The organism is Enorma massiliensis phI (assembly GCF_000311845.1).
GTDB lineage: Bacteria > Actinomycetota > Coriobacteriia > Coriobacteriales > Coriobacteriaceae > Enorma > Enorma massiliensis.
The window spans coordinates 591,321-648,991 of sequence record NZ_HE978575.1 but is presented as its reverse complement, the minus strand read 5'-3'; the positions used below and the strand labels follow the sequence as shown (position 1 = coordinate 648,991).

The following is a 57,671-nucleotide window of genomic DNA, read 5'->3' as shown; positions in this document are numbered from 1 at the left end:
CGAACTCGTTGTAGAGGTCGTCGCCCAGAATCTGCTTGGCCTCGGCAGTGGAGGTGCGGGGGTGCAGGCCGTTCGAGAAGAGGAGCAACACGTCGTCGTGCTTCACGCCGTTCGCGAAGAGCTCATCGAGGCACGCGCGGATGGCAACCTTACGGTGCGCGGTGGGCTGGGTGCCGCCCTTCACGATATCGGGGATCACGATGACGACCTTCTTGCCCGGCCCCGCATAGGAAGCGAGCGGCTCCATGCCGATGGGGTTGCGGATGCTCTCGAGCGTTGCCGCGTAGAGGCTGTCCCAATCCTGGGGCAGGCACTCGGGGTCCTTGACGGTCTCGCCGGTGACGAAGACGTCGGTTGTATCGGGGAGCTCGGCCCCAATCATGCCGGTACCCCATTCAAAGTCCAGATGCATGGTCATTCCTTTCTTATTCATGCGTCCAATGAGCTAGGCCTCTAGATACAGCTTGACGATTTCCGCATATTCCTCCGGGTAGAAGCCGATCTCGCCGGTGAAACGGGTGAGTGCGATGAGGCCGCCGTCGATCTCGGGGATGCCGGCGAGCATCTGAGCGTTATCGGCCTTGAGACCGCCGCCGTAGACTACGTCCACACCGAGAAGCGTCGCCTTGATGAGACGGGCCACCTTCTGGATATACGGTGCATCGGCGGGCGTCTTACCCGGCCCGATGCTCCACACCGGCTCGTACGCAACGCGCACGCGAGAGAGATCGGCGCCCTCGAGGCCGCCCGTGAGCTGGGCGGTGAGTACCTCTTCCCACGAATCGACTTCCTCTTCGCGCTCCCCCATGCAGAAGAGCACCGTGAGGCCCGCTGCCTGAGCCGCAGCCACCTCGCGCGCGAGCACGCGATTCACCGCCGCTTCCACGGCATCGGGAGCAGCACCTGCCTCACCCATGATGGCGCGCAGGTTCATGCGCTCCTCACAGTGGCCGATAAGCACCCAGGTGCAGCCGAGCTGTGCCACGGCATTGCCCGTGCGCAGGGTCGTGAAGGCGCCGAAGTTTCCGCCCGGCGCCGTGTCCGCCGTATGGACGCCCTGGCAGCCCACGCCGAGCGGGCTTCCGGCAGCGCCGGCGACGGCACCGATGAGGTGCGCCTCGGGCAGGAAGGCGGCGAGCTCCGCATCGGCATAGCGAAGAGCGACGTCTTTGATGGAGGATGTCACCGCTTCGCCCCATGCGGCGGGCTCCGCCAAACGGTTCACGCCACCGTGCTCGGGCGTGATATCGAAGCGCTTGAGATTCAAAAAGATGTGTTTCATGCACACTCCTTCAGACGCGGGGGCAAAGACCAGGGTCCGCCCCCACCGGTCTTGCTACAGGAAGCTTACAAAGCTCGGCAATTCGCCCACGAGCGGGGCCGCCCACTCCTTGAATGCCGGGGTGACGCCGTTGCCCGCTTCGTTGATGAAGGCGTCGGGCAGGCAGCGCTCGATGAGGCGCACACGCTCCACGTCGATGAGGTTCGTCTCGATGGCGTATGCGTCGCCCGGCACGCGCTGGATACCGACCATCTTGGCCGTCTCGCCGGAAAGCGCGGCGCGCACGGCGGCACGACCGACTTCCTCCGCCTCGTCAACGTCAACTTGGCTGCGAAGCGCAACCGATGCGCGGCCGAGCAGGCCCGGCTTCTCCGAGCGGGCCTTGTAGCCGAGCTTCGCCACGATAAGGTTCGCAAGGTGCGACGACACGTCGCCGAAGTACGTCTCGCGCTCGACTTCCATGATGGGGTCGACGATGGGACTGCCCGCCGCGTCATGCAGGCCCTCGCTCGCCACGATGACGCCGCCGCGCTTGGTGTCGATCAAGCGCTGGCAGTCCGCGAGGAACGCCTCCTCGTCAAATGCGCGCTCCGGCATGTAGATGAGGTCGGGGCCGCCCTGACCGCAAGCATCGGCGAGCGAGCTCGCTGCCGCAACCCAGCCGGCGGACCGGCCCATGACCTCAACCACCACGAGGTGGATGGGCATGCTGTGTACGTCCGCGCACACCTCGCCCACGCTTTGCGCCACATAGCGGGCGGCGCTGCCGTAACCGGGCGCGTGGTCGATCTCTGCGATGTCGTTGTCCATGGTCTTGGGCACGCCAATCACCTGAATGTCGGCTCCCGCCTCGTCGATGGCCTCCTGGAGCAGCGCACACGTGTTCATGGTGCCGTTGCCGCCCGTGGGCATGACGATATCGATACCGTTCTTGATGAGGAGCTCCACCATGGCCGGATAGTGGCCGGCGAGCGCGTCGCGGCCCGTGCCGATGGCAGAGCCTGGCGCGTCGCGCAGGCGCACGAGCTCGCTATCGGGCATGGCGCTCAGGTCGATGAGGGTGCCGTTCACGAGGCCAGAGGGGCCGCCGTGCGCGCCGTAGATGTGCGCGATCTCGCCATGGAGCTTGCCTTCTGCCACGATGCCATAGAGCGAGGCGTTGATGACCGCGGTCGGGCCTCCGCCGTGCATGACGAGGATGTTCTTGCCTGCCATAAGCTATCGACCTTCCTTCGCGTAGCGCTCCGCCATCTCGTCGAGCGTGGCGATCTTGACCAACGGCGCCTTGCCGTAGCTGCCGAATTGCACGATGAGCGTTCCAACAGCCTCCTTGACGCCCGCCTCGATGGCGGCGACGAGCTTCTCCTGCGCCTCGTCGGCAACGGTGCCGTACATGACGAGGTCGTACACCGGCGGCAGGAAGGCGCGCGGGTCGAACTGCTCGCGCTTCTCATCGAGCAGCTGCCACACACCTGCAAGCGAGCTCTCCTTGAGCTCGGGTTCGCGCTCAAAGAGCTCGCGCATGTTGCGCGTCACGGCGAGACGGATGTCCGTATCGACGTTGATCTTGTTGATACCGGCGGGGATGGCCTCCAGAAGCTCGGCGACGGGGATGCCGTGCGCCTCGCCGATCTGGCCTCCCAGCTCGTTGATCTCGCGCACGATGTACTGCGGCACCGTTGAGGAGCCGTGGCTCACGAGCGCGCAACCGAGGTCCTCGTGCGCCAGGCACTCGCGGATGGCGATGGGGATCTCGCGGCGCAGCTTGACGTTCTTGCCCTTGGAAGCGCCGTGCATGGTGCCATAGGAGATGGCGAGCGCGTCAACGCCGGTGTCGCGCACGAACTCCACTGCCGAGAGCGGGTTGGTATAGGTGGACGACGCCGCGAACACGTGATCCTCCACGCCGGCGAGCACGCCGAGCTCGCCCTCGACCGAGACGCCACGGGCGTGCGCGTACTTCACGACCTCGCGCGTGAGCTCCTTGTTCTCTTCAAACGGCAGCGAAGAGCCGTCGATCATGACCGACGTATAGCCGCCCGCGATGGCAGCCTTCACGCTCTCCATGTCGCGCCCGTGGTCGAGGTGGAGCACCACGGGAACGGGCGAATGCTCGCCATAGAGCTTGACGGCATCACCGATGTTCTTCGCGCCCCGGATCTTGTCCTCGACGGTGCCGTTCGCGAAGTCGGCCCGGCCCCCCATGAAGGCGTTGGCGAGGTCCGCCCCCTGCAAGATCACGGGGCTGCGGAACATCTCGTGCACCTCGATGGCAGCCTTGGCCTGACACACCGCGTTGACGTTGAACGCCCCCTGCGCGTAGCCGTGGCGCCGGGCGGCGTCGAGAACGGGTTTGAGCGGAACGAGTGGCATAGAAATCAGGCTCCTTTGCATCCAGCCGGCGGCGCCGGCGCGTTTCAGTAGATATCCTCCCCATAGGCACCTCGCGTGCCATCGAGCACGTTCGTGAGGTGCAGGAGGCGGGCGCTCGAGGGCTTGCCGTCGATAAGCGAGAGAAGCTCATCGGCGCACGCCACACCGGCGTCGAAGTTGGGCAGACGAACGCAGAGATCGGGGTAGAAATTGCTCTCGCCGTTGTTCGCGAGCTCCGCCGTCACGATTCCCCGCTCGCGGCAACGGTAGCGGATGGGCTCGGTCCATCCCGACCAGCTCGCGATGACCGCGTCGCCTCGCTCGAGCCCGCCGACAGCCTCGCGGAGCGCCCGGGCGAAGGAAGCCGTGAGCTCGTCGCCCTCGGGCGTAGCGCCTATCGAGTAGCGGAGGTCCCATGTATCGAGGTTATCCAGCGTGATGGGAACCGTAAGCTCAATAAGCTCGGTCTCGGGGCTGTTCTTCAGGGCAACGGAAAGGCCCTCGACGCGCTGGCGCTCCTGGGGAGCGTCGATATCGGGCGCGATGTAGAGGAGCCGGCGCGGCGCCGACGCGAGCACGCGCTCGGCAAGGAGCCGGGCACCGCCCCGGTAGTCGAAATCGACCGTGCTATACGCGCTCGCACGCTCGACACAGTCGTAGGCAACGAACGGAACGCGCTCGCGCTCGATCACCTCGACGCTCTCCGCGCTAGGCCCAACGTTATCCTTGCCGAGGAAGATGATTCCATCGACACGGCCCTCAAGATAGGCGATGAGATAGTCGCTCAATCCGCCCTTCTTGACCTTATTAGTGCACAGCAGCAAGTTATAGCCGATATCCTCGAGCCTGCTCTGGATACCGCGGATGGTCTGCGAGAAGCGCGGGACGGCGAGGTTCTTCTTGGCCACCACGCCCACGCACTGCGAGCGACGGGCGCGCAGGGTGCGCGCCGCGCTATTGGGCACATAACTCAGCTCGCGCGCGGCCTTGAGCACGCGCTCGCGCGTCTCGGGAGCAATCTTTTGGCCTGGGGTGTCGTTGAGAACATACGAGACCGTCGCCGTGGTGACACCGGCGGCGGTGGCGATGTCCTTGAGCGTAACGCGCTTGCCCATGCACCCTCCCGTATCTCGTGGCCGACGTATAAAACGAGCGAACGAGCAGCATTATCGCGGTATCGTTCAACTTATACGTTTAAGTTAACACAAAAGCGCAGGCCACACGCGAGAATCACACCTTTCTTTCCAATATACCGCTGAGCGGCGTAAACCGACCGTTTATAGAATATCCCCTCGCATGATTTAAGGTTCATTTTAAGCATATCTACCTGCTGTTTAATGTGTCTGAAACGTTCTTTTGCGGGATTTGAGCGCCAATCTTTTCCTGTTTTTCCCATCGCATCATGACTAATATTCTAGGTGTGTTCGGTCATTGCTCTACTTATACGTTTAAGTTGTGGTCATGAGCAACCACGCCTTACCACGCTGAGAAAGGAGCCCTTCGACATGCAGGAAAAGAAGAAACCGATCTGGGCGAAGATACCCAACGCCGTTTGGGTGCTCATCTCATTCGCCTGCGCGATCGCGTTATGGCTCGTCGCCTCGAGCCAGCTGCCCGCCGTCTTCGCGCCGCCGGCCGAGGTGGGGGCCGCGTTTGTGAGCAAGCTCGAGAGCGGCATCTTGCTCGAGCACGTCTGGGCATCGCTGTCGCGCGTGCTCATCGGCTTCGGGCTCGCGTTCATCACGTCCATCCCCGTCGCCTTCCTCATGGCATGGTACGACCCGATCCGCCACATCGTTGAACCGTGGATTCAGTTCGTGCGCAACATCCCGCCCCTGGCCTACGTCTTCCTGCTCATCGCTTGGCTCGGCATTGGCAACGAGAGCAAGATCGCGGTCATCTTCATCGCGTCCTTCCTCGTTCAGGTGGTAACCATCTACCAGGGCATCAAGGGCGTCGACACCACGCTCATCAAGGCTGCCCGCGTGCTCGGCGCCAAGCAGACCGACATCTTCTTCAAGGTGACCATCCCCGCCACCACGCCCTTCATCCTCGTGGCGGCGCGCCTCGGCCTGTCCACCTCGCTCACCACGCTCATGGCCTCCGAAATCGTCGGCGGCGACCGCGGCCTCGGCATGATGATCCAGCAGGCCAGCGGTTACTACCAGATGGATACGGTGCTGCTCGGCATCATCATGCTCGGCATCATCGGCATCTGCTTTGAGAAGATCGTTCGATTCCTCGAAAGGAGGTTCACCGGATGGCAGGAAACGGTTCAGCAGTAAAGGTCCACATCGACCATGTGGTGAAGAAGTTCCAGACTCGCAAGGGTGAGATGGTGGCCCTGAATGGCGTCGACCTCGACATCCACGAGAATGAGTTCATCACCGTCGTGGGTCCCTCCGGCTGCGGCAAGTCCACGCTCTTGAACATCATCGGCGGCCTCGAGACGCCCACCGAGGGCCAGGTTACGGTCGACGGCAAGCCGGTGGATGGGCCGAGCCCGGAGCGCGGCATCGTCTTCCAGCAGTACGCGCTCTTCCCGTGGCTCACGGTTATCAAGAACGTCATGTTCGGCCTGAAGCTTCAGGGGAAATCGAAGGAAGAAGCCGAAGAGATCGCCCACCGCTATCTCAAGATGGTCGACCTTGAGGACTTCGCCAACCACTATCCGAAGGAGCTCTCGGGCGGCATGAAGCAGCGCGTGGCCATCGCGCGCGCCTATGCCACCAACCCCCAGGTGCTCCTTATGGACGAGCCCTTCGGCGCACTCGACGCGCAGACGCGCACCCAGCTTCAGCAGGAGCTCATCGAGACCTGGGAGAAGGAGCGCAAGACCTGCTTCTTCATCACCCACGACGTGGAAGAGGCCATCATCTTGGGTCAGCGCTGCGTGATCATGAGCGCGCGCCCGGGCCGCGTGAAGGACATCATCGACATCGATATCCCCTATCCGCGCGACCAGGCCACGAAGATGACGCCCCGCTTCCTCGAGCTCAAGAACGAGATCTGGAGCCAGGTCTACCAGGAGTACCTGTCGGTTCGTAAATAACGGGCGCACGAGCGGCCGCCTGAGGCGCCGCCCAGCTCTCGAGTGGGAAAAGCGCACCGTCCCGCACGGTGCGAGGTTGAACAAGAGAAGGAGAAGATCATGTCCAACCTGAACGATATCAACATCAGCCGTCGCAGCATGCTCGCCGGTCTCGGCGGACTCGGCCTTATGGCCGCCGGCCTCGCCGGCTGCAGCGGCAGCAACACGCCCGCTGGCAGCACCCAGGGCAGCGCCGCCACCAGCGGCTCGTCCTACGATCCCGTGACGCTCCGCGTTGCCTTCATGCCCAACCTCGGCTCCGCCGGCACGCTCTTCGCCGCCATCGACCAGGGCTATTTCGATGAGGTAGGCATCACCGTCGAGACCGCTCAGTTCCAGGGCGGCCCGGCCGAGATCACGGCCATGCAGTCCGGCGACATCGACATCGCCCAGATCGGGCACGGCGCGCACACGCTGTGCATCTCCGGCGACGCCGTTGTCTTCGCCTTCGACCAGCTCTCCCAGGCTGACGCCGTCGTGGTCGACAAGACCAAGGTCCCCACGGCCGCTGACCTCAAGGGCAAGACCGTAGGCGTCTCCACCGGCACCTCCTCCGAGATCATCCTCGGCCTCGTTCTGCGTGACGCCGGCCTCACCGAAGACGACATCACCAAGGTTGAGATGGACGTCTCCGGCATGACCACGGCCCTCATCTCCGGCCAGATCGACGCCGCCGCCACCTGGTCGCCCAACACCGTGACCATCCAGGAGCAGCTGGGCGACAACTACCTCGTCCTCGGCACCAACACCGACTACTCCGACGAGGTCGCCTTCCCCGGCAGCTACGTGTGCCTGCCCGAGTACGCCGACGAGAACGCCGAGGTGCTCGCTCGCTTCGGCGCCGCCATCGCCAAGGGCCATGTGTATCGCGCTGAGCACATCGAGGACGTCGCCAAGCTCCTCGCTTCCGAGCTCGACCTTCCCGAGGAGACCCTCCTGCAGTCCACGGGCGAGGGCGACTGGCAGGGCGCCGTCGACTGCCAGGGCGACACCGACACCATCTTGGGCTACTACCAGGCCCAGCAGCAGGTCTTCCTCGACGCCGGCACCGTCACCGAGGAGGTTCCGGTAGAGAACTACGTGAAGACCGACATCATGGACGAGGCCAACACCATCTTCGAGGAGATCAAGTAGCCTCTCCCGCAGGATCAACCTGTGTAGTCTAACGAGCAGCCGGGCCCTGCGCGAGCAGCGTCCGGCTGTCTAGCATTATGGGAATACCTGCGGCGAATGGAAGGCATGCGAGAAACGGCCATGGGCATCTTCACCCGGGCATCCTCCTCGCCACGTTTCCGGCAACTCACGCGAATCGTTCGTCGCGACGTGAAAGGACGAAACATGAAGCACGATTACTACCGCATCTCGGCCGAGGAGCTTGGCCAGGGGGCACGCGTGCCCCTTCTCAAGCTGGGCGACTCCGGCGAGGTGTTCTACCAGATGGCCCTCGAGATGGTGACCGAGATCGAGCGCAAGAACGCTCTTGGCGAGAAGACCGTCTTCATCTGCCCGGTTGGCCCCGTGGGGCAGTACCCCATCTTCGTGCGCCTCGTCAACGAGCGCCAGCTCTCGCTCAAGTCTTGCTGGTTCATCAACATGGACGAGTATCTCACCGACGATGGCGCATGGATCGACGAGTCCGACCCGTTGTCGTTCCGCGGCTTCATGAACCGTGAGGTGTACGGCAAGATCGATCCAGAGCTCCTTATGCCTGCTGAGCAGCGAGTGTTCCCCGATCCCACGGACCTGGAGCGTATCCCCGCGCTCATCGAGGAGCTGGGAGGCGTCGACATCGCCTTCGGCGGCATCGGCATCACCGGGCACCTTGCCTTCAACGAGCCCGACGAAAGCCTCACGCCCGACGAGTTCGCTGCCCTCCGCACGCGCACGCTCGATATTCACCCCGAGACGCGTGCCACGAACTGCATCGCAGACATGGGCGGCTCCCTCGAGGACTTCCCGCGTCGCTGCGTGACCATCGGCATGCACGAGATCCTGGGCGCCCGCAAGGTGCGCCTGGGCGTGTTCCGCGACTGGCACCGCGCCGTGGTGCGCCGGGCCGCATACGGAGCGGTCACCGCCGGGTTCCCCGCGACGCTGCTGCAGAACCATCCCGATGCGCTCATCTATGTGAACGCGAACGCGGCGCAGCGGGCATACTAACCGTCTAACATAGCGGGCCCGGGGCCATCCCGAGGCCCGCTATCTGCGAGAAGGGAGACCTTATGGACTCTTCGCTCTACATTAAGGGCGCAACGGTGGTCCTGCCGACCGGCAGCACGCGCTGCGATGTCGTCGTGGAGAACGGCCGCATCACCGGCCTACCCCGTTCATATGCGAATCTCCGCGAATTGCCCGAGCTCGACGCCGAGGGCATGACTGTACTGCCCGGCTTCATCGACATTCACACGCACGGCGCTGCCAACGTCGACGTGAACGCCGCCGATGAAGAGGGCCTACGAACCATCGGCCGGTTCTTCGCCAGCCAGGGCGTGACCGGCTGGCTCTGCTCGGTGCTCACCGATACGCCCGAGCAAACGCTCTGGTGCATGGAGCAGGCGAAGCGCGTCATCGAGGGCGGCCCCTATGATGGCGCCGCGCTTCTGGGCATCCATCTCGAGGGACCCTGTCTCTCGAGCGAATACAAGGGCGCCATGCCCGAGCACCTGCTGATGCACACCGCGAGCATCGATCTGTTCCGTGAGTACCAGGACGCGTCGGGCGGGCACGTGCGCTACACGACCCTCGCCCCCGAGATTCCCGGCGTCGAGGAGCTCATCCCCGAACTCAACGCCCTGGGCATCACCTGCGCGATCGGGCACAGCGGCGCCGGGTACGACCAGTCCATGGCCTGCGTGCGCGCCGGTGCGGCGAGCGCGACCCATCTGGGCAACGCCATGCGCCTCTTCCATCAGCATGACCCCGCGATCTGGGGCGTCGCCATCGAGAGCGACCTGTACGTCGAGGCCATCTGCGACGGACGCCACCTGCATCCCGGCAGCGTGCGACTGTATCTGAAGTCGAAGGGATGGGACCGCGTGGTGGCCATCACCGACTCCATCATGGCTGCAGGCCTCCCGGACGGCAACTACAAGCTCGGGGTGAACGATGTCGTGGTTGAAGACGGCGACGCCAAGCTCGCCTCCACCGGTGTGCGCGCGGGCTCCACGCTCACGCTCGCTCAGGCGCTGCGCAACATCGTGAAGTTCGCCGATACAGACGTCGAGCATGCCGCGCGCCTCATGACGAAGAATCCGGCAACGCTCATCGGCTTTGCCACCAAGGGCCAGATCGCCTGCGGCTATGACGCAGACCTCACGATCGTCGACTCCGACCTGGAGGTCGCGCGCACCATCGTGGGCGGCCGAACGGTGTACGAGCGCTAAGGCTTTCCACCTGACCGGGGGTCCCGGGTTGCTTCTTCGCTGGTCCTCGCGATTCAGCAAAGCTGAATCGCTGCGGAAGCGCTCAGAAGCAGGCCGTGACCCCCTTTGCTCGGTTGCGAGCTGCGCTCGCAACCATCGGCCTTGAATTAGTATTTGAATGTATTGTTGTTCGGGCCCGCAAATCCAAGCAACCCGCCAGGTTATCTCCCCGGTTCCCCCATCGACGCGGCGTATCTCCTCGCAGGTTCAACCATTTTCCGGCAAAGTCCGAGCCGTCAGGAGCCCCCGCCCCCTATCCTCTGGCGCAGTTCCGCAGCAAAAAAGCCCGCGAGGGCTTTCTTGCGAGGACTGTCTGAGCACAGAGGATAGGGGGCGGGGGCTCCTGCCGTTACCCCTTCCCCGGCAAATGGTTGATCAGCGAAGCCTGATACGCCGCGCCGAAGCCATTGTCTATGTTGACGACGGAGACGCCGCTCGCGCAGCTATTCACCATAGCGAGCAACGCCGTGAGCCCGCCGAGGTTCGCCCCGTAACCCACACTCGTGGGCACGGCGATGACCGGGCAAGCGGCAAGACCTCCCACCACGCTCGGCAGCGCGCCCTCCATGCCCGCAATCGCGATGATCACCTGTGCACGGGCGATCTCCTCGCCATGACGAAGCAAGCGGTGTATGCCCGCAACGCCCGCATCGTTCACGCAAGTCACGCTGTTGCCCAAGAAACGCGCTGTCAGCACCGCTTCCTCGGCAACGGCGATATCGCTCGTGCCGGCCGTTAGCACCAGAATCTCGCCGTTTCCATCCGGCTCGGGGAGCTCTCCCACCACGCCCGCATGGGCTTCGGCGTGATAGGCGAACGAGCAGCCCATCTCGGCAAGCTCGGCAGCCTTCCGTTCATCCATGCGCGTGATGAGAATGCGCTCCTGCCCCGTCCCTCGCATGGCGTCGACGATTCCCGCAATCTGCGCGGCGCTCTTCCCTGCGCCATAGATCACCTCGGAAACGCCCGTGCGCACGCCGCGCTCGGTGTCTACTTGCGCATAGCCCAAATCTGCGACGGTGCCCACGCGGACGCGCTCCACCAGCTCGCTCGGGGAAAGCTCCCCCGCCGCGACGGCCCGCGCCAGCGATTCCAGATCCGATGCGTCCATTGCGTTCCTCCTCTGTAACCTTTTCATCTATGGTAGCAGCTGCCGTATAATCGGGTATCAGCGCGCAGAGAGGGCACCGAACCGCCTGCGACCTGCAGCGGCAACGAACAACCAGTTGGGAGCATGATATGAGCGAGCACTTCGATGCGAATCAAATCGACGAGGCGAAAGACTCCGAGCAGTTCCATCGCACGCCCGGCCCAGCCCTCCCCATCATCTCGCTCGTTGCCAGCATTGCGGGCGCGGCAATCGGCTATTACATCAATTGGCCGGTCGGCGTCGTGCTCGTCATCACGAGCATCGTATGCGGGGTTCTCGCGCGCAAGCGTCGTGCCCCGTATCGCTGGGCCGCAACGGTCGGCATCATCATCAGCGCACTCTGCTTGGTCGTCTGCGTCGTCGTGGTCAGCATCGTGATGTATCAGATGCAGCAGATGAATAGCCTGCTCTCCTAACATGAGACAGTTGTGCCAGGAGAAACTGTCTCATGGCGCAGACGTGTGAACACGCTCGGCCGCAGGCTACAGGAGCGCCGCTTCCCATGCGGCCTCGCGAAATCCCACGAGCACGGTATCGCCCGCTACAACGATCGGACGCTTGACCAACATGCCATCCGTTGCCAACAAGGCGCGGGCGTCCTCATCGGACATTCCCGCATCGAGCTTGGCCTTCACACCGAGCTCGCGATACTTCATGCCGCTCGTGTTGAAAAAGCGCCGCAGCGGTAGGCCGGACCGCTCCTGCCAATCGGCTATCTCGGCTGCCTGCGGATTGTCCTCCACGATATGGCGATCGATGTAGCTCATGCCATGATCGTCCAGCCACTTCTTGGCCTTCCTGCACGTCGAGCACTTGGGATATTCAATAAAAAGCACCTCGGTTGCCATGAGCACCGCTCCTCCTAATCGCGCCGACATCCATCGGCCGCCCGATGTTCCAGCCCGATTGTACCCCGGAGCATGCAAATGATGTCATACGGATGGGCGGAGGCGAGCACGTGCCAGGAAAGCAAGCGATGCGCTTGCGTGTCGCGCATGCAGAGCGGACAGCGCTCCTACCGATGGCGTGCGTCGAGCTCGCCAGCGAGTTCCTCGATGGTGACACCGTAGCGCTCGAGCGTGACCAGCAGATGGTAGACGAGATCCGCTGCCTCGTAGCGAATATGGTCGTGGTCGTCGTCCTTGCACGCCATAACGACTTCGGTCGCTTCCTCTGCGACCTTCTTCAGCAGCTTGTCCTCCGGCCCCGTGAGGAGACGCGCGGTATAGCTCGTCTCGGGCGATGCCTCGCGACGGCCGTGAATGACCTCGGCCAAGCCCTTCATCGTGACGCCGATATCTCCAGGCACGACATTTGCCGTTCTCTCTCCCATGTTTATCCTCCAAATCCGCGTTGAACACCTGCGCGCCCCGCTAAGCCCGTTCTTCCCGCGCGCAAACGTCGGCAAATCCATTGATCCGCAGAACAGATTTCAACTTTTGGGCACTCGAACACGAGTCACTCATATAGCCTTGAACTGACCGCCTCGATTACCTGCGCGCTTGCGCAACCAGATTGCCCGCTACTCGCATCGTCCCCAATAAAGTGCCCAAAAGTTGAAAACGCTATTCTGCGCTACCGAGATGCTGGAAAAAACAGGTGCGGTTGCCGGTGTGACAGGCGGGACCGGGCGAGTCGACCTTGACGAGGAGGGTGTCCGCGTCGCAGTCCGCGAGAATTTCCTTGACCTGCTGCATGTTGCCGCTCGTGGCACCCTTGTTCCAGAGCTCCTGGCGGCTGCGACTCCAGAACCACGTGGTCCCCGTCTCCTGCGTGAGGCGCAGCGATTCGGCATTCATCCACGCCACCATGAGCACCTCGCCGGTGTCGTACTGCTGCACCACTGCCGGAATGAGTCCGCGGTCGTCGAAGGTCAGATCATCGATGGTCATTTTGAGCTCCTTTTGCGCGAGTCAAGATGGTCGAAATGGGACGGGGTATGTGCGATCAGTGAGACCGCGCGGCAGCGGTGCCGGGGGAATCTAGCACGCTGTTCCGCACATGAGTCAAAAATGAGTCAAAACGAACCCGTCCCGTTTTGACTCAAAAATGAGACAGTTTGACCCGGCACAACTGTCACGCCTGCATGCCCCGTGGCGCTAGAAATCGAGCCGCACGGGGATGCCCTGAGCCGCCATGTACTCTTTCACCTCACGGATGCTGAACGTACCGAAATGGAACACGCTCGCCGCGAGGACCGCGTCGGCCTCCCCTTCGATGATTCCCTCCGCGAAGTGCTCGAGCGTTCCCACACCGCCGGACGCGATCACGGGAATGGGCACCGCACGTGCCACAGCCCGCGTGAGCGCGAGGTCGAACCCCTCCTTGGTGCCGTCTCGATCCATGCTGGTGAGCAGGATCTCTCCGGCGCCGCGGCGCGCCGCCTCCTCCGCCCACGCCACGGCATCGATGCCCGTCGGCGTGCGCCCGCCTGCGGTGTAAACCTCCCAGCGATCCGCTCCCGGTGCGCCCGGCTCGCCCACGCGCTTCGCATCGATAGCACAGATGACGGCTTGACTGCCGAACGCAGCGGCAGCTTGGGTGAGAAGCGAAGGATCCTTCACCGCCGCCGAGTTGAGCGACACCTTGTCGGCACCGGCCGCGACCATCTGGCGCATGCCAGCGAGGTCACGAAAACCGCCGCCCACCGTATACGGTATGGAGAGCTCCTCCGCCGCATGGGCCGCCATGTCGATCGTAGTCGCGCGGTTATCGCTCGTCGCCGTGATATCGAGGAAAATCACCTCGTCGGCGCCCTCGCGGTCGTATGCCGCAGCGAGCTCTACTGGGTCTCCGGCATCGCGAAGCGCTACGAAGTTCACGCCCTTCACCACGCGTCCGTTTTTCACATCCAAACAGGGTATGACGCGTTTGGTAAGCATCAAGCCTCCCCTCCCTCGGCGGCAACGAGGGCCTCGGCCAGGCTGAAGGCCCCCTCATACAACGCCCGCCCCGTGATAGCGCCCTCTATTGCCTCTGGACCCGCCGCCGCGAGCGCGCGGATATCGTCGAGCGACGAGATGCCTCCCGACGCCACGACGGGAAACCCGGCGACCTGCGCCACGCGCCGGTACGCTTCGGCATCGATGCCCGTCTGCATGCCATCGCGCGCGATATCAGTGAATACGAGATGCTTGAATCCAAGGCTCGAAAGCTCTCCCACCACGTCTTCGACGCTGCGCGACACGCCCTCGCGCCAGCCGTTCACCTTCACCTCTCCATCGCGCGCGGCCACATCGGCAACCAGCAGGCCTCCGAACGCACGAGCCGCCACCTCGGCAAACCCCGGCTCGCGCACCAGGACCGTACCGAGCGCGATACGCTTGCAGCCGAGCGCCGCGAGCTCATCGATGCGCGCAAGCGAGCGAACGCCGCCACCGATATCCACCGAGAGGCCCTCGACCGCGCAGATCGCCTCGATGGCACGGGTATTAGCCTCGCGCGCCTCTTCGTCCTCCTCGAGCGCAGCGGAAAGATCGACGACGTGCGCCCATGTTGCGCCCTGCTCCGCAAACGAGCGCGCCACGGTAGCGGGATCGTCGCTGTACACCTTCATATGCTCCCGGTCGCCGCGCTCAAGGCGCACCACCTTGCCGGCGATAAGGTCGATTGCAGGAAAGAGAATCATGTTCACCTCCGCAGGTAAAACGGATTGTTGGATTACTCCAGCCCCTTTGATAACCTCGCCAGCTCGACGAAGTTCTCGAGAATCTGATGCCCGTGCGCCGACGATTTCTCAGGATGAAACTGGCAGCCGTAAAGGTTGCCGCGGCACACGACGGAAGCGAAGTTCCGGGCGTAGTGCGTCAGCGCGACGGCATCGGAGGAATCGATATCGGTTTCCACCGCATAGGAGTGGGTGAAGTAGACGTTCGTGCCCTCGGCGAAACCCTGGAGCAGCGGATGCCTCGACCCGGAATGCGTCAGATGGACCTGGTCCCAGCCCACGTGCGGCACCTTGAGGCGCCGCGAGGGCAAAACGGTGCACGAGCCGTGCACCAGTCCCAGCCCCCGCACCCAACGGCGGCCCTCGGCCTCGAAGACCGTGCCCGGGGCAAGGCCCGCCCCGTACGGATCGGCTGATTCAACTGCGGCGCCATCCGTGGGAACGCCTTCGCCTCCGCGCTCGAAGAGCAGCTGGAGCCCGAGGCAGATTCCCAAAAACGGCACGCCCGCTCCGCCGCGAACCGCATCGAGCACCGCCTCGTCCTGGCCCGACTCGTGCATGAACGCAATCGCATCGTAAAACGAGCCGACGCCCGGTAGCACGAGGGCATCTGCCGTACGGATCTGCGCGGGATCGTCGGTCACGAGCGCCTCGGCGCCCGCGCGTGCCAATCCGCGTGCCACGGACGACAGGTTTCCCTTGTGGTAATCGATAACGGCTATCGTGGGGGCGTTCGCCATGACTTCTCCTTCAAACGATCAAACGTAGAGATGAAACGTAGACACCGGGTGTTGGCGTTTCATGTGAAACGTGAACACCGGGTGTCGGCGCTTCATGTGCGAATCACGCGCAGCCTCTACAGCGAGCCCTTGGTGGAAGGGATGCCGCGCACGCGCGCGTCGTACTCGCAGGCATGGCGCATAGCGCGCCCGACGGCCTTGAAGGCGGCCTCTATGATGTGATGCGAGTTCGCGCCCGCAAGCTCGCGCACATGAAGCGTCACACCGGCATCGCGCGCAAAGGCGTAGAAGAACTCCACCGCCAGCTCGGTGTCAAACGTGCCCACGCGCTCGGTGGGAAGCGGAAGGTCGCAATACGCCTGGCCACGGCCAGAGATATCGACTGCCGCCATGACGAGCGTCTCGTCCATCGGGATGGCAACATCGGCGAAGCGCGTGATGCGCGCCTTGTCGCCGAGTGCCTGGGCGAAGGCACGACCGAGCACGATGCCCGTGTCTTCGACGGTATGGTGCGCATCGACCTCGGTATCGCCCAGAGCCTCAACCTTAAGATCGAAGAGCCCGTGACGGCCAAACGCGTTCAGCATATGGTCGAAGAACGGCACCCCCGTATTGATATCGCAAGAACCGGTACCATCGAGCGTGAGCGTGAGCGTGATATCCGTCTCGCCCGTCACGCGCTGGACCGTTGCCGTGCGCGCGCTCGCCGAGAAGAGCTCGTCGAGACCGGCGCTCGTACGCGCCGCGCTTTCGGCGGCCGTGGCAGTGGAGGTCGTTTTGAGGTCGCGCGGCTGCTTCTTGTAGATGGTCATGAGGCATCCTCCTCCAAGAGCTCGGTGAGCGCGGCAAGAACCGCATCGTTTTCCTCGGGAGTACCCACGGTGATGCGCAGGCAATTCGAGAGCCCGGGGGCGTAGCTGAAGTCACGCACCAGAATAGAATACTCGTCCCGCAGCCGCTCGCGCACGTTTCCCGCCTCTGGCACGCGAACGAGGAGGAAATTCCCTTGGCTCGGCCAGACGCGCCCGAGCGGCTCGGGCGCGGTTCGGGCGAGCAGGCTGGAAAGCGCCGCGCGCAGCCGCTCGCGCTCGGCGCGGATCTGGGCCACCACGGGCGCGTAGACGTCGCGAGCTCGCACCGCCGCCAGCGCAGTCGCCTGCGTGAGCACGTTCACCGAATAAATCTGACGCACCGCCGAGAACACCTCGATGACGTCGGGAGCCGCGAGCACGTAGCCGCAGCGAATGCCCGCCGCGCCGAACGCCTTCGACAGCGTTTTGAGCACGACGAGATTCCCATGGCGCGCGAGAAGCGGCACTGCCGAGGTGCCCTCGTCTGCGAACTCCCCATATGCCTCGTCAACGAGCACGATGCCCGGGCAGGCATCGCAGAGGCGCTCCACCGCATCGAGCGGGAAGAGGTCGCCAGTAGGGTTGTTCGGCGAAGTCACGATAACGAGGTTCGCCGTCTGCGCCGCGCGCACGAGGTCATCTACCCGGGGCGCGAAAGACTCGGGATCACGAGCGACGGATAGCGTTTCGGTCTCGACGAGCGAGGCAAAGAACGCGTACTCGCTAAAATCGGGCGGGCAGGTAACGAGTGCGCTCCTGCGCCCCCCGAAGGCGAGCAGCACGTTGAAGAGCAGCTCGTCGCCCCCGTTGCCCACGCAGACCTGCTCGGGATCCAGGCCATGCCAGCGAGCAAGCTCGGCACGGAGCTCGCCGGAAAGCGGATCTGGGTAGCGGTTGAGCGGTGTCGAGGCGAGGGCGGCGTCGATGGCATCGCGCACGCCCGCAGGCAGCGGATAGGTGTTTTCGTTAGCCGAAAGGTTGATGCTCGTGGGCGTGAACTTGGGGTCGTACGGCTCGATATCCACGAGATGCGGCTGGACGAGTGCCCGCATGGCGGGAGAGAGCTGGGCCATGGCTACTCCCCTTCCCGAGCGAAATCGGAAGCCCCGGAGCTCGTCGCGGAAGCGCTGGTGGCGGCGCTGGCGTCATCGCCCGCGCCGGCAACCGCGCCCGCGGCCGCATCGGCAACCGTGGCCGCATCGGCCAGCCCGGCGGCAACGGTCCGGGCATCGTCCTCGGGCCAGGCAACCTGCGTGAGGTCCACAGCGGCAAGCGCATCGAGCCCCACGGATGCCACGCCGCATTCCAGCTTGCGGCGACGAAGCCCCACGGAAAGGGCATGCGCCCAGAGGCCCTCACCCTCGGCGAGCGTCTGCGTCGCAGGTGCGTCGCTGAGCAGACCAGCGGGCGTATAGCATACGACCGACGAGCGCTTGACGAAATCGTCGACCGAAAGCGGGCTCGAGAAGAGGGCGGTACCGCCCGTAGGCAGCGTGTGATTAGGACCGGCCACATAGTCGCCAAGCGGCTCGGAACTCCAGGCCCCCACGAAGATCGCGCCCGCGTTACGGATACCGCCCAGAAGCCCGAGAGCATCCTCGCAGTGAAGCTCAAGGTGCTCCGGCGCCACCGTGTTCACCGCGTCGACCGCCGTGGCTATGTTCGGGGCGATGACGATGGTCCCCTCGTTGTCGAGCGAAGCGCGCGTGATCTCCTCGCGAGGGCTCTGCGCCACGAAGAGCTCGATGGCGCGCTCGACCTCTGCCGCAAAAGCGGCGTCGCAGGTGATGAGATAGCAGGCGGCAAGCGGATCGTGCTCTGCCTGAGCCATGAGATCGGCTGCGACCACGGCAGGCTCGGCGGTGGCATCGGCGAGCACGCAGACCTCGGATGGACCAGCGACCATATCGATTCCCACATCGCCCGAGACGAGCTGCTTGGCCGCGGCCACGTAGGCGTTACCGGGACCAGTGATGACATCGACTTTTTCGATGCTCTCGGTGCCGTAGGCGAGCGCGGCGATGGCCTGGGCGCCTCCCACGGTATAGATCTCGTCCACGCCTGCGATGCGCGCTGCAGCGAGCGTCTGGGGCGAGATGCCCCCGGTCTCGCTCATCTGCGGGTCGTTCTGCGGGGGCGTCACCATCACGATGCGCTCCACGCCGGCGACCTTGGCCGGAATGATGTTCATGAGCACCGTGGAGGGGTACTGCGCACGGCCGCCCGGCACGTAGACACCGGCAGCAGCCATGGGCGTCACCTTGACGCCCAGCATCGTGCCGTCGGCGCGCGTCGTGAACCACGATTGCTCGACCTCGCGCTCGTGAAACGCGCGGATCTGCGCCGCCGCCTTCTCGAGCGCGGCGCGGAAGCTTGGACTCACGAGCTCGAGCGCACGCTCCAGCGCCTCCTGGGGCAGGCGCAGCCCCTCGAGCTCGACGCCATCGAACTGCTTCGAATAGCCACGCAGGGCATCGTCGCCGCGCTGGCGCACATCCTCCACGATGGAGCGCGCCGAGGCAACGACAGCGTCGGGCAACACGCCCTTGCGAATGAGCTGCCCCGCGCGAAGGCACTCGCCGGGTGCCAGGGTGATAGTCTTCATGCTACTTCCAATCAGCGCAAAAGGCGCCCGCCCCCGCGTGCGCCGTGAATATTCCCGTACACTTTAGCATGGTAAAGTTTCATCCACAAAACGGGACGTTGCGGGTGCTGAATGGAAACAATCTGCACATCGGCAGGTGAGACAGTTTGACCCGGCACAACTGTCTCATTACCAAGCGGGCACGCCGATAAAGGGGACCGCGCCGCGAACGGCACCGTCGCGAGCGCCTGCCTCTCCGACATGCTCGCCTACTCTATCGACGTCACCGAGGAGGCGAACACCACCGCTGCCGGCGACACCTATAGGGGCGCCCCTGCAGCGACACGTGGCGCGCCAGCCCCATCGATGCGGAACGCTGGGCAACCGGAGCTGCCGCTCTCGCCGTGCAGACAGCAGGTGCCCAGGCCTCCATCCCCACGCTGGCGGACGCTGAGGCGACGTTCGGCACCCCAGTGCCGCGCTAGAGCTTTTTTGTATCCCAGCTATCGTATACTCAGGGCAGATTGGGCCGCACGCCCCGATCTCAGCTCGAGGGTTAGGGGGTCATTATGGAAGCCATCACGCGTCGAGGTCTTGTGGGTGCCGGGATGTTTATGGGCATGACAGCGCTTGCAGGCTGCGGTTCGCAGCCGCCGGAGCCCGTCGAAGAGGATACCGAGAGCATCGAAGAGCCCGAGCCTCAAGAGAGCGAGCTCACGCCCGAGCAACTCGCTATCATGGAAGATGGTGAGCCGCTGAGCGAGGCGGCAATCAGCGCCAACTGCGCACTCTCCCAGGGCTTTGCGACCACCGACGGGTACTGGGACTACATCTGCGGCGGGGCGGGCATCTATCGCCTGCGCCCCGACGGCTCCAAACTCGAGCGGGTATGGGAGGGCGACGACTTCCATACGGCCAATGACCTCTGCGCCACCGGCGGCGCCCTCTATTTCGCCGGGTGCAATGTCGACGGGCGGAATGCCGATACCATATTTCGCATGGATACCGACAGCCTCGATACCGAGGGCATCCGTTCCTTCCCCGAAGACTCCGCATCGGGCCTCGACCTCGTGCTCGCCGTCATCGGCGGGCGCGTCTTTTTCGCCGATAGCCACTACGACGACAACGGTGCCACGGTTTTCTCGACCGCCCTGGACGGCAGCGACGAGCGCGAGCTCTGGAGCACCGTGCGCTCGCTTCCAACGTACGCATTCACTGAGGACGCCATCTGGTGCGCCGCGGGCGGCGCTGACGACCCCGCGATCGAACGTTTCGACCTCGCCTCGCTAGCCGCGGAGACGCTCCTCGACAGCAGCTCCGGCCTGACGAGCGTCAACCGCATCGTCGCCATCGACGACGCGATCTATTTCGACGCCGGGCTGAACGGACAGCCCGGCATCTTCAAGCTCGAAGCAGGCGGGGAGCCCGTGCACGTGAGTTCAAACCATCTCCTGGGCGCGGCAGGTGGCTACCTCTACGCCTATGGTTCCCCGGGGGAGAGAAGCCTGGATGTGAACTATACCTTCACGCGCATCGACCTCGCGACGAACGAAGAGGTGCCGTTCGATTATCCTGAGCCCTACAACACCCATAACTCGTCATTCCAGTTCTACGGTTTCGACAGCCGCCTGCTCATCAACGTCGGCGACCGCGCCTACGTGGTCTCACCCGAGGGCGAAACCCTCTTCCAGTACACCTTCGCCCCCGAAGGATAGGGCAGCTCAACACAGGGGTTCAACGCCCCGCCCGCGGGCAACGTGTTACCCGCGCCGCCCGCGGGCAGCTGCATACGCTGCAAGCCGATCAGCGAGCATGCGCACGCGTGCATCCAGGCGAGCACGGCCGGGATTCACGAAGAACCGTGCCGTGCACTCCATGAGCTCGCCTGTGATAACGAGATTGTTCTCGCGAAGCGTGGTGCCCGTGGCCGTGATGTCCACGATGCGGTCGGTCATGCCCACAATGGGCCCGAGCTCGATGTTTCCGTGAAGCGTCACGATGTCTGCCGCGATGCCCCGGCTCTCGTACCACGCGCTCGCGATGCGCGGGTACTTGGTGGCCACGCGAAGGCACCCGCGGCGCGCATAGGCGCGGTCGGCCGCGCCCGTTCGGTCTGCAGGCTCGGCCTCGATGAAGCGGCAGGCGCCGTAGTGCATGTCGACGAGCTCGAGAAGGCCGAGGTCCGCCTCGATAAGGGAATCGCGGCCGCAGAAGCCGCAATCGGCCCCGCCGCCCGCCACGAAAGCGGGGGCATCTGTAGCGCGCACGATGATGAACTCCACATCGCCTATAGACGGCCCCGCCAGCCGCGCGGACGCGCTGGCACCCTCGCCTTCGGGTTCCGAACCGGCCGTCCTGCCTCCCTCGGGGATCTCGCCGCCCGCCACCTCGCCACGCAGATCGCGAGCATGGATGATGAGATGGCGCCCCGGATCGCGCAGGCCCGATACGTCGAGCCCTACGGCCTCAAGCGCGGCGATGGTTCCGGCATTGAGCGATCCCTTGGGGACCGCGATGCGCAAGGGCTCCTCCATGGCGCGGGCCACGGCGTGGTCGGCGCTTGCGTCTCGCGCGTCCTCGCTTGCCGTGCACGCACCCTCCAGCCGCTCGAGCGAGAAGGCGAAGCCCGCTGCCGGCACGCGGTCGAGCTCGGGAAACACTCCATCAAACGCCGAGTCGTAGCGACCGCCCGTACCAACGGGATCGGGCAGGTTGCCGGCATAGACCTTGAGCACGAGGCCCGTGTAGTAATCGAAGGAATTCATGATCGAGAAATCGAAGGAAAGCGCGCCGTCCAAGCCGAATGGGGCCTCCGAGCTAGACAGCGTTGAGCCGGCTTTGCCCGCCTGCGCACCCACGGCATCAGGTGCCGCGCCAGCACCCTCTCCAGCCTTGGTGAAGCGCTGTTCCAAGCGTTGCACAAGCGCTCTGAGCTCTCCAGTCAAAGGCTCCTCGATTCCCGCCAGCACAGCAAGCTCGTCAACGCGGTCGAGCGCCTCGATGCCCCCGTGCAGCCGCGGAAGTTCGGAGATGGCCCTGCGAAGCGGCTCGCCGATGGAGCTCTGGGCAAGACGCGTATCAAGGTCGACAAGGTTGTTCGCGTGCACGAGCGAAAGCACGTCGCTCGAGAGCGACGCATCCCCGCAGCGGGCGAGAAGCTCCATGAACGGGCGAACGCTCCCGAACACGATACGCCACGAGGTAAGACCCAGGGCCTGCAGGGATTCGATCACCAGCGAGACCATCTCAACATCGCCCGCATCGCCGCCCTCTCCGATGAGCTCGAAGCCCAACTGCGTGAACTGGCGTGCCGCACCGGAGTTGCGCGGCTGCGCGCGCACGAGCGGAGCCTCGTAACGCAGACGAAGCGGCAGCGCGGCATCCCGCAAGCGCGTTGAGACCAAGCGCACGATGGGAAGCGTGTTATCGGGGCGCACCACGAGCAGGCGCCCGTCGTCGTCAAACAGCTTGAACGGGGTATCGGTGATGCGGCCGCCGCGATCGAGCGAGCTCTTGTCTTCGAGCAGCGGTGTCTCGACCGGCAGATATCCATGGGATTTGAAGCACCCGGCAACCGTCTGCGCGATCTCCTCGCGCGCCTGGGCCTCCTCCGGCAAGATGTCCCGGAATCCCCACGGTGTCGTCTTCATGAGCTCAAGCCCCTCTCATCGTGCTCGCGTGCGGCCTTCACGCCGCACTCGCGCATCGTCCATGTGTATCACCAGTCGCTGTACTTTACCACACTGGAGTATCCGCTTGGAAAACAAAAGGTCAACACGGGGGCACGTGAACGTAACGACCCAGCCGGCTATCTCACGCCCGCGCGCTCGGAATCGAGCTAGAGCGGCTTCGACACTGCGATTGTTCCAACCGGCGGCATGCCATTTCAACTTTTGGGCACTTCGACGCAAGACCGCCGAGTAGACCAACGAAGCAGAAGGCCGCTACCAGGCATTTTGTCGATACGATTCCCTTGGCTACTTGGCAACACCGTCCCAAAGTGCCCAAAAGTTGCAACGAGGGCAAACATAGCTTGAGAAAAGCGCGCACAACGCCTGGATGAGAGCTCCGAGCCGCCCAAAACCATGCAGAACCCCCCGTGCCAAGGGAACCAGGCGTTACACCGCGCTATCTTCCCAGGGCAGCTCTTCCATGCCGAGCAACTCGACCGAGCGCACGTACGAGCCGGCGTCGACGCTCCGCCCACCCACGGTCGCCTCGCCGATCTGGTTGTCGTATGGGTCGATGCGAACTCCAGGGCCAACGGGATCGAAGACGGCCTGGTAGCGCTGGCAAAGGACCGTGCGCCATGGGTCAAGGTTACCGAAGAAGAACCGGCGACGCTCCTCATCGCCCATGCGACGGGAAGAAGAGCCGAACGAGCAATCCGCCCAGGCCCAGCCGGTGGAAGGTGTATAGAAAAGCGCCCAATCGTGAGGGCCGATATCGTCGGGGGCGCTATACAGACCGCTCTGCCACCGCGCCGGAATGCCTAGCCTTCGGCAGAGCGTGACAAACACAAGGGCCATCACACCGCAGTCGCCGCGCAAACCGGAGAGCGCGTAGTCCACGATGCCATCAAGATAGAGATACGCAGGCTGATAGCGGTAGTCGACGTTGCCCGTCACCCAGAGGTAGACGGCACGCGCCACCTCAAGCGGGTCATCGCTCGAGGCTTGCTGGCGAATATGGCGGGCCACGGCATCGACGATCGGCGAAAAGCGCACGTGCGGCGGCAACTCGACGAGGTCGTTCTCGGTCGGGGCGGGCAACGGAGCGGCGACACCCGATTCGTATGCTGCACGCGCGGCCTCGATGCCCTCGGCACTCCAAAGATCGATATAGGGCGCATCGATGCGATAGCGGTATGTGATAGAGCGCACACCGGGACCTGCGAATTCCCAATATGCGGTTCGCACTTGCGCATCCGAAGCCGAAATGCGGGCACCCGGGCTCACCTCGAGCACCTCGACCGAACGCTGTTGGGCGGCATCTACGGCAAGGGGAAGCCAGATGCGCACCGTCTCTTCCGGCGCGGCATCCGTGACCTCCATCGATGCGCGAACGGTAATGCGACGCGAGGCGCCGCCCACCCGTGCCATCTCGGCACGCAAAGCCCGGCGCGGAGCCTGGTCGCGCACCGCAGGGGCAAGTCCGGGCACCTCCGCGGCATATGCACGCAAGCCATCGATGACAGAAGGCAGGTAGCGCACCTCTCCCTCGATGATGCGCCAATCGATGCGCCCCGCGGCCTTCAAGCGCTCAAGATCGTCGTATGAGATGCCGGGGCATTCCTTAGAGAGCTGCTTCAGCGCCTCCTCTTCGGTCACGCAGTACTGCGAACCGAGTCGCGCGAGGCGGTAGAGCTCTAGGCGCAAGCGGGCCGCCATCTCGGGCACCTCGGCGCGGTCGAGGGCCGCGCGGCAGGCGCGAGCCGCATCACGAAGCCGCCCTGCCTCCTTAAGCCGAACCACGTCAGAAGGAAGCGGTATATCCAGGCACTCGGCATCCGCGCTCAGCGCCTGCTCGCCAAGGCAGTCACTCCACGCAGCGCGCGCGGCGAACACGCCCTCGTCCTTCATCGACGCAAGCACCCGGTCCATAGCGACACCCTTTCTGCCAGAAAACCCTTGCGAATCGCTCCCCATGGTATCACGCGCACGCGCGAGCGCAGCGACGCGCTCATCGCCCCCTGCACACGCGAGTGCAGCGATGCGCCCGGCCCCACGCACTCCCGATGGCGCGCAGCGCCGAGGGCCCAAGCCCCTTGCGTCCCCACACCCCCGCCCACAAGCGAGTAAACGCAGGAAGCCCCGGCTTCCTCCTGAGCGCTTCCGCAGCAGCTCGGCTTTGCCGAGCTGCGAGGACCAGCGAAGGAGGAAGCCGGGGCTTCCGTAGGGAGTGCACCCCTTGTTGGCTTACGCCTGATTCACCGAGCCGAACTCCTCCATGAGGGCCTTGGTCTTCTCGACGATGGCGTCACGGCCGGGCTTGAGCAGCTTGCGCGGGTCGAAGCCCTTGCCCTCGAGGTCCTTGCCGGCCTCGACGTACTTGCGCGTGGCAGCAGCAAAGACGAGCTGCAGGTCGGTGTTCACGTTGATCTTGGAGACGCCCATGGAGATGGCCTTCTTGATCTGGTCCTCCGGGATGCCGGAACCACCGTGGAGCACGAGCGGAAGATCGCCCACCTCGGCCTTGATCTCGGACAGGCGCTCGAAGGAGAGGCCGGCCCAATCCTCGGGATACACGCCGTGGATGTTGCCGATGCCGCAGGCAAGGAAATCGACGCCGAGCTCGGCGATCTGCTTGCACTCGTTGGGATCAGCGAGCTCGCCGTTGGAGGTCACGCCGTCCTCGGTGCCGCCGATGCCGCCGACCTCAGCCTCGATGGAGATGCCCTTGGAGTGGGCGAGCTCCACGAGCTCCTTGGTGCGGTCGAGGTTGAGCTGGAAGGTCTCCTCGTGGGAGCCGTCATACATGATGGAGGTGAAGCCGGCCTCGATAGCCTTGAAGCAGTCCTCATAGGAACCGTGATCGAGGTGGAGCGCCACAGGAACGGTCACGCCGGTAGCCTCGACGGCAGCCTTCACCATATCGGCGCAGACCTTGAAGCCGCCCATCCACTTGGCAGCACCAGCGGTGCACTGAATGATCAGCGGGCTCTTGGCCTCTTCAGCAGCCTGGAGAAGAGCGAGCGTCCACTCCAGGTTGTTGGTGTTGAAGGCACCGAGAGCATAATGTCCGGCCTCAGCCTTCTTGAGCATGTCAGCTGCATTGACGAGCATATGAACCTCCAAAAATGGACTGGTCTAAGACACACATAGGATACCACTCACCGATTAATCCGTGGCGCTCATCGACACATGAAAGACGTCGCGCCGAACGCCCTCGCGAGCCCTTTGTGGCTATCCCTGCATGAATGGATTCACTGCGAGCTCGCGGGCGATGGTGGTCGACGGGCCGTGGCCGATGAAGCAGGTCGTTTCGGGCGGGAGCATGCGCGCCATCTTGGCAAGGGAAGCAAGGATGGTCTCTTCGCTTCCACCGGCAAGATCGGTGCGGCCATGGCTCCCCGGAAAGAGCGTATCGCCCACGAATGCTATAGGGGCGCCCACTCCCCGCTCGTCGTCCTCCGTTGCGCCGGGATGCTCCGCATAGAGCACGATACCGCCAGGCGTATGGCCGGGCGTCGCGATGACCGTGAACGCGACGTCGCCGACCGCGACCGTATCGCCCTCATGCAGTAACCGGGTCGGAACGCCAGGATGTTCCGTCTCAATGCCCCACGCGCGCTGGCGCTCAATGCTCTCGGCCACCATATCCACGTCGTCGGCAGGGAGCATGAAGGGGCATTCGCCACCCAGCACGCGACGCATACCCGCGACTCCGCCCACATGGTCGGCATGTCCATGGGTGCACACGATGCCCGCGATGCGGACGCCTTCGTGACGTTCCGCAAAATCGCGCGCCAGCTTCTCGCCCTCCCAGGCGGGGTCGATCACGAGAGCCTCGTCGCCCGCGACAACAAAATACGTATTCGTTTCGATGGGTCCATTGACCACGCATTCCAGGTGCATATGAACCAGCTCCGTTCTCTTTCGCGATTCCCCGAGTTCTCGGGCAAGAATCGGACGCTCGCCGCGTTCTTGGGCCACTTCCGGACAGCCGTCGCGTTCTCGGGCAGCTTTTGGACAATCACCGCGTTCTCGGGCGGAATCGGTACGCTCAGAGCCTCAATTATGGCGAAAAACGGCCCGAGAATGCCCGACGTGTCCGGATGTCGCCCGGAAACGTACACGCGTGTCCAAATCCCGCCCGAGAACGCCGGCCATGTCCGAATCCCGCCCGGCGCGGATGCTCATCCAAGCGCCCACCGCTGGGCCGGCATCCGACCAAGCCCGTACGGCTCGTTAGCCACTCATCAGCTCCTGCGTTTCATGGTGGCGCCGCCCTCGCCAGGCATGAGACGGCGCGCATCGTAGACGCTTTCGACCTGGCTGATCGCCGCGAGCAACGGATCAAGGCCGCTCGCATCGGAAATCTCGACCAAGAAACGCAGCACCGCCATGCCATCGCGCGAAGTCGAGGTGCTCGCCGAAAGGATATTCGCCCCCGCATCGCCGATCGCGATCGTCACGTCCTTCAAGAGCCCCATGCGGTCGAGGCACTCGACCACGATCTCCACCTGGAAGAGCGCGTCCGCCTGGGTATCCCAGCCAACTTCGATCATGCGCTCCGGGTGCTCCATGAGCCCCTTCACGTTGGGGCAATTCGCCCGGTGCACCGAGACGCCGCGACCGCGGGTGATGAAGCCCACGATGTCGTCGCCCGCCACAGGGTTGCAGCAATGGGCCAGGCGCACGAGGAGGCCGTCGCTCGATTCGCCCTTCACGATGACGCCCGAGCTAACGCGCCTGGGGCCGCGCGGCCGGCGGTTCGAACCGCGCGCGGGCTGCGCCGCCGCCTGCTGCTCCGCTTCGGTCTTTGCGGGGGCCTCCGGCTTGGGATCGAGAATCTGCTCCACGCGGTTCCCCACCATGCGACAGGCCACCTTGCCCGAGCCGATGGCGGCAAACAGGTCTTCGAGCTGGCGATAGTTGAGCTGCTCGCACACGGTATGGAGCGCCCGGGTAGAGCGGGCCGTAGAGATGCCGTAACCGCGCTTGCGAAGCTCCTTGGAAAGGATGTCGCGGCCGGCCGCAGCATCGTCGTCTTTGGTCACGGCGGTGAAGTAACGCTTGATCTTCGAACGCGCCGAGGGCGTCTTCACGATGTTCAGCCAGTCGCGCGAAGGCTTCGCGTTCTTGTTGGTGAGGATCTCCACCCGATCGCCCATGACGAGCTCGTGGGCGAGCGGCGTCACCACGCCATTCACCTTGGCACCCACGCAATGATTGCCTACCTCGGTGTGAACGGAGTAGGCAAAATCGAGCGGGGTTGCCCCGGCACGTAGGCTCATGACGTCGCCCTTGGGCGTGAAGACGTAAATCTCCTGGTCGAAAAGATCGACCTTGAGGGTATCCAAGAACTCCTTGGGATCTTCGATCTCGTCGGAAGCAGCCCAATCGAGCGAATGCTTGAGCATGTTGATCTGGTCGTCCAGGCGCTGGGCCTCCGCCGTCTTCGCCGCGCTCGAGCCGCCCGACTTCTTGTAGAGCCAGTGCGCCGCGATGCCGTACTCCGCCTGCTCATGCATCTCGAACGTGCGGATCTGGATCTCGAGCGGGCGCGCCGTGGGGCCGATGACCGTCGTATGCAGGCTCTGGTAGTTATTGAGCTTGGGCATGGCGATGTAGTCCTTGAAGCGCCCCGGCATGGGGTGCCAGAGCGAGTGGACCGCACCGAGCGCAGAGTAGCAATCGCCCACCGACTGGCAGATCACGCGCAGCGCCACGAGGTCGTAGATCTCGCTGAACTCCTTGCCCTTGCGCTTCATCTTCTGGTAGATGGACCAGTAGTGCTTGGAGCGCCCGTTGATCTGGAAGCCCTGGAGCCCCACGCGCTTGAGCTCGTCCGTGAGCGTCTTGATGGTCTCCGCCAGGTAGCGCTCGCGCACCTCGCGGCTCTCGGCCACCATGCGCGCGATACGCTGATACGCCTCGGGCTCGAGGTAGAAGAAGGAGAGGTCCTCGAGCTCCCACTTGATGGAGCTCATGCCCAGGCGGTCGGCGAGCGGCGCATACACGTCCATCGTCTCGCGCGCCTTGAAGAGCCTGCGGTCCTCGCGCAGCGCCGCAAGCGTGCGCATGTTGTGCAGGCGGTCGGCGAGCTTCACGATGATGACGCGGATGTCGCGCGACATGGCGAGGAACATCTTGCGGAGGTTGAGCGCCTGCTTCTCGTCCATGCTGCTCACCTCGATGTTGGTGAGCTTCGTCACGCCGTCCACGAGCCCGGCAACCGTCTCGCCGAACAGGCTCGTCACGTCGGCGAGCGAGACCTCGGTGTCCTCGACCGTGTCATGCAGGAGCGCCGCACAGACCACGTCGCAATCCATGTTGAGCTCGGCCAGAATGATGGCGACCTCAACGGGATGGTTGATATAGAGCTCTCCCGAGCGACGCTTCTGGGCAGAATGCTTCTCCGCAGCGAAGCAGTATGCGTGCTCGACCTTCGCGCAATCCTCGGGGCTCATGTACTTGCTGGAGAGCTGCGCTAAGCGGTCGTAGTTGTCGGCACAGATCTCCTGCGGAAGGTCGTCCGCCTTGGTGTAGTGCACCATCTGCGAGAACGATGTGAGCGACGCGTCGTGCGCCGCGCGGGTTGCAGCATCCATATCGACCCCTAACCTCAGCTCCAGCCCTATGGCGTGATAGGACGGTTCACTCGTGCAAGCATATCATGAGCCGGGGCATCGAGCGCCCAGCCGCGGAATGTTGTAAACGCGAGACGCGTGCGGAGCCCCTCGAGATATCGCGTCGAGCTCGTGAGCGACATGTGCCCGGGCCTCTCGCTCATCTCGATGCGGCGCGCGTCGTCGAAGCCCTCGACTCGGGCGAAACCCAGCTCCTCGAAAATTGCGATGCCGCTCTTGACGGCCCGCTCATCAACCGGGGTGCGCGCGTCGATGGCGAGGCACATGCTCGAGATGTCGAGGTCTGTGGCCGAGAAGCTCTCCTCGCCCGTCTTTCCGCGATGCGACCGCCACATGGTCTGAAGCGCTCGGTAGATGGTCACGAGCTCCTCGCGCTCGGGCGCCGCGGCATCGAGCATGCGCTCGTTGATGCGCGCGTCGCGCGCGGAATACAGCAGGTGCACGGTAGCCGGCTCGCCGTCACGGCCTGCGCGGCCGCTCATCTGGTTGAACTCGGTAGCGGAGAACGGCATGTGGTAGAGCACCACGTGCCGGATGTCGGGCAGGTTCACGCCCTCGCCGAACGCCGAGGTAGACACGATGCACTCAAGCGTGCCGGCGCGGAATGCCTCCTCGATGCGGGTGCGGTCCTCGCGCGAGAGGCCCGCATGGTAGAACGCGATGGCATGGGCGAGCTCGGGCACGCGTTTGCGAAGCGTGCGCGCGAGCTGGGCCGCTTGGTCACGCGAGTTGACATAGACCACGGTCTTCTCCCCCGCCGCCACGATGGAAACGAGGCGGTTCTCGCGGGCCGAGAGGTCGCGGTCGTCCTCGAGCTCGAGGTTCTCACGGATGGTCTTATCAACGACCACACGACTGGTATCAAAAAGCCGGCAAATCTCGTCCGCTGCGCGAGCATCGGCCGTCGCGGTCACGGCAAGGACCGTCGGGCTGCCCAGACGCTCGAGCACATGCGGAAGCTCAAGGTATACGCTCCGCTCGCCCGACCTAGCCCGGGCGGCATGATGCGCTTCGTCCACCACGACGAAGCCCACGCGCCCAGACTGGGCGAAACGCTCCGCGTGGATGGCGAGAAACTCCGGCGTGGTGAGCACGATGTCGAGCGATCCAGCCGCGAGCTCGGCGAACGCTCGGTCGCGCGCGGGCTGGAGCGACTCTCCCGTGAGCACCGCCGCGCGAACGCCGAGGGCGGTGCAGGCTGCGATGAGGTGGAAGGCTTGATCGGCCACGAGCGCGCGAAGCGGGTACACGAGCACGCTTGCACGGCGGTTGACCACCGCCTCGCGGACGGCATGCACCTGGAAGATGAGCGACTTCCCCCGTCCCGTGCCCATGACAGCGAGCGTGTTCATGCCTTGCCCGAGCGCCTCAAGCGCATCGCTCTGGGCGCGGTGCGGCGCAGAGGCCCCGATAAAGGCGTGCAGGAGCGAGCGCGTGAGCTCATCATAGGGCAGCTGTGCAAGAAGGGCGCGGCGCGCGGCGCCTTGCCGGGCGGTAGAGGCCTCCATGCCGGATGGTTCCTTCTTCGGCGTTGCCTCCGACGAAGAATCGCGGGCTGGATCCGTGCTCGCCTGGGCCCGTGCATCGGCATCGCCCGGCGCGTGGCAGAGAATATCCTTCACCATGAGCTTGGGCTTCACCCGACCCTGCCAATGCTCGGCAACCGCCTCGAACACGAGGTCGACCACCGAATCGCAGGCGCACACGGTATCGATCTCGGGGACGCGGAACATGATCGCCGCCACGCTCGCAGCACCATCTGTCGCCGTGAAGCGCATATGGTCGCCGGTTTTTCCCACGCAGAAGCGATCGGCCATGGTCACACCCGTTGCTGCAAGGAGCGGCACCTTGTTGCCCTGGCCGAAGGGCTCGAGAAGCGAAACTTGCTCGATCGTCTCGATATCGAGCTCCGAAAGGCGCACCGTCGTGGCGATCTCGCCCGTGTCCTCGAAGGCCTCGGACGGGAGCTCCGAGAGCACAGCGTCGAGCCGGTCGCGGAGATCGTCCAGCCGGTCGGCGGGAAGCGTCACGCCCACGGCGCCCGCATGCCCGCCAAAGCGGGTGAGCAAATCGGAGCAGCGCTCAACGGCCTCGAAGAGGTTGACCGTGCCCACCGAGCGGCCAGACCCGCGCGCAACGCCGTCCTCGATCGAGAAGAGGAGCGCCGGCACATGGTAGCGGTTGACGATACGGCTCGCCACGATGCCCTTCACGCCCTCGTGCCAGCCCTCTCCCCCCACGACCACCACGCGGCCGCCGGCATAGGTGCTCTCAACGCGCTCGAATGCCTCGTCGGCAAGGGCTGCCTCGATGGACCGCCGTTCCTGGTTGATCTCTTCGAGCTCGGCTGCGAGGCGCCCGGCCTCGATGGGATCGCGCGCGAGCAGCAAGTCGAGCGCGAGCGTGGGGTCCGCCATGCGCCCGGCGGCGTTAAGACGCGGTATGAGAGAGAACGAGAGCGAGTCGGCGGTGACCGTGGAGAGGTCCGTCTTGCTCATGCTGGCGAGCGCCACATACCCCGGGCGCGTCGTGTTGCGCATCTGGTCGATGCCCGCGGCCACGAGCGCGCGGTTCTCGGGGGTGAGCGTCATCATGTCAGAAACAGTTCCGAGCGCGGCCACCTCGAGCAGGCCGTGCCACAGGTCTGGCCGGCCCAAGCGGCCGCCCAGCACCTGCACGAGCTTGAGCGCGACGCCGGCGCCCGCAAGCTCATGCGAGGGACCGTAGGAATCGAGTTTGGGGTCGGTGAGCGGCACACCCTCGGGCACCATGTCCGAGGGCTCATGATGGTCGGTCACCACGAGGTCTATGCCGCGCTCCTGCAAGAAGGCGACCTCGTTCTTCGCGGCGATGCCGTTATCCACCGTCACGACAAGCGATGGATGGCAGGCATCGATCACGCGCTCAAGGGCCACCTCGCTCAAGCCATACCCCTCGTCGAAGCGGTGCGGGATGAAGGGATGAACCTTCGCCCCGAGCGCACGGAGCGCCTCGGTGAGCAGGCACGTCGAGGTAATGCCGTCGACATCGAAATCACCGAAGACCGCGATGACCTCCTCTTCCCGGATGGCGCGCTCGACGCGGTCGGCCACCTCGGCCATGCCGGGAATAACGAGGGGATCCGCCCAGTCGCGCTCAAGAGAAGGCGTGAGGAAGCGCCGGCCCTCTTCGACCGACGAGATGCCGTGCGCGACCATGATGCGCGCCACGAGCGGGGCGATACCGAGCCCGCAGGAGAGCTCGTCGGCGAGGCGCGGATCCTGGTGGGCGACGACCCAGCGATGCGTGGTGGTAAGCGATGCCACAGCGATCACCTCGTCCAAACATCGCATGCCGCCCGGGCAACGATGCGCTGGGGCAAGCGGCGAAGCGGATGAAGATGAAGGGCGCGAGGGCCGCTATAGAGCGACCGCCGCACGTGTGCTATGCGGTTCATGGCGAACGTCCTTATGGAAGTGGCCCGCTGCGGCAGGCCGAGCTGCTGTTCGCCCATCATTATACGCGCCGTGCGGACATGCTCGCGCGAGAAGCGCAGTGCCCGAAACGATGGAACCTAGCCGGCAGGATGTACCATGCTCAGCATGCGAGCAGATAGCGCGTCTCGTACGGAACGAGCTCGAGTACACCGCTCAGCGCAACCGCGCCGGCCGCCGAGGCGCCGTCCGCTAAGAGGTCGCGGAAGCTGCCGTTAAGCTCACCGGCTTGCACCGAAGCCGGCTGCCCGGAAGCGTTCACGGCAACGAGCACGCGCTCGCCGGGCTGACCGTCCCAGCCCTCCGCCACGCGCTCGAACAGCAGCTGCTCGCTTGCAATCTGCACGTTGCGATAGCTTCCGTAGCAGAGCGCACGGGCACCGGGCGCGAGCGCGCCCCGCTCGTCACGGCCGGTGCGCGCGCCGATAAGGCGGCCGACCCACGCCGTAAGCTCGTTGGGCGCGGGCTCGTCGAAGGCGGGGCGCAGGGCCCAATCGTCACCGCCGCCCTTCTGCCCTTCTTGGCCCCACTCGCTCCCGTAATACACGCATGGGATGCCCGGCATGCCAAACAGCAGCCCGTATGCTGGCCGAATGCAGCCCGGATCGCTCAAGATGCTTGCCAGGCGCGAAACGTCGTGGTTGTCGGCGAACGACAGCAGGTGCAGCCCTCGGTAGATGCACCACGGGTCCCCGCCGAACTGACGGTGCAGCGAATGGGCAATCTCGAACATGTTGTGGGAGTTAAAGCTCGAATACAGCCCTTTGTAGCACTCGTAGTTGGTGCAGGAATGCAGCATGGAATCGTTCACGATCTGGCTGTAGTCGCCGTGGAGTGTCTCGCCGATGAGCACGAACGACGCATCGCCTGGAACGCCGCCGGCTACGGGCGTTGCCGAAAGCTCGTTCGCGACCTCGCGCAGCCTCCGAATGAAATCGTGATCGAGCGAGTAGGCCACATCGAGACGCAGCCCGTCGATGCCGAACTCCTCACGCCAGGTGCGCACGCACTGGATGAGGTGGTCGACCACCTGGGGATTGCGGAGGTTGAGCTTCACCAGCTCGAAATGACCCTCCCAGCCCTCGTACCAGAAGCCATCTCCATAGGCGGAGTCGCCATCGAAGTTCGTAATGAACCAATCGCGATAGGCGGAATCCCACCCATGCTCGCGCACGTCTCGAAACGCCCAGAACTCGCGCCCCACATGGTTGAACACGGCGTCGAGCACCACACGGATGCCGTGGGCATGGAGCTCTGCGACCACCGCAGCGAGATCGTCGTTCGTACCAAGGCGGCAGTCGACCGTCGTGAGGTCGCGCGTGTCGTAGCCGTGCGCAGAGGACTCGAAAACCGGGTTCAGGAGCACTGCGCCAACACCGAGCTCCTCAAGATAGCTCGCCCAGCTGGCCACGCGCCCGATGCGCGAAACGCAGACGCCATCGTTCTCGCGCGGCGCACCGCAGAATCCGAGCGGGTAAATCTGGTAGAACGTGCTCTCATATGCCCACATGTCCGCACTCCTTACAATCGCCTCATGGGATATGGCGGCAGGATTTCGCCCTATGCCGTCGGGAACCATGGCGGCGAGCGACTTCGTCCCGCAACCAGGACGGCCTGATTTGACAATATGTCAATTATGCATCATCGACGGGCGAGGCACCAGCGGAAGAGCACGCTTCGCAGGACGCAAGGGGAGGGCAGCCAACTCCGGCTCGTGGTTGCCGGACGCAAAGAGAGGGCCACCGAGGGTCACTCGGGTTTTGACGGGCGATTTTGGGACAACACGCTCAGGCGAAAGCAACTTTTGGGCACTTCGAGCGCATGAAGCTGAGTAGCACGGACAATAGAACGAACAAAAGCCCAGGAAACAAGGGGTGCTCAGTGAGTCGCTACTCAGCGTCCCCCTCAAGAAGTGCCCAAAAGTTGAAACCAAGCTGCCCAGCGGGCTCCTCGCACCGTGTATCCCGCCCGTACGCCCGTACAGCGAGCCGGTTGTGGTGCCATCCGCGCAGTGGGCAACAGCGGAACAGGCAACGACCCGCGCCTCGGCGCGGGAGGTGCCTCGCACTTCATAAATAGAGGCCCCCAACAGAAAAGAGGCCGGAGCTTGGCCCCGGCCTCCCATTCGCATGCAAGCTGTTGCGAGCTGCTACTCCTCGACCAGCTCAAACTGATCCGGACCGACGCCGCACACGGGGCAGACGTAGTCCTCGGGGAGCTCGGGGGTATCGACCTCGACCTCGTAACCGCACACAACACACACGAACTTATAGGTCTTCTTCTCGTCGCTCATGTGAATCCATCCTTTCATCGGGCCGGTGTACTTCGTGCCGGCGTATTGCGAGTATAACCCGCAGGGCCCATCTGCATACCCGTTTTTGAGAACTCATCCGAATACCAAAATGTTATTCGATTGATGGCATACCGATGGTCCGGCACAGGCGCATGAGCAAGCGGGCACGCAAGCACGCCGGCGGCGGGATGTGCCAGCAGCCGATCACGCGGAGCAAGGACCGCGCACCGCTTGGCGCAATCTCGCCCAAAAGCCTATGAAACTCCTCGTATCCGCCTATCCCTGATATGACGAAGCCTTGGGCGGCGTCTTGCCCTTGAGCACGGCATGGTAGTAACCATAGGTAAGCGGCTCTTCACTCGAAAGGCGCTCGGCATCCACCACGTCACCGATGAACAAGAAGTGCGTGCCAACATCCACCGTCTCAACAAGGTTGCACGCGAAAAGCGCGCAGGCGTGCTGCGGGGAATACGGGCTCCCCACCGCAGAGGTCTCGCAGCCGTACTTCTCAAACTTGTCGTAATCTGCGCTCGTGCGGAACCCGAAGTTCCCGATGTAGGGCATGTCGGCCGTTTGATCGATAGCCGTCACCGTGAACGCACCCGCCTTGGCAATCACGCCGGCGGTGACGTTTTCCTTGTTGACCGCCACCGAAATCCTCGGCGGCGTTGCCGTGACCTGCACGGCCGTATTGATCACGCATCCCGCCTTCTGGCCATCTGCCTCGGCGGACACCACATAGAGCCCGGACGTCATCGTGAAGAAAGCGGTCAAATCCATACATGCCCCTCTCGTGTAACGGGGCACGGACAACGTGCCCCTTCGCACCAGTCTAAGGCCCGCAGCACAACCGTGGAGGGATGATTCGGCCAGCGGCCTGCGCGCAGGAGGCGCGCACACTTTGCCCGCGCGCAGCCTGCGCACGCGCTTTTTCCGAGCGCAGCAGGCGGCCCACACCGTACCCACAACGCGGCGCGTCCAAGGCCCGCTAGCGGCTACGCTCCTTGAGGGCGCGCTCGATCTCGCGTTGCATGTCGCGCTTTGCCATGTCCTCGCGCTTGTCATAGAGCTTCTTGCCGCGGCCGAGCCCCAGCATGAGTTTCACGCGCCCCTGGTCGTTGAAGTAGAGCTCGAGGGGGACGAGCGCGTAACCGCGCGTGCGCAGCTTCTGGTCAAGATGGTCGATCTCCTTGCGATGCAGCAAGAGCTTGCGTCGGCGATCGGGGTCGCGGTTGAAAATCGAGCCATGGCTGTACGGGTGGATGTGAGCGCCCATGAGCCAGCATTCGCCACCTCGAATGAGCGCGAAGGTGTCGCTGATCTGGCAGCCTCGCTCGCGCAGGCTTTTGACCTCGGTGCCCGAGAGCTCCACGCCGCATTCATAGGTTTCCTCGATGAAATACTCATGGTGCGCGGAACGGTTCTTCGCGATGAGCTTCCGCTCCCTACGACTCGGCATCGGGGCCTCCATCCTCGTTTTCCGCTGCCGCAGGGCCCGCCTGCGCGCTCGCCGCCATCACGGCATCAACGACCTCGCCCTCGCTAGCCGGCGCGTTGTCACCGGAATGCTCCGCCGCCAGCTCCGCGTCCGTTTCACGAATCAGCTGGATGAGCGCCTTTGCCGCATCCTCGCCAACCAGGTCGCGGGCGCGCAGGGTGTATCGAGTCGCCTCGTTGCGGTCGCCCTCCTGCGCGGCATCGGTAGCGCACATGAGCAGGCAGATAGCGATCTCGGCGTTCGGATCGGCTTCGAAGCCCTGCTCTTCGAGGGCGCGGGCCGCCTCTTCCTCGCTCGCATTTGCCTCCTCCGGAGCTTCGGTCATGAGGCGCTGCATGAGGGAGAGCGTCTGCCGCTCGCCGGGAGCATACGCCGCCGCGCGGCGCGCGAACCCCGAGGCGAGCATCTTCTCATCCTTATCGAGGAAGAACAGTCCCAGACCCGCGCACGCGCGCCCGAAGAGCTTGGCATCTGCCGCACGCGCGAGCACGGAGTAGTTGAGCGCCGCCCACTCGCGCGCATCGCCGAGCACGCGGTACAGCTCGGCAAGGTCGAGCCGGTAGGCGCAGTTCATCGGATTCCAGCGCACCGCCTGCTTGAGGGCATCGCGGGCGAGCGCGTACTCCTGCTGCTGGATATAGACGAAGGCGAGGTCCGAGTACACCCGGTCGAACGGAATCGGCGCCTGCTGGATGGTGCGCGGGTCTTTCTCAACCCGGCGATATGCCAGAAGCTCGAATGAATCGGAAAACGTGAAGTACTGAATATGGTCGGTCGCACGGCACACGCGCTCCGCATAGTCCTCGATGGCGTCGCGCATCTCCAAAAGCGCGGGCAAGGCGCTCTCAACATCTCCCTGACCGAGGAAGTTCTCTACGTGCTGGATGTCCTCCAGGCTTACGGACAGGTCCATTGGTCCTCCAAAAAACTTGCATCGAGCGGCGCATGCGGCCGCCCGGCGTACTCGCTGCTTCGCTTCAGTGTAGCGCACGCGGTGAGGTGACGAGTGCCAGATCGAGATGGCCGCGCGCGGGATTGACCGAGACCACCTCGACGATCACCCGGTTGCCGGGGCGCACGGTGCGGCCGCTCACCGACCCCACGAGCGCAAGCTGGCGCCCGTCGAAATCAAACCACTCATCTCCCAGGTCACGAAGGTGGATGAGCCCCTCGGCCTGCGTATCGTCTATGCGGGCGAAGGCGCCCATCTCGCTCACCCAGCTGATGACCGCATGGTACTGCTCGCCGATGCGCTCGCCATAATACCGCGCAACCTCGACCTTCTGCGAGGCATGAGCCGCAGCGTCGGCGATGCGCTCGCGCTCGCTGCACGCCCTGCAGAGCGCGGGGAGCACGGCATCGAGCCCCTCCCGCCCAGCGCCCGCCAGACGCGGAGCGCGCTCGCGGACCTCGCGTGCGCCCAGACGCTCCCGGGCAAGGGCGAGCTTGAGCGTGCGGTGCACAATCAGATCAGGATAGCGCCGGATGGGGCTCGTAAAGTGGCAGTATGCCTCGGCTCCAAGCGCATTGTGCCCCTCGTTGTCTGGCCGATAGACCGCACGCTGCATGGCACGCAGCAGCAGAGCGTTCACCAGCTCAAAGACCGATGTTCCCGCCGCCTCGTTGATGGCACGGCGCATGGCTTCCTGGCTGCCTGCGGAGATGGCAAGGCCGAGCGTCCTGTCGATGACGCCGAGCTCCACGAGGGCAGATGCCGCGCCCTGAAGGTGATCGGGGTCCGGAGCATCGTGCACGCGGAATGCGCTCGCAACGCCGCACCGCGTCAGGTATGCCGCAACGCACTCGTTCGCAAGGAGCATCGCCTCCTCGACAAGGCTCGTCGCGGCGGTCCGTTTGCGGCACGTGAGCTCGTAGGGCCTCCCCGCTTCGTCGAGAAGCGCGTGAACTTCTACGGTATCGAAGTCGAGCGCGCCCCGTCGTTCGCGAACCGTGCGGCGCAGCCGCGCAAGATCGTCCGCCGCGCGCAGCACCTCGACAAGATCCGCTCCCTCAGCTGCCACATGCGCAAGCTTCCGAGCAAGGGCGCTGTCAGGGCCGCCCTCGGCCGCAGCGGCCTCCCCGGCCTCCAGAAGCCTATCCGCCTCGCCGTAGGCCAGGCGCACGCGGGAGCGAATGACGCTCGGGTACATGCGCGCACCCTGCACGCGCCCGCGGGCATCGAGGCTGATATCGACCGTCATGGCAAGCCGGTCCTCATCGGGCCGAAGCGAACAGAGGTCGTTGCACAGCCGCTCGGGAAGCATGGGCAGCACGCGGTCGGCGAGATACACCGACGTGCCGCGGCGCCGCGCTTCAAGATCGATGGAGCTTCCCCACGCAACGTAGTGCGACACGTCCGCGATGTGCACGCCGAGCTCGAAACCGCCCGCAGGCGTGCGCTCAATCGAGATGGCGTCGTCGAAATCCCGCGCGTCGACGGGATCGATGGTGAAGGCGAAGCGGTTTCGCACATCGCGCCGAAGCGGATCGGCGAGCGCGCCCTCGATATCTTGGACAAGCTCTGACGCTGCGCGCTCGGGCTCCTCAGGATAGCCGTCCTCAAGATCGAAACGAGCCATAACGCACTGGATGCCCAGGTCGGCAGCATCCTCGCCACCGATGCGGCGCTCGATGGTCACGACACCCGACTCGTAACGCGACGGATAGGAAACGATGCGAGCGCGAACGATGTCGCCCACCTGCACCCCTGCATCGCGCGCGGAGCGGTCGTGCGGAAGTATGAAGAAGTCGGCTTTGATGCGCGTATCGAGCGGATGAACGGCGCCGAGCGGGCCCGCTTCGGCGTAGGTGCCCACGATGGAAGCAGCCGCGCGCTCAATCACGCTCTCCACCGTGACGCGCTTGCCACCCTCACCGCGCTGTACGCTCACGGCCACAACGTCGCCGTCCATGACCTCGCGCAACGCGCGACCAGCCAGCTTGAGCGACCCTTCGGCTGTCTCGACGAACCCGTGCCGTTCGGTAAGGCGAACCGTGCCCGTCAGGCTCGGACGCCGCTCGCGCCGCACCGGCGAACGCCGCCCGCGCCCCGAACGCTTTCGGCCCATATCCCCTCACCTACCTCCATCCAAAAGGAGAACATCAGCACCGCTGATGTTCTCACACACTTCTACCCCACTGCCCCAAGGTACCCAAGGTGTAGCCCATAACCTTTACAGGGAAGGCCGGCCTTTCCTCGCGCGCGATTCCGCAGGAGTTCAGCAAAAGCTGAACTCCGAGGACCAGCGCGAGAGGAAAGACCGGCCTTCCACTCGTGACCATTCTTGAGCTACACCTTGAGATACCGCCGCATCGCGATGGCGGAACCAAAGAGACCGATGACCAGGCCGACCAGAATCAACGCGCCGTAGGTCATGAGGTACACCTCGAGCGGAATCTCGAACTGCCACCAGCTCACCATGTTCATGACGCGCGGCATGAGGAAGTTGCGGACGAGCTCCAGCACGCCAATGGAAAGCAGCGCGCCAAGGAGCGCCTGCAACACGCCCTCGGTCACGAACGGCCCGCGAATGAAGCCGTTCGAGGCGCCCACCAAGCGCATGATGGCGATCTCGCGCCGGCGCGCCGTGATGGAGAGGCGAATCGTGTTGTTGATGAAGATGAACGCGATGAAGGTAAGCAGCGCCACGAGCACGATGCAGGCGATGCGGATGTAGCCCGTCACCTGGAACAGACGGCCCACCATCTCCTGGCTGTACTGCACGCTCTCGTCAACATCGCCGTTATCGGCCATGGCCTGGAAGTCCGTATCTTCCTTGATGCGGTTGGCCATGTCCTCAACCTGCGAAGAATCCTCCATCACGACCTCGAACGAGCGAGGCAGCGGGTTCTCGCCGTCGAGCGCGGCAATCGTCGAATCGGCGCTCGACGACATGCTGCGCCAATCCTCCAGCGCGTCGTCCTTCGACTTGAAGTTGACGCTCTGAACGTTCTGCCAGCTCTCAAGCTTCTCTTGGAACGCCTGTACCTCGTCGTCGGATGCATCGTCCGAAATGAAGACGTTGATGGTCACCGTGTCCTCGATGGTGCCGATGGCAGACGTAACGAGCGCCGAGCCCACGATGAAGAGGCCGATGATAAAGAGCGACAGGAAGATGGTGATGACCGCACCGAACGACGTGGTCCAGTTGCGGAAGAAGTGGCTGAATGCCTCGCGGAGCGAGTAGCCGATGTTAGAGGGCGCCATAGTTGCCGTAGCCTCCCCTCTCCTGGTCGCGCACGACGTGGCCGGCCTCGAGCGCGATCACGCGCCGGTGCATGGAGTCGACCATCTCGCGGTCGTGCGTCGCAACGATTACCGTGGTCCCCGTGCGGTTGATGCGCTCGAGGAGCTTCATGATGCCCAGCGAGATCGCCGGGTCGAGATTGCCCGTAGGCTCGTCGCAGATGAGCAGCGGCGGGCGGTTGACCATGGCGCGCGCAACGTTCACGCGCTGCTGCTCGCCACCGGAAAGCTGGTCGGGCGTGGAGTTCATCTGCTCCGCCAAGCCCACCAGTCGCAGCACCTCGGGCACCTGCGCGCGGATGACACCGCGCGGCTTGCCGATGCACTCGAGCGCGAAGGCCACGTTCTCGTACGCGGTCTTGTTGGGCAGGAGACGGAAGTCCTGGAACACGATGCCCATCTGGCGGCGCAGGTAGGGCACCTTGCGGTTGCGGATGCGGGTGAGGTCCTGCCCGGCGACCATGACGCGGCCCTGGGTGGGCTTGACCTCGCGCATGATGGTGCGCAGCAGGGTGGACTTACCCGAGCCGGAGTGGCCCACCAAGAAGACGAACTCACCCGGATAGATCTCGATGTTGACATCCTCGAGCGCGGGCTTGTTGGGCTGCGCCGGGTAGATCTTGGTCACGTGCTCCATCGCGATCACCGGGTCGACGCCCGCCTCGCGCGCCATCTTCTTGCGCGATTCCTGCACCGGCGCGAACACCTGCGTGAAATCAGAGCTCTGAAGCGCGGTGTCGAGGGTCGCGACCTCATGGGCCTGGTCGGCAGTCACCTCGGGTTCGGGAGCCGCCATGGGATCCGGGATCTGAGGCAGCTGGGAGCTTAGATCGCCTTGCGGCGCAGGTGCGTCCAGAGGCGACGGCACGCCCGCAAGCGCATCCGCAGAAGCGGGGGCTGCGAAGTCGTTGTTCGCCGGTTGGTAGCCAAACGGGTCAATGGTTGGTTCAGAGACGCTGTCCTGGGCGGCATAGGCCGCGGGTTGCGCGTACGCCTGCTCGGCAGGCGCGGCGCCGAACAGGGCGTCCTCGTTCGCATCGGCGCCTGCTGCAAAGCGCGAACCGGTCTGCCCCTCGGATTGCCCCTCGTACGAGGTGGAATACGCAAAATGGGAGGCCGTCTGCGGCTCTGTTTGGCGCGGAGCGTCCTGCCCTTCATCGGGTTTACGGAAGTGGTTGCCCACTGTTGCTCCTTCAAGTCGTGCGTTTTATCTACATGCGCGATTTATTGTACCAGCAAGCGCCACCGCACACAGAAAAGGCGTAGAGGAGCTGTGCCCCCGCGAGGCGGTGGCGTACAACGCTAAGCGGGGCGAGCGCACAGCCGGCACTCACCCCGCCCCACACGCCCGCACGCGGGCGGGCGGCATATCGCTAGCCGTTTACTTACCCAGCACCTCGCACACACGGGCGGCGATACCTGCGGCATCAAGACCATAGTAGGCAAGAAGCTCGGCCGCATCGCCGGACTGGCCGAAGGTCGTGAGCCCTAGGCGCGTCACCGGCACGGGGTGCTTCTCGCCGAGCAACTCGGCCACGGCGGAACCCATGCCACCATAGATGCTGTGCTCCTCGACCGTCAGCACGCGCCCGGTCTTTGCCGCGGAGGCGATGATCGTCTCCTCGTCGAGCGGCTTCACGCTCATGACGTCCACGACCTCGGCCGAGATGCCCTCAGCGGCCAGCACGTCAGCCGCCGCAAGCGCCTGCGCGACCTCCACGCCGCACGCCATGATGGAGATGTCCGAGCCCTCGCGCAGCACGTTGGCGAAGGCGACGTCGCAGGTGAAGCCCTCGTCATAGACCTCGGGCAAGGGCTCCCGCCCTAGGCGCACATAGAAGGGGCCGGGCGTTGCCGCAGCCAGGCGAATCGCAGCCACGGCGCTCGCGTAATCCGCCGGCACGAGCACACGCATGCCCGGCAGCACGCGCATGAGGGCGATGTCCTCGAGCGCCTGGTGGGTCGCGCCGTCCGCGCCCACGGTAATGCCCGCGTGCGTGGGGCAGATCTTCACGTTCAAGCCCGAATCGCACACGGTGTTGCGGATCTGCTCCCAGCAACGTCCGGTGCCGAACACCGCAAACGAGCCGGTAAACACCGTGCGCCCGGTGAGCGCCAGGCCCGAGGCCACGCCGATCATGTTCTGCTCGGCGATGCCCACGTCAAAGAGGCGGTCGGGATAGGCCGCTCCGAACTTAGCAGTCGTCGTGGAGCCGCAGAGATCGGCGTCCACGGCCATGATGTCCATGCCCTCGTCGACGAGCTTGATGAGCGTCTCGCCGAACGCGGCGCGCGTCGCTTTCGCCATGACCTACGCCTCCTTCTGCGCGGCGAGGAGCTCCTCGTACGCGGCATCGATCTCTGCAATGGCCTGCGCGGCCTCCTCATGCGTGGGCGCCACACCGTGCCAGCTGGCCTGGTCTTCCATGAAGGAGACGCCCTTGCCCTTTACCGTCGAGGCGATGATGATGGCCGGCTTGCCCGTCACCGCGATGGCCTCGTTGAGCGCGCGGTGCATGTCGGCGACATCATGACCGTCCGCCGCAATGACCTCCCAGCCAAAGGCAGCAAACTTATCCGCGACGGGCTCGATGCCGTTAACGTCGCTCACATGGCCATCGATCTGCAGGTTGTTGCTGTCGAGAATCGCCACGAGGTTGTCGATGTGCTGGTGCGCGGCGAACATGGCCGCCTCCCAGTTCTCACCCTCCTGGAGCTCGCCATCGCCCGTGAGCACGAACACGCGCTTGGGGTCTCCACCGTCGCGCGCGGCGTCGGCCCGGAAGCCGAGCGCAATGCCGCATGCTACGGAAAGGCCTTGGCCAAGCGAGCCAGTGCAGACCTCCACGCCCGGGCATGCATGGCAGTCGGGATGCCCCTGCAGGCGCGACCCCATATGACGGAGCGTCTTGAGCTCGTCATGCTCGAGATACCCGATCTGGGCGAGCGCCGCGTACAGAATGGGGGCGGCATGACCCTTCGAGAGCACGAAGCGATCGCGCTCCGGATTCTCGGCATCCTGGGCGTCGTAGCCCATCACGCCGGAGAAAAAGAGCGTTGCCACGATGTCCGCCGCCGAAAGCGACCCGCCCGGATGCCCGGAGCCCGCCGCCTCGAGCATCTCGACGACATCGCGCCGCATCCGGTTGGCGATGAGGGCAACCTGCGCGTCGTCGTGTGCGCAAGCGCTTCTCAACTGTTCTGTTGCCATGTCCGTCCCTTCAAAGAGAAGTCCCCCTAAGACTCGTTCATCATAACAGGTGGAAGGCGGTAACTGGAGGCTGCAAACACCGTCGCGAAAACTGCACCAGCGGTGGCACGCGAAATGAACCCGTGCCCGCATATGTGGCCGCAACCCGCCGGACGCCCGGCTCACAGACGGGCCAGACGCAGCTTCGCATGCATGGGGTTTACCCATCTGCTTTGGGGGCCTGACGAAATCCGATCCTTTGGCACGAGTTTTGTTCGCATCATCTACCTGCAGAATTGCATTATTACTGCAGGTAGATTGCGTTCTCTCTTTTGAAAAAACTAGCCTCAAAGGATCGAATTAATATGAGCCGCGTCAGTAGGAAACCAATCCATGCATATTAATGCCGCCAGATTGCATATTACGCCCCATCGACGACGCGGCGGGACGCTCAGCGGACGCCGGACCCAGCCGCGCTACGCAGAAAAATCCTTGAAACCGTAACCGATGGCTTCGCTCACGTCGGTGATCATGATGATGGCGTTGGGGTCGTACTCATGCACGATGGTCTTGATGATGGGGATCTCGCTCTTGCTCATGATAAGCAAGATGACCGGCCGCTCGGTTCCGGTATACCCGCCGCGCGCCATGAGCTCGGTGCAGCCGCGGTCCATCGTCGTAAAAATCGCCCCCTTGATGTTCTCCCACTCGTCCGACACGATGAAGGCCGCACGCTGGCGGTTGCCGCCATCGACCACCGCATCGATCACGTAGCCGGAAAGCACCATAGAAAGCGCTGCATACAACGCCTGGATGAGCGAAAACACCGGCGCCGAGGCCGCGCACACCGCCACGTCGATCACCATGACCGTCGCGCCCACGGGCAACGATGTCTTGCGCGAAATGATCTGTGCGATGGTATCCGAGCCGCCTGTGTTGGTGCCGGCGCGGAACACGAGGCCATAGCCAAGCCCCGAGATGATGCCTCCCCACAGCGCGGAGAGCATGAGGTCGTTCGCCGCGTCGGCGAAGGTCTCGGCCAGGGGCACGAAGAGGTCGGTAAAGAAGCCGAAGAGCACGAAACCCGTGATGGTGCGCACCGCATAACGTACGCCGCCCGTGCGCATCACGAAAAGCAGCAACACGATATTGAAGACGATCGTCTGCAAGCCCACCGGCAGATAGAAACCGTTGCGCCGGGCGAGCTCGGAGAGGATGGTGGCAAGACCGGTGAGACCGCCCGCAGCGAGGCCGTTGGGCACCATGAAGATGTCTACCGCGAGCGCAGCGATGGCGCAGCCCGCCACGACGAGGGGCAGGTCGCGCACGAAGCGCGAACGGATGAGTTCGGTAAGGTTGACGCGCGAGATATTCACCCGAGAGGCCATGGGCCCGTTCCTTTCTGCGCACGGCGCACGCGGACCAACCGGGCCGCCTCGCACCGCCGTACCCTAACAGGCGCATGACGTTGAGTTTTCCGCTGGCTATGGTAGCACGTCAACCGTTCGTTCACACGGATGCCGCAATGTCGTGGACCAAGAAGGGCCGAGAGCGTGCATTCGTTCCACTTTTGGGAACATCTATTTCGCTTGCCGTCAGATAGCACCCTTGCAGTCGCCGCAATCCTGCGGTTTCCCTCAATGCAAACCAAACTTTCCGGATGAAGCCGGAAAGATATTCCCAAAAGTGGAACGAGCTAACACAAACGGCGCAGAAAGGGCGCGCCCTACTCGCCCACAAGGTGTAATGCACCGTCATCTCCAAGCACGGCGCGATATGTCTCGGGATCGTTCGGCTCGCCATCCTCCGAAGGCGGCAGGTCGTATGACGCGTTCACGGCATGCAGAACGGGCACCCCGTCCACCTCGTTGAGCCCGCAGATGGTCGCATAGCACTCTGAACCTTCGGCCTCCATCGTCGAACCCACATGTCCATGCAGTTCAACGCGCTTTTGGTCATCAGACCACGTCATAAACGTTGGGCGCTCGATATCACCCAAGTAAAGGTCGGAATAGATGTTGAAGTTGAAGTACGCGAGTGGCGCGTCGGGGTCGGGATTCTCGCATGGTGCGGCGTCGACCTTCGTCGCAACAAAGCACCCGCCATAGGGCACAAGCTCGCAGGAAACGCTCAGCATGCCGCCGTCCATGAACGCCTTGTACAACCCGTCTTCGTCAACTTGCTCGCCGCCGAATGAAAGCGTCGCCGATGGCCCCACCATGATGGGATAGCTCGTACCAACGCGAACGCTCGGCACCGTCGCATCGGGCTGCTCGCTCACCACAACCAACGTCGTAAACGTGATGCCGCCTTCGGTTTCCCAACGCTCGTCTTGCACCAAGACGCCCGATACGGCAAACGGTGTTGAGGCCGATAAATCCGTGCCGGTGTCGAGTTCTTGAGCAAGCGCAACCAATGCCGGATCCGCGTTTTCATCAACAAGTATCTGGTTGTTGGAGGACTGGTCGACCGACGGGCTCGCGGCAGCAGCAAGGGAGCAGAACGCGGTAAGCGCTACAACCACTGCTCCCAAACCTACCGCAGAGCGCTTCGCCCGGCGGCCCACCGCCTGCGGCACGCTAAAGGCATAGCATTGACCATAGCGCTCATCACTTTCCACATGCAAAAATGGCTCAGCACACGCCCACGCAAGGCCGCCCATACACCCGCCCAAGGCGTTGGCGCACACATCAACGATGTCCGTGAGCCCGAGCACGAATACGTACTGCAGCGCCTCGAGCACAAAAGAGACAGCAAGGGCCACGAGTGCAGCCCGCGCGATCGACCCAAAGCGACGGCAAAGATACCAACCCAGCGGCATGAACAGCGCGATGTTGAGCAGAAGCATACCGGGATATACCTGAACCGTGGCAACAACATCGGCGAGGTTAAGATTAATGCCCCGGATGCCCACGCTCTTGCCCAGAATCGCAAAGAGCAGACCTGCGAGGTAGACACCGAACGCAACGCGCGTAAACGCAAGATACACCCTGTTATTCAGCGTCTGGTAAACAAGGGCCGCTGCGAACACCGCGAATAGGAGCGACACGAGCATCATCGGCATCGAACTCGAGAGCACGCCCGGGCCCAACAGCCCAATCATGCCGGAATACGCCTGCGTGTTCAGAAGCAGCAGCACACCGAAAAACACTGCGACACCCGCCGTGAGCGCAACGATGAGGCGAATGACTCGCTTTGTTTTATTGTTCATGTTGTCACCTATACGGCCGCCTCGCACGATACGAGGCGGCCTTCGTCAAAGCCTAATTACTACTAAACGTGCCCTTGATATTGAACTTGTTGTATCCACTCCCTGAATAGAAATACAACCTGTACGTACCGGTACTGCAATACGTTGAAAATGAACCAGTGGCATCGTTTTTAAACGTTTTTGATCCAACGTTGTCCAGTTGCCAAAGCCCGCATCTCTCTGAATATACACCGTCATCTGCTGGTAATTATTGCCGGTAATCTTACGCTTTTGAGTATGGTTAACCTTGCAGGTCTTATTATTGACGTATGCAGTGCGAACTGATGGACGGCTCCATATTCCTGTACCATCGTAACTAAATAGTACTTTTGCCTGAGCGGGCACCGCTAATGCCGAAAAAAGCGTTAGGCAGGCAAGGACAGAGCACAGCAACTTCCTTGGGCATCCTTTTATGCGCGTGAATAGCCTGCTCATTAAACACCCTCCTTAGTTACAACATCATATGAACCTGCATGGCCATGCTTGACAAAAAGGGTCTAGCATATTTATTAGATAATATAAAATATTACTTTCACATTATTTTACATTTGTTTTCTAGTTTTTAAAAACAATTGACAACGGTGCAGCTAAGCCACCTGAGACAAGAATCCGCTGGAATACCATGGATTTCAGCACCCTTTTACTGGGTACGTAAAAGCCATCTTTTCACTTGACATAACAACAGCCCATCTCCACCTGCATTTTGCATGCGGATGGTAAACCCCATAAAGGACACGACTATCACTTTATTAATCTAACAAGCATCGTACTAACGATGGCAAAATCGACTCGCCTGTGCTGGCAACGTCTATTTCACTGGGAAAAAACGGCATTCAAAGAGCGAGATTATGGCTCGTCAGGTAATTTGCCGAACGCGGCGATGTACTCGTCCTCGTCCATCCAGTCGATGATGTCACCAGGCTTGCAGCGGAGCGCCTTGCACATGGCTTCAAGCGTCGAGAAGCGGATGCCCTTGAGACGACCGGTCTTGATACGCGAGATATTCACCGGAGAGATGCCAACCTTCTCTGCCAGCTCGATGGAGGACATCTTGCGGTCCGCCATCACGCGATCGAGTCGCATAACGATGGGCATGATGTCCCCCTTTCTAGTACGTCATAAAACGTTAGCGTCATTTTACAGAATGTTATCCGAGTCTTCCTGTAAGATTCTGCCGTATTCAGAAATGGCGGCAAAGATGAAGAACATGATGGACGTGGAGAGTTGGCGCAGGTCGAGCGTTGGACCAACCGCAGCTCCCGCTTCGTAGCCTTGAAAGCTCGACAGGGAGATGCTTGGGACAAGCAGCCCAAGCGCTACCTGCACGAGCATGAGAATCGCAATGACAAGAAGCCTATAGGTTTGTCCTTTGCTAAAGATCTCGCCCTTCCGTGCCACGACCAGAGCAAACGAAATGAAAACGACGAGGACAACGGCATCAAGAACATCGCTGCAAAACGTAATAATCAGATAGCACCACACATTACCAGAAGCTTCAAGATTAGATGGGAAGCCGATGGACAACATGTCGCTCACGTCAAAGATTAAGTTGATGAGACAGCCAAAAGTGAGCACGCAACAAAGCACTATCAGCAGCCTAATTAGCTTCGATGCCTGTTTCGCCAAGTCCAGCATAATTGCTCCTCATGTAGCTTCATCCAATAAGAAGCTAAAAGCCGATCCTGATACCTCCGATTATTCTGCATGGCCTTTTGCTCTGCACCTCAATCGCAAACAGCATTAGAAAACTCCTTTCACGCCATTGCCGCAAGCACGAAGCTCACGGCATCCTCAATCGACCGCTTGTTGTACGCACAGTATGGGTCGCGGCAATCTGCGCGACCATATTCCATATAAGCTCGTGCTCTACAACCACCTCCGCATAGATAGCGCTTGTTACAGTCCTTGCAGCCGTCGAGCTCGTCGACAGTGGGCAAAGCAAACCGAGCGAGCGAATCGCGCAACGTATCGGCTGAATCCTCAAACGCACTACCCAAGAGAAATGGAGCATAGCGCAGCATGTGACACGGATACACCGAGCCATCGGCGGCAACGCTCACACCCGTTTTGCCTGCTCCGCAGCACGCACAGGCTTGAAGGGTTGGCTGCGCGCCATCAAGGAAGACGCTGTCAACACCCGCCGTTGCCCCTGCCGCCTGCATGACCTCGGCAAGGCGCACGAAATCGTCATCGCTCGGTGCAAGGTCGCCGAGTGTGCCGGTAAGTCCGCTCAGCAAGCTGAAGCCCACGGTAGCGCCGAGCTGTTTACCCAGCTCAAGGTATGCCGGGACGTCGTCTATGTTCTTGGCATGAATCGTTGGAAGAATATGCGCTTGAATGCCGGCACCCTTGATGCGTTTGATCACCTCGACCAGCCGGTCAAAGAGCTGCTTGCCGCGAATATAGGACGGGCTCTGCGACGGCGGCCCATCAAACGAGACGGAAATGGTGTCTACCTTGCCTGCAAGCGGGGCGATACGTTCGTCGGTGCAAAGCATGCCGTTGGTAAGGATGATAACCGTGGCAATTCCGCCCTGTTTGGCATGCGCAGCAAGCTCGGCAAGATCCTCTCGTAGGAACGGCTCACCGCCCGAGACAATCAACTGCTCGACACCAAGTTCAACTAGCACATCGACGGCATGCGCCAGCTGGTCAAACGTCGGATCCTCATCACGGTTGCGTCCTTCATCCCTTGAGTAGCACCCAACACATGAAAGATTGCACCGATTGGTCACGTGGAGATAGGCCGAGCGAAGCCGTGCCCGACCGAGGTGCACTGCGCCCTCGTCCGTCCCAGCTTCAATGAAGCCGTGCTGCTTCATGTAGGCAACGAGCTCGGCACAATCTGCAGGCACGTCCTCCTCGGGAACGTCGTGCGCCGCCATGGCATCGCACAATGCTGCGCCGCTGCCGCTCAGACCGACAATGGCTCCCGTTTCGACGTTCCCGACCGCAGGCACCTGCCCAAGACGAAAGCGAACGACATTTTTTGAGAGCCTCATTGACATAATGCCCCCTATAAATAAATTTGCCTATTACATTGTATCTCTTATACAAAATAGATGTGAATCTTATCTTTATCCCAATTGTAATCGCTCGCTGTTTTCGCACGTCACCAAATGAAGCATCATGCATATTACTCAGAGATAAGTTTTCATATATTTTTTAATATCTTATTTTATTTTCTTACTATTAAATTTATACTTTGACTAGGAGATGGTGAAAATGAAGCATAGGAAAGCTCTCTTATCGGTCCTCCTTCTGTTCGGCGTCTTAGCCATTCTTGTTTTAACCACATTGGAACCCATTTCAAGCGAACATCATAAGGCGTATTCTCATCAATCACTTCCAATCAAGAATGCAATTAACTTTAATCTCGGAGGTGGGCAGCGGTACTTCGATATGCTCAATCGAGACGGAGAAAACCTTCTGATATTCTGGGGCTCGTGGTGTCCGCACTGTGAATCGCTGCTTGATCAGATAGTGAAGGCAGATGACTACGAGACCATAGCCAAGAACCTATTTACCGTTTCGGAAGATACGCTCATCTCTGATGTAGAGAATCATCGTGGTGAATTCCCGATATATCTCGACCAAGATAAAAGTGTCTATAACGCATATGGCCTAGAGCACGTCCCGACCGTCCTCGTTATTGACGGCCAAGGTCGCGTCATAGGTTCATCAGAAGGCGAACAGGCATCACTCGACCTAATCAAAGAATATGTATCCAACAACAGCTAATAAGTCATCCGCGAGGAGGTGAATACAGCCCGGATGAACACCATCGTCGTATCTTGGAAGGAGCAGCATGAACAAGCTTTCGAAAGGTCTCACTGCAATTATTTGCATCGAACTTATTATTGGCTCGTTGTGCGTTACCAATGCCTACGCGATTCAAGCAGACGACGCGATACAGTCAGAAGACAGCCAAGTGTATGTGGGCGATTCGTACGACGAGAGCTACGAAATCACTCCTTTTGAACGCGGTCGCTGCACCGATTCATATTCAAAAGCTTGGTGTAACTCGCACGGCTTTAAAAACAATAGGCCGGTCCCCCATAAGGTCCAGCTCAACGCAAAGGAGAGGAAGTGCCTGAACGAACTATACGTTAATGGGACTGCAAGCGTAATTGCTGGGTACATTTCAACAGGCGCAGGTGGGGCCTTATTCGCTACGGCCCAAGCAGCCTATAGGCTCTTTAATTGCCTATTCTAATGATGGGACGTTTAATGAAACAAAAATGGGACCTAGACCCAATTGTTGTCGTTTCATCAGTTTGCCTCATGATAATCGCAACGCTAGATATTTTCCTCGACCTGCCTAGTAGTGTGGTACGAATTCTTCTTTCACTATCGAGCATGATCTTTTTCGGAGGAATTATCCACCAAGCATATAGAACGAGACATCGCGTTATTGCAGCAGCCGCTTCAGCTCTATTCATTCTGTACTTTATGTCCTTATTTTATTCTGTAGCAGAGTAGATTATTAAGTTCCTCTGCACAGCATAAGCCGATGCGTCGAGCCACGGCATCCGGAAAGAAAATTTCCGGATGCCACTTCTTTGTTGCGGGGTTGATTTCACTGTCAAACGAAGTGCAACACAAAACGCGCAGGACAAAATGACCCCGTCCCAAAATGGGTCAATGAGACAAATGTGCCTGGCACCTTTGTCTCACCTGGCACCTTTGTCTCATTCGGCGCTCGTGGCCCAACGGTGGTAGCCGATGATGAACGGATCCAGGTCGCCCTCCTCCAGAACGGCGTCGACGTTGCCGGTCTCCACGCCGGTACGGAGATCCTTGACCATCTGGTACGGATAGAGCACGTAGCTGCGGATTTGGTTGCCGAAGCCGATCTCGGTCTTGGGACCGCGGATCTCATCGAGCTTGTCCTCACGCTTCTGCAGTTCCAGCTCGTACAGGCGCGCCTTCAAGATCTGCATGCACGCGGCCTTGTTCTGGATCTGCGAGCGCTCGTTCTGGCAGGTCACGACGATGCCTGTAGGCAGGTGCGTCACGCGCACGGCGGAGTCCGTCGTGTTCACGCCCTGGCCGCCGGGGCCGCTCGCGTGGTACACATCCACACGGATATCGTCGGGCGCAATCTCGATGTCGATGTCGTCGGGCAGCACGGGGATGACCTCCACGCCCGCGAACGTGGTCTGGCGGCGCTTCTTAGCATCCGTGGGGCTGATGCGCACCAAGCGGTGCACGCCGGCCTCGGCGCGGAGCATCCCGAACGCGTCCTTGCCCTCCACGGTGAAGGTCGCACGGTCGATGCCAATCTGCTCGGCCGCCGGGCAGTCGTTGACCGTGACCTTCCAGCCGTGGCGCGCACAGTACTTCATATACATCTTGAACAGCATGAAGGTCCAGTCCTGGGCCTCCAAGCCACCCTGGCCGGGCTTGATGGTCACGATGGCATCGCCGTGGTCGAACTCTCCGGTAAACCAACTCGTCAGCTCCAGCTGATCAATGGAGCGGCCCAAAGCCTCGGCCGTGGACGCGGCCTCGGCCACCAAGCCGGCCGCCTCGGGGTCGTCCCCCATCTCGCCGGCGAGCTCAAGCGCGGCGCGCGCGTCGGCAAGCTCCGAGCGGGCATCCTCGACGGCCTTCACATCATCGCGCGCCGCCGAGAGCTCTGCCATGACTGCGCGCGCATGCTCGGCATCATCCCAGAAGCCCGGCTGGGCGCTCTGGCGCTCGAGCTCCGCCGCGCGCTCGCGTTTCTCGTCCAGATGCAGATAGACCTCAACCTCATCGAGGCGCGCCGCCAAGGCGTCGAGCGCCTCGGCCGTGATGCTCTCCTCGGCCATTAGCGGTTCCTACCGTGGCAGTTCTTGAATTTCTTGCCGCTACCGCAGGGGCAGGGGTCGTTGCGCCCCACATTGGCGTACGGGTCGCCGCTCTCGGCCTTGACGTAGGTCTTGACCGTACCCCGTGCGGGTGCCGGCGCGCGGCCAGCAGCGTTGGCAGCCTGCGCGGCGGCCTCGCGACGAATGGTCGAGGAGCCTCCCTCGCCATCGACATCGGCCGGGCCGGAGTACGTCGCGCCCGAGAGCTCCGCGGGCTCCTCGGCCGCCTGCTGCGCGGCGCGCGGGGCCTGCTTGACCTCGATGCGCAGGATGGTGCGCAGGTAGTCCTCGTACATGGTGTCCACGAGCATCTGGAACGCGCGGAACGCCTCGCTCTTGTACTCCACGAGCGGGTCGCGCTGGCCGAAGCCGCGGAGCCCGATGCCCTGCTTGAGGTAGTCCATCTCCTGCAGGTAGCTCATCCAGCGCGTATCGATCACGCGGAGCATGACCTGCGTGTTGAGCTCGCGCATGAGCTCCTCGCCCACACGCTCGGCCTTCTGGTCGTAGCAATCCTTGACATAGGCGAGCACCTGCTCGTTGATCGCGCTGAAGCTCGCGTCCTCGTCATCGATCTGCGGCGCATCCGTGCGGCCGGTGAGCTCGACGATCCACTTATGCAGGCCCTCGAAATCGCGCTCGCCCTTCTTGGAGTCCTTGGGGCAGAACTCGGCGACGCAACGCTCCACGGTATCGGCCATGACGTCGGTGATGTGCCCGGCGAGGTCTTTGCCGTCGAGCACCTTGTTACGCTCGGCGTAGATGACCTGGCGCTGCTTGTTCATGACGTCGTCGTACTCGAGCACGTTCTTACGCATGGAGAAGTTGATGTTCTCGACCTTGCGCTGCGCGCCCTCGACGGCCTTGGAGATGAATTTATGCTGGATGGGCAGGTCGTCCATATCGGCCGACGACATGAGGTTCGAGATGCGGTCCATCTTGTCGCCGCCAAAGAGCCGCATGAGGTCGTCCTCGAGCGAGAGGTAGAACTGCGTCTCACCGGGATCTCCCTGACGGCCGGCACGGCCGCGGAGCTGGTTATCGATACGGCGGCTCTCGTGCCGCTCGGTGCCGATCACGGTGAGGCCGCCCGCCGCAAGCACTTGCTCGCGCTCGCGGGCGCACGTCTCGCGGGCCTGCTTGAGCGCCTCCTCATAGGCTGCCGCCCGAAGCTCCTCGTAGCCCTCGGCCTCGGGGTCGAGCCCCTTTGCCTCGACCATCTCGTTCGCGAGCTCCTCGGGGTTGCCGCCGAGCAGGATGTCCGTACCACGGCCTGCCATGTTCGTTGCGATGGTCACAGCGCCCAAGCGGCCGGCCTGCGCAACGATGTGCGCCTCGCGCTCGTGGAACTTTGCGTTCAGGACCTCGTGCTTGATCCCGCGCTTGTTGAGCAGGCGCGACAAGCGCTCGGAGCTCTCGATGGAGACGGTGCCCACGAGCACGGGCTGGCCCTCGGCGTGGCGCTCGGCAACCTCATCGGCGACGGCGCGATACTTGGCATCGATCGTGCGGTACACGAGGTCGTCATGGTCTTTACGGACCACCGGCTTGTTGGGCGGAATGACCTGCACGGGCAGGTTGTAGATCTCGCGGAACTCGGCATCCTCGGTGATGGCGGTACCGGTCATGCCGGCAAGCTTATCGTAGAGGCGGAAGTAATTCTGCAGGGTGATCGTGGCGAGCGTCTGGTTCTCCTCGCGCACGAGCACGCCTTCTTTGGCCTCGATGGCCTGGTGGAGGCCATCGGAATAGCGACGGCCTTCCATGATGCGGCCCGTGAACTCGTCGACGATCTTGACCTCGCCGTTCGTGACCACGTACTGCTTGTCGCGGTGGAACATGTACTGGGCCTTGAGCGCCTGCTGCAGGTGGTTCACGAGTTGGCCGGAAAGGTCGGCGTAGATGTCGTCGATGCCGAGGCGCTTCTCGATCTTCTTCAAGCCCTGCTCGGTTGCTGCGATGGTGTGCTTGGCCTCGTCCATCACGAAATCGCCGTCGGGCTCGGGGGCGGGCTCGGGAGAGAGCGGATCGCGCTCGACCTCGGGGGCGCGCTTAAGACCGCGGACCGCGCGGGCGAAGTCCTTGTAGGTGCTCGCCGACTTGGTGCCGGCGCCGGAGATGATGAGCGGGGTGCGCGCCTCGTCGATAAGAATCGAGTCGACCTCGTCCACGATGGCAAAGGCATGGCCGCGCTGCACGCGCTGCGAAGCGCGAAGCACCATGTTGTCACGAAGGTAATCGAAGCCGAACTCCGAGTTGGTGCCGTACGTGACATCTGCCTCGTAGGCAGGACGCTTCTGCATGAGCGGCATGCCGTTCTGCAAAAGGCCGACCTTCATGCCGAGGAAGCGGTAGATCTGGCCCATCCACTCAGAGTCGCGTTTGGCGAGGTAATCGTTCACGGTGACGATGTGCACGCCCTTGCCGGAAATCGCGTTGAGGTAGCCGGCGAGCGTTGAGACGAGCGTCTTGCCTTCACCGGTCTTCATCTCTGCAATCTGGCCGTCATGGAGCGTCATGCCGCCGATGAGCTGCACATCGAAGTGGCGGAGGCCGGTGGTGCGCTTGGACGCCTCGCGAACCACGGCAAACGCCTCGGGTAGCATGCTGTCGAGCGACTCGCCGTTCGCATAGCGCTCGCGGAAGAGCTCGGTCTGGTGGGCGAGCTCCTCGTCGTCCATCTTCTCGTAGGTGGGCTCGAGACCGTTGATCTTCTCGACAACCTTCTGATAGCGCTTGAGCTCCTTATCGGAGCCGATTGAAAGGAGTTTTGAGACGAATCCCATGTGGTTCCCTTTTCACAGGAGGTAGTTCGCGCCGCGCGACACCCGTCGCGCCCCAGAACCGCCCCCGATGGACATACTCAGACTGCTTAACTCTATCCCTTTGGCGCACGGACGATACACACGGCGCGCGCATCCCACGGAGAAACCACGGTGAATGGGCTCCCGGGGCCATGTCTCGGCTGCTTGCCTGCAACTCGGGCAGCTCCGACTCGCACGCACATCTTGCAAGCAGAGAATACGCATATCGACAACGAGCAGGCAGCGGCTTCGCGACGAACGTGCCCGCGCCGTTAGGAAGCACAGCAGTTTACTCTCATGGTCAATTTAATATGATTGGTGGTAGTTAAGAAGCGGCGCACGCCCAGCTAAACCTCATTTTGGGGGCTTATTCATGATTGCCATCGATAATCGGGCAAAAGGCACCCTGCCTGGACCACTCCACAACGCTCTTCAGCAGCGCTAGGTGCTCCCAAGCACCACTAACCGTACTAAATTGGCCATGAGGGCGAGAATTTATAAAATCGCAGCCGAACGAATGCCCATACAAGCCTCGCTATATGATTGGTTGCGTAAAGTAATTACGTCAACCATGCTAGGGGGCTCACGTTGAACATGAGACTGGCAAAACGCGAGGTACGCGAAACGAGTGAGCTGCGGGCAATCGTCGATAGCTGCCAAACCGTTCGCGTCGGCGCCGTTGACGAAGAGGGAATGTTCATCGTTCCCATGAGCTTTGGCTACGACTGGGAACTGGACGAATCCGGCACTCCCCGCCTAACGCTTTGGCTGCATTCAGCTGGCGCGGGACGCAAGGCCGCGGCATTTGGGGCAAACGGAAACGCCGGGGTCGACGTCGCGATCGAGATGGACTGCGAAGATGGCGTCATCACCGGGCCGTACGCGTGCTCGTACTCCTTTGCGTACCGGAGCATCATGGGGACGGGGCGCATCTACCCCATCGCTAGCGGCGAAGACAAGGTCTACGGCCTCACGCGCATCATGGAGCACATGGCTCACGGCGCACCGCAAGCGCTCGGCCCGGGCGTGCTCGACCGCACGGCGGTGTGGCGTATCGACGTCGCGCGCTTCACCGGTAAGCAGCGCCAACCTAAAGCATAGGTCGCCAAAAAAATAAGACCTTGTCAGAACGCTGCATGACGGGTTTTCGCCCACCGAATCTAACAATCTTTATCCAGACGGACTTTCAATAAGGTAGGCCGTTACCTTTCAACCGAGCAGGCCATTATTCAAGTAATTGGGCAGACCATTATTCAAGTGGCCATTAATTTGGCGAGCCTTTATCAAGGCACCCAAATCAAGCGCGCCTCGACCTTCGTGATTGTTGGGCAGTTTTCGGATGTTCGAGGCATCGTTGGGCGAGATTCCGTCATAGCGCGGGTCCTGTGCGGCGAAATATCGCCCCGAAACGCCCCAGATGTCCGAATCTCGCCCGACAACGCCCTAGGCGTCAAATTTCCCCGGGCGCCCGAATCTCGCCTGACAACGCTCCGAACGTCCAAATCTCGCCCAAAGGTGTGCGACGCGCGCCAAGCAGGCGACAACACTCACATGGCGACGCGCATGCAATCAGAACCACCCGCATAG

The 57,671-nt window shown here is 62.7% G+C and carries 49 protein-coding genes (1 of these 49 only partly in view); 10 read left to right on the top strand and 39 right to left on the bottom strand.

Annotated features, from left to right (window positions below; all coding sequences use genetic code 11):
* The 5 genes in view from HGEM_RS09470 to HGEM_RS09860 are tightly spaced (at most 54 nt apart) and all read right to left on the bottom strand, a layout consistent with a single transcriptional unit that may run on beyond the window.
* Window positions 1–412, bottom strand: the beginning of a protein-coding gene (locus HGEM_RS09470) for a lactate racemase domain-containing protein (protein WP_019129200.1). The gene continues 1,085 nt to the left of window position 1, outside the view; 412 of the gene's 1,497 nt are visible here — the first part of the coding sequence; the start codon lies at window positions 410–412; the stop codon falls past the left edge of the window.
* A 33-nt stretch (window positions 413–445) separates the two neighbouring features.
* Window positions 446–1,282, bottom strand: coding sequence for a triose-phosphate isomerase family protein (locus tag HGEM_RS09465; protein ID WP_019129199.1), 837 nt, complete (start codon window positions 1,280–1,282; stop codon window positions 446–448).
* Window positions 1,283–1,336: 54 nt separating this feature from the next.
* A complete protein-coding gene (locus tag HGEM_RS09460) occupies window positions 1,337–2,497 on the bottom strand; it encodes a diphosphate--fructose-6-phosphate 1-phosphotransferase (RefSeq protein ID WP_019129198.1) in 1,161 nt (386 codons plus the stop codon).
* Between the two features lie 3 nt (window positions 2,498–2,500).
* Complete coding sequence (locus tag HGEM_RS09455; RefSeq protein WP_019129197.1) at window positions 2,501–3,655, bottom strand: class II fructose-bisphosphate aldolase; 1,155 nt, start codon at window positions 3,653–3,655, stop codon at window positions 2,501–2,503.
* A 44-nt stretch (window positions 3,656–3,699) separates the two neighbouring features.
* Entirely contained in the window at window positions 3,700–4,770 is a 1,071-nt protein-coding gene (locus HGEM_RS09860; protein WP_019129196.1) for a LacI family DNA-binding transcriptional regulator, read from the bottom strand.
* A 390-nt stretch (window positions 4,771–5,160) separates the two neighbouring features.
* Here HGEM_RS09860 and HGEM_RS09445 point away from each other — a divergent pair, with 390 nt between their 5' ends.
* The 5 genes from HGEM_RS09445 (at window position 5,161) to nagA (ending at window position 10,129) form a co-directional block, all read left to right on the top strand.
* Complete coding sequence (locus HGEM_RS09445; RefSeq protein ID WP_019129195.1) at window positions 5,161–5,940, top strand: ABC transporter permease; 780 nt, start codon at window positions 5,161–5,163, stop codon at window positions 5,938–5,940.
* Window positions 5,916–6,707, top strand: a complete 792-nt coding sequence (locus tag HGEM_RS09440; protein ID WP_019129194.1) for an ABC transporter ATP-binding protein — start codon at window positions 5,916–5,918, stop codon at window positions 6,705–6,707. Before HGEM_RS09445 ends, HGEM_RS09440 begins: the two co-directional genes overlap by 25 nt.
* Window positions 6,708–6,806: 99 nt before the next feature.
* The gene (locus HGEM_RS09435; RefSeq protein WP_019129193.1) at window positions 6,807–7,880 is read left to right on the top strand and encodes an ABC transporter substrate-binding protein; all 1,074 of its coding nucleotides are present in this window, start codon (window positions 6,807–6,809) and stop codon (window positions 7,878–7,880) included.
* A gap of 204 nt (window positions 7,881–8,084) precedes the next feature.
* A complete protein-coding gene (locus HGEM_RS09430; protein WP_019129192.1) occupies window positions 8,085–8,906 on the top strand; it encodes a sugar phosphate isomerase family in 822 nt (273 codons plus the stop codon).
* A 62-nt stretch (window positions 8,907–8,968) separates the two neighbouring features.
* On the top strand, window positions 8,969–10,129 hold the full coding sequence (nagA, locus tag HGEM_RS09425; protein ID WP_019129191.1) for an N-acetylglucosamine-6-phosphate deacetylase: 1,161 nt from the start codon (window positions 8,969–8,971) through the stop codon (window positions 10,127–10,129).
* 388 nt (window positions 10,130–10,517) lie between these two features.
* On the opposite strand, the gene larB is transcribed toward nagA, so the two are convergent.
* Window positions 10,518–11,279: a nickel pincer cofactor biosynthesis protein LarB gene (gene larB, locus HGEM_RS09420; RefSeq protein ID WP_019129190.1), complete on the bottom strand. Its 762-nt coding sequence runs from the start codon at window positions 11,277–11,279 to the stop codon at window positions 10,518–10,520.
* Window positions 11,280–11,407: 128 nt separating this feature from the next.
* On the opposite strand from larB, the gene HGEM_RS09415 reads away from it, so the two are divergent.
* Window positions 11,408–11,734: a hypothetical protein gene (locus tag HGEM_RS09415; RefSeq protein WP_019129189.1), complete on the top strand. Its 327-nt coding sequence runs from the start codon at window positions 11,408–11,410 to the stop codon at window positions 11,732–11,734.
* A gap of 66 nt (window positions 11,735–11,800) precedes the next feature.
* Here HGEM_RS09415 and HGEM_RS09410 read toward each other — a convergent pair whose 3' ends face one another.
* The 9 genes from HGEM_RS09410 to hisD form a co-directional block, all read right to left on the bottom strand.
* Window positions 11,801–12,166 carry an arsenate reductase family protein gene (locus HGEM_RS09410; protein WP_019129188.1) on the bottom strand — a complete coding sequence of 122 codons (366 nt, stop codon included), beginning with the start codon at window positions 12,164–12,166 and terminating at the stop codon, window positions 11,801–11,803.
* Window positions 12,167–12,333: 167 nt separating this feature from the next.
* Window positions 12,334–12,651: a phosphoribosyl-ATP diphosphatase gene (gene hisE, locus HGEM_RS09405; RefSeq protein ID WP_019129187.1), complete on the bottom strand. Its 318-nt coding sequence runs from the start codon at window positions 12,649–12,651 to the stop codon at window positions 12,334–12,336.
* A gap of 232 nt (window positions 12,652–12,883) precedes the next feature.
* Window positions 12,884–13,210, bottom strand: coding sequence for a phosphoribosyl-AMP cyclohydrolase (hisI, locus tag HGEM_RS09400; protein ID WP_019129186.1), 327 nt, complete (start codon window positions 13,208–13,210; stop codon window positions 12,884–12,886).
* 207 nt (window positions 13,211–13,417) lie between these two features.
* Window positions 13,418–14,200, bottom strand: a complete 783-nt coding sequence (gene hisF, locus HGEM_RS09395) for an imidazole glycerol phosphate synthase subunit HisF (protein WP_019129185.1) — start codon at window positions 14,198–14,200, stop codon at window positions 13,418–13,420.
* Window positions 14,200–14,946 (bottom strand): 1-(5-phosphoribosyl)-5-[(5-phosphoribosylamino)methylideneamino]imidazole-4-carboxamide isomerase, encoded by a 747-nt coding sequence (locus HGEM_RS09390; RefSeq protein WP_019129184.1) that lies wholly within the window; start codon window positions 14,944–14,946, stop codon window positions 14,200–14,202. Before HGEM_RS09390 ends, hisF begins: the two co-directional genes overlap by 1 nt.
* 32 nt (window positions 14,947–14,978) lie before the next feature.
* Window positions 14,979–15,725 carry an imidazole glycerol phosphate synthase subunit HisH gene (locus HGEM_RS09385; RefSeq protein ID WP_019129183.1) on the bottom strand — a complete coding sequence of 249 codons (747 nt, stop codon included), beginning with the start codon at window positions 15,723–15,725 and terminating at the stop codon, window positions 14,979–14,981.
* Between the two features lie 116 nt (window positions 15,726–15,841).
* Entirely contained in the window at window positions 15,842–16,537 is a 696-nt protein-coding gene (gene hisB, locus HGEM_RS09380; protein WP_019129182.1) for an imidazoleglycerol-phosphate dehydratase HisB, read from the bottom strand.
* Window positions 16,534–17,649, bottom strand: a complete 1,116-nt coding sequence (gene hisC / locus HGEM_RS09375) for a histidinol-phosphate transaminase (protein ID WP_019129181.1) — start codon at window positions 17,647–17,649, stop codon at window positions 16,534–16,536. Before hisC ends, hisB begins: the two co-directional genes overlap by 4 nt.
* Window positions 17,650–17,651: 2 nt before the next feature.
* Window positions 17,652–19,181, bottom strand: a complete 1,530-nt coding sequence (gene hisD, locus HGEM_RS09370) for a histidinol dehydrogenase (RefSeq protein WP_019129180.1) — start codon at window positions 19,179–19,181, stop codon at window positions 17,652–17,654.
* Between the two features lie 548 nt (window positions 19,182–19,729).
* Between hisD and HGEM_RS09365 the strand changes: the two genes are divergently transcribed.
* Window positions 19,730–20,875, top strand: a complete 1,146-nt coding sequence (locus tag HGEM_RS09365; RefSeq protein WP_019129179.1) for a Kelch repeat-containing protein — start codon at window positions 19,730–19,732, stop codon at window positions 20,873–20,875.
* Window positions 20,876–20,920: 45 nt separating this feature from the next.
* Here HGEM_RS09365 and hisG read toward each other — a convergent pair whose 3' ends face one another.
* The 22 genes from hisG to HGEM_RS09260 all read right to left on the bottom strand — a co-directional run bounded on the left by hisG (window position 20,921) and on the right by HGEM_RS09260 (window position 50,427).
* A complete protein-coding gene (gene hisG, locus HGEM_RS09360) occupies window positions 20,921–22,810 on the bottom strand; it encodes an ATP phosphoribosyltransferase (RefSeq protein ID WP_019129178.1) in 1,890 nt (629 codons plus the stop codon).
* Between the two features lie 468 nt (window positions 22,811–23,278).
* Entirely contained in the window at window positions 23,279–24,763 is a 1,485-nt protein-coding gene (locus HGEM_RS09355; protein ID WP_019129177.1) for a transglutaminase-like domain-containing protein, read from the bottom strand.
* Window positions 24,764–25,078: 315 nt separating this feature from the next.
* Window positions 25,079–25,945, bottom strand: a complete 867-nt coding sequence (gene fba, locus HGEM_RS09350; protein WP_019129176.1) for a class II fructose-1,6-bisphosphate aldolase — start codon at window positions 25,943–25,945, stop codon at window positions 25,079–25,081.
* Window positions 25,946–26,065: 120 nt separating this feature from the next.
* A complete protein-coding gene (locus HGEM_RS09345) occupies window positions 26,066–26,737 on the bottom strand; it encodes an MBL fold metallo-hydrolase (RefSeq protein WP_019129175.1) in 672 nt (223 codons plus the stop codon).
* 344 nt (window positions 26,738–27,081) lie between these two features.
* Window positions 27,082–29,436 carry a RelA/SpoT family protein gene (locus HGEM_RS09340; protein ID WP_019129174.1) on the bottom strand — a complete coding sequence of 785 codons (2,355 nt, stop codon included), beginning with the start codon at window positions 29,434–29,436 and terminating at the stop codon, window positions 27,082–27,084.
* A 26-nt stretch (window positions 29,437–29,462) separates the two neighbouring features.
* Window positions 29,463–32,780, bottom strand: a complete 3,318-nt coding sequence (gene recJ / locus HGEM_RS09335; RefSeq protein ID WP_035101666.1) for a single-stranded-DNA-specific exonuclease RecJ — start codon at window positions 32,778–32,780, stop codon at window positions 29,463–29,465.
* Window positions 32,781–33,051: 271 nt separating this feature from the next.
* Window positions 33,052–34,458, bottom strand: a complete 1,407-nt coding sequence (locus HGEM_RS09330) for an alpha-amylase family glycosyl hydrolase (protein ID WP_019129172.1) — start codon at window positions 34,456–34,458, stop codon at window positions 33,052–33,054.
* A gap of 639 nt (window positions 34,459–35,097) precedes the next feature.
* The gene (locus HGEM_RS09325) at window positions 35,098–35,241 is read right to left on the bottom strand and encodes a rubredoxin-like domain-containing protein (protein WP_019129171.1); all 144 of its coding nucleotides are present in this window, start codon (window positions 35,239–35,241) and stop codon (window positions 35,098–35,100) included.
* Window positions 35,242–35,517: 276 nt separating this feature from the next.
* Complete coding sequence (locus HGEM_RS09320; RefSeq protein ID WP_019129170.1) at window positions 35,518–36,021, bottom strand: flavin reductase family protein; 504 nt, start codon at window positions 36,019–36,021, stop codon at window positions 35,518–35,520.
* A gap of 208 nt (window positions 36,022–36,229) precedes the next feature.
* Complete coding sequence (gene smpB / locus HGEM_RS09315; RefSeq protein WP_019129169.1) at window positions 36,230–36,700, bottom strand: SsrA-binding protein SmpB; 471 nt, start codon at window positions 36,698–36,700, stop codon at window positions 36,230–36,232.
* Window positions 36,687–37,652, bottom strand: coding sequence for a hypothetical protein (locus HGEM_RS09310; RefSeq protein WP_019129168.1), 966 nt, complete (start codon window positions 37,650–37,652; stop codon window positions 36,687–36,689). Before HGEM_RS09310 ends, smpB begins: the two co-directional genes overlap by 14 nt.
* A 64-nt stretch (window positions 37,653–37,716) precedes the next feature.
* Window positions 37,717–39,807, bottom strand: a complete 2,091-nt coding sequence (locus HGEM_RS09305; protein ID WP_019129167.1) for a ribonuclease R family protein — start codon at window positions 39,805–39,807, stop codon at window positions 37,717–37,719.
* Between the two features lie 221 nt (window positions 39,808–40,028).
* The gene (ftsX, locus tag HGEM_RS09300; RefSeq protein WP_019129166.1) at window positions 40,029–40,946 is read right to left on the bottom strand and encodes a permease-like cell division protein FtsX; all 918 of its coding nucleotides are present in this window, start codon (window positions 40,944–40,946) and stop codon (window positions 40,029–40,031) included.
* Window positions 40,933–42,168: a cell division ATP-binding protein FtsE gene (gene ftsE, locus HGEM_RS09295; RefSeq protein WP_019129165.1), complete on the bottom strand. Its 1,236-nt coding sequence runs from the start codon at window positions 42,166–42,168 to the stop codon at window positions 40,933–40,935. Before ftsE ends, ftsX begins: the two co-directional genes overlap by 14 nt.
* Window positions 42,169–42,366: 198 nt before the next feature.
* Window positions 42,367–43,293 (bottom strand): transketolase family protein, encoded by a 927-nt coding sequence (locus HGEM_RS09290; protein ID WP_019129164.1) that lies wholly within the window; start codon window positions 43,291–43,293, stop codon window positions 42,367–42,369.
* A gap of 3 nt (window positions 43,294–43,296) precedes the next feature.
* Entirely contained in the window at window positions 43,297–44,196 is a 900-nt protein-coding gene (locus HGEM_RS09285; protein WP_019129163.1) for a transketolase, read from the bottom strand.
* A 455-nt stretch (window positions 44,197–44,651) separates the two neighbouring features.
* On the bottom strand, window positions 44,652–45,563 hold the full coding sequence (locus HGEM_RS09280) for a YitT family protein (RefSeq protein WP_019129162.1): 912 nt from the start codon (window positions 45,561–45,563) through the stop codon (window positions 44,652–44,654).
* A gap of 338 nt (window positions 45,564–45,901) precedes the next feature.
* Window positions 45,902–47,386: a VanZ family protein gene (locus tag HGEM_RS09855; protein ID WP_019129161.1), complete on the bottom strand. Its 1,485-nt coding sequence runs from the start codon at window positions 47,384–47,386 to the stop codon at window positions 45,902–45,904.
* A 45-nt stretch (window positions 47,387–47,431) separates the two neighbouring features.
* Window positions 47,432–47,860, bottom strand: coding sequence for a hypothetical protein (locus tag HGEM_RS10285; protein WP_154646838.1), 429 nt, complete (start codon window positions 47,858–47,860; stop codon window positions 47,432–47,434).
* Window positions 47,861–48,271: 411 nt separating this feature from the next.
* Window positions 48,272–48,520 (bottom strand): helix-turn-helix domain-containing protein, encoded by a 249-nt coding sequence (locus HGEM_RS09270; RefSeq protein WP_019129160.1) that lies wholly within the window; start codon window positions 48,518–48,520, stop codon window positions 48,272–48,274.
* Window positions 48,521–48,562: 42 nt separating this feature from the next.
* Entirely contained in the window at window positions 48,563–49,060 is a 498-nt protein-coding gene (locus tag HGEM_RS09265; protein ID WP_019129159.1) for a hypothetical protein, read from the bottom strand.
* A gap of 119 nt (window positions 49,061–49,179) precedes the next feature.
* Window positions 49,180–50,427, bottom strand: coding sequence for a radical SAM/SPASM domain-containing protein (locus HGEM_RS09260; RefSeq protein WP_162607428.1), 1,248 nt, complete (start codon window positions 50,425–50,427; stop codon window positions 49,180–49,182).
* Window positions 50,428–50,650: 223 nt separating this feature from the next.
* Between HGEM_RS09260 and HGEM_RS09850 the strand changes: the two genes are divergently transcribed.
* Window positions 50,651–51,166, top strand: a complete 516-nt coding sequence (locus HGEM_RS09850) for a TlpA family protein disulfide reductase (RefSeq protein WP_019129157.1) — start codon at window positions 50,651–50,653, stop codon at window positions 51,164–51,166.
* Between the two features lie 67 nt (window positions 51,167–51,233).
* The gene (locus HGEM_RS09250; RefSeq protein WP_019129156.1) at window positions 51,234–51,641 is read left to right on the top strand and encodes a hypothetical protein; all 408 of its coding nucleotides are present in this window, start codon (window positions 51,234–51,236) and stop codon (window positions 51,639–51,641) included.
* A 475-nt stretch (window positions 51,642–52,116) separates the two neighbouring features.
* On the opposite strand, the gene prfB is transcribed toward HGEM_RS09250, so the two are convergent.
* On the bottom strand, window positions 52,117–53,241 hold the full coding sequence (gene prfB, locus HGEM_RS09245) for a peptide chain release factor 2 (protein WP_019129155.1): 1,125 nt from the start codon (window positions 53,239–53,241) through the stop codon (window positions 52,117–52,119).
* Window positions 53,241–56,066, bottom strand: a complete 2,826-nt coding sequence (secA, locus tag HGEM_RS09240) for a preprotein translocase subunit SecA (RefSeq protein WP_019129154.1) — start codon at window positions 56,064–56,066, stop codon at window positions 53,241–53,243. The genes prfB and secA overlap by 1 nt, the downstream gene beginning before the upstream one ends.
* A gap of 612 nt (window positions 56,067–56,678) precedes the next feature.
* Here secA and HGEM_RS09235 point away from each other — a divergent pair.
* A complete protein-coding gene (locus HGEM_RS09235) occupies window positions 56,679–57,185 on the top strand; it encodes a pyridoxamine 5'-phosphate oxidase family protein (RefSeq protein ID WP_195891262.1) in 507 nt (168 codons plus the stop codon).
* Window positions 57,186–57,671: the final 486 nt, after the last annotated feature.

What these genes read in the sequence shown, in the direction of transcription:
- hisF (WP_019129185.1), bottom strand. Translation starts at nt 14,200, where the DNA reads ATGCTTACCAAACGCGTCATACCCTGTTTGGATGTGAAAAACGGACGC.
- hisB (WP_019129182.1), bottom strand. Translation starts at nt 16,537, where the DNA reads ATGACCATCTACAAGAAGCAGCCGCGCGACCTCAAAACGACCTCCACT.
- ftsX (WP_019129166.1), bottom strand. Translation starts at nt 40,946, where the DNA reads ATGGCGCCCTCTAACATCGGCTACTCGCTCCGCGAGGCATTCAGCCAC.
- HGEM_RS09260 (WP_162607428.1), bottom strand. Translation starts at nt 50,427, where the DNA reads ATGAGGCTCTCAAAAAATGTCGTTCGCTTTCGTCTTGGGCAGGTGCCT.
- prfB (WP_019129155.1), bottom strand. Translation starts at nt 53,241, where the DNA reads ATGGCCGAGGAGAGCATCACGGCCGAGGCGCTCGACGCCTTGGCGGCG.
- HGEM_RS09850 (WP_019129157.1), top strand. Translation starts at nt 50,651, where the DNA reads ATGAAGCATAGGAAAGCTCTCTTATCGGTCCTCCTTCTGTTCGGCGTC.
- secA (WP_019129154.1), bottom strand. Translation starts at nt 56,066, where the DNA reads ATGGGATTCGTCTCAAAACTCCTTTCAATCGGCTCCGATAAGGAGCTC.
- HGEM_RS09365 (WP_019129179.1), top strand. Translation starts at nt 19,730, where the DNA reads ATGGAAGCCATCACGCGTCGAGGTCTTGTGGGTGCCGGGATGTTTATG.
- hisC (WP_019129181.1), bottom strand. Translation starts at nt 17,649, where the DNA reads ATGGCCCAGCTCTCTCCCGCCATGCGGGCACTCGTCCAGCCGCATCTC.
- HGEM_RS09320 (WP_019129170.1), bottom strand. Translation starts at nt 36,021, where the DNA reads ATGGATTTGACCGCTTTCTTCACGATGACGTCCGGGCTCTATGTGGTG.
- HGEM_RS10285 (WP_154646838.1), bottom strand. Translation starts at nt 47,860, where the DNA reads ATGAGCAGGCTATTCACGCGCATAAAAGGATGCCCAAGGAAGTTGCTG.
- hisG (WP_019129178.1), bottom strand. Translation starts at nt 22,810, where the DNA reads ATGAAGACGACACCGTGGGGATTCCGGGACATCTTGCCGGAGGAGGCC.
- HGEM_RS09465 (WP_019129199.1), bottom strand. Translation starts at nt 1,282, where the DNA reads ATGAAACACATCTTTTTGAATCTCAAGCGCTTCGATATCACGCCCGAG.
- HGEM_RS09385 (WP_019129183.1), bottom strand. Translation starts at nt 15,725, where the DNA reads ATGGCGAACGCCCCCACGATAGCCGTTATCGATTACCACAAGGGAAAC.
- HGEM_RS09445 (WP_019129195.1), top strand. Translation starts at nt 5,161, where the DNA reads ATGCAGGAAAAGAAGAAACCGATCTGGGCGAAGATACCCAACGCCGTT.
- HGEM_RS09290 (WP_019129164.1), bottom strand. Translation starts at nt 43,293, where the DNA reads ATGGCGAAAGCGACGCGCGCCGCGTTCGGCGAGACGCTCATCAAGCTC.
- HGEM_RS09460 (WP_019129198.1), bottom strand. Translation starts at nt 2,497, where the DNA reads ATGGCAGGCAAGAACATCCTCGTCATGCACGGCGGAGGCCCGACCGCG.
- HGEM_RS09310 (WP_019129168.1), bottom strand. Translation starts at nt 37,652, where the DNA reads ATGGACCTGTCCGTAAGCCTGGAGGACATCCAGCACGTAGAGAACTTC.
- HGEM_RS09860 (WP_019129196.1), bottom strand. Translation starts at nt 4,770, where the DNA reads ATGGGCAAGCGCGTTACGCTCAAGGACATCGCCACCGCCGCCGGTGTC.
- hisD (WP_019129180.1), bottom strand. Translation starts at nt 19,181, where the DNA reads ATGAAGACTATCACCCTGGCACCCGGCGAGTGCCTTCGCGCGGGGCAG.
- HGEM_RS09415 (WP_019129189.1), top strand. Translation starts at nt 11,408, where the DNA reads ATGAGCGAGCACTTCGATGCGAATCAAATCGACGAGGCGAAAGACTCC.
- HGEM_RS09235 (WP_195891262.1), top strand. Translation starts at nt 56,679, where the DNA reads ATGAGACTGGCAAAACGCGAGGTACGCGAAACGAGTGAGCTGCGGGCA.
- HGEM_RS09325 (WP_019129171.1), bottom strand. Translation starts at nt 35,241, where the DNA reads ATGAGCGACGAGAAGAAGACCTATAAGTTCGTGTGTGTTGTGTGCGGT.
- smpB (WP_019129169.1), bottom strand. Translation starts at nt 36,700, where the DNA reads ATGCCGAGTCGTAGGGAGCGGAAGCTCATCGCGAAGAACCGTTCCGCG.
- hisI (WP_019129186.1), bottom strand. Translation starts at nt 13,210, where the DNA reads ATGACCATCGATGATCTGACCTTCGACGACCGCGGACTCATTCCGGCA.
- HGEM_RS09430 (WP_019129192.1), top strand. Translation starts at nt 8,085, where the DNA reads ATGAAGCACGATTACTACCGCATCTCGGCCGAGGAGCTTGGCCAGGGG.
- HGEM_RS09265 (WP_019129159.1), bottom strand. Translation starts at nt 49,060, where the DNA reads ATGCTGGACTTGGCGAAACAGGCATCGAAGCTAATTAGGCTGCTGATA.
- HGEM_RS09250 (WP_019129156.1), top strand. Translation starts at nt 51,234, where the DNA reads ATGAACAAGCTTTCGAAAGGTCTCACTGCAATTATTTGCATCGAACTT.
- nagA (WP_019129191.1), top strand. Translation starts at nt 8,969, where the DNA reads ATGGACTCTTCGCTCTACATTAAGGGCGCAACGGTGGTCCTGCCGACC.
- HGEM_RS09305 (WP_019129167.1), bottom strand. Translation starts at nt 39,807, where the DNA reads ATGGGCCGAAAGCGTTCGGGGCGCGGGCGGCGTTCGCCGGTGCGGCGC.
- fba (WP_019129176.1), bottom strand. Translation starts at nt 25,945, where the DNA reads ATGCTCGTCAATGCAGCTGACATGCTCAAGAAGGCTGAGGCCGGACAT.
- HGEM_RS09455 (WP_019129197.1), bottom strand. Translation starts at nt 3,655, where the DNA reads ATGCCACTCGTTCCGCTCAAACCCGTTCTCGACGCCGCCCGGCGCCAC.
- hisE (WP_019129187.1), bottom strand. Translation starts at nt 12,651, where the DNA reads ATGGGAGAGAGAACGGCAAATGTCGTGCCTGGAGATATCGGCGTCACG.
- HGEM_RS09340 (WP_019129174.1), bottom strand. Translation starts at nt 29,436, where the DNA reads ATGGATGCTGCAACCCGCGCGGCGCACGACGCGTCGCTCACATCGTTC.
- HGEM_RS09330 (WP_019129172.1), bottom strand. Translation starts at nt 34,458, where the DNA reads ATGTGGGCATATGAGAGCACGTTCTACCAGATTTACCCGCTCGGATTC.
- HGEM_RS09355 (WP_019129177.1), bottom strand. Translation starts at nt 24,763, where the DNA reads ATGGACCGGGTGCTTGCGTCGATGAAGGACGAGGGCGTGTTCGCCGCG.
- HGEM_RS09435 (WP_019129193.1), top strand. Translation starts at nt 6,807, where the DNA reads ATGTCCAACCTGAACGATATCAACATCAGCCGTCGCAGCATGCTCGCC.
- HGEM_RS09390 (WP_019129184.1), bottom strand. Translation starts at nt 14,946, where the DNA reads ATGATTCTCTTTCCTGCAATCGACCTTATCGCCGGCAAGGTGGTGCGC.
- HGEM_RS09855 (WP_019129161.1), bottom strand. Translation starts at nt 47,386, where the DNA reads ATGAACAATAAAACAAAGCGAGTCATTCGCCTCATCGTTGCGCTCACG.
- HGEM_RS09280 (WP_019129162.1), bottom strand. Translation starts at nt 45,563, where the DNA reads ATGGCCTCTCGGGTGAATATCTCGCGCGTCAACCTTACCGAACTCATC.
- HGEM_RS09440 (WP_019129194.1), top strand. Translation starts at nt 5,916, where the DNA reads ATGGCAGGAAACGGTTCAGCAGTAAAGGTCCACATCGACCATGTGGTG.
- HGEM_RS09345 (WP_019129175.1), bottom strand. Translation starts at nt 26,737, where the DNA reads ATGCACCTGGAATGCGTGGTCAATGGACCCATCGAAACGAATACGTAT.
- HGEM_RS09285 (WP_019129163.1), bottom strand. Translation starts at nt 44,196, where the DNA reads ATGGCAACAGAACAGTTGAGAAGCGCTTGCGCACACGACGACGCGCAG.
- HGEM_RS09270 (WP_019129160.1), bottom strand. Translation starts at nt 48,520, where the DNA reads ATGCCCATCGTTATGCGACTCGATCGCGTGATGGCGGACCGCAAGATG.
- HGEM_RS09410 (WP_019129188.1), bottom strand. Translation starts at nt 12,166, where the DNA reads ATGGCAACCGAGGTGCTTTTTATTGAATATCCCAAGTGCTCGACGTGC.
- larB (WP_019129190.1), bottom strand. Translation starts at nt 11,279, where the DNA reads ATGGACGCATCGGATCTGGAATCGCTGGCGCGGGCCGTCGCGGCGGGG.